The sequence below is a fragment of the Variovorax guangxiensis genome, from assembly GCF_003952165.1.
Taxonomy (GTDB): Bacteria; Pseudomonadota; Gammaproteobacteria; order Burkholderiales; family Burkholderiaceae_C; genus Variovorax; species Variovorax guangxiensis.
This window is the reverse complement of record NZ_RXFT01000026.1, coordinates 1-53,479: the sequence shown is the minus strand read 5'-3', so window position 1 is coordinate 53,479 and position 53,479 is coordinate 1. Positions and strand designations below refer to the sequence as shown.

The following is a 53,479-nucleotide window of genomic DNA, read 5'->3' as shown; positions in this document are numbered from 1 at the left end:
GTCCATGGGCTGCGGTGCCGCATCGCCAGGTGCGGCGATGGTCGACGGCCTGCGGTGATGGATGGCAAGGTGCTGGCGTCAGCCAGCGGCCCGCTTATCCACGGCCGGACCTGTGGGCAACACGCCGCAACCTCGCGGCTTGCACGAGGTGGGTTGTCCACGGGCGCCGCGAAGCGGCGGGCGGTGGGTAAGCGGGAAAAGCGTCCCCTCGCCGGTTTCGCAGGTGCTGCAGCACCGTCAGAAACGGCGATGCAAGATCCAGCGCGTCAGCGCTCCGGTTCGCGCTGCTTGGTCGGCGCGGGCCGTTCCTGGGTGATGTCGCGCTGAGCCGGGTAGTGCCCGGCCTGCACCCGCTGCGCAATCTGTTCGCGGGCGGTGGCCTTCACGGCATCGAGCTGGGCCGCAGGGACGCCTTGGCGTCGCGCGTGCTGCTCGATCTGCTCCAGCGCGGCGTAGGCCAGGGCGAGTCGCGGGTGCTTGGCCACGGCAAGCTCTGGCGGCTCCGAGCGGAACGCTGCGGAGGCCTCGGCGTCGCGCTCCTTGAGCGCGGCGCGATCGCGCTCGATCGCGGCGCCGGCGCGCAGCTCGCGCACCTGGTTCATTTCGTCGGCAGTCGCATTGCGGCCGTGGCGCTGTTGCAGCGCGTCGATGCGATCGAAGCCAGCGACGTGAGCATCCCATTCCTTCGCGGAGAGAGGGCGATCGCGTTCGCCTTCGATCGCTTGGCGAGCGCCCGGAGGGTGCTGCCAGGCGCCGTCGACGACGGTATTGCTGTAGATCTGTTCTGCACCGCGGCGGTCGATGCGCAGCCGGTCGACCAGCTGCTCGGTTTCGATCTTCTCCACGGTGCGTAGGACGCCGGATACAGCGGCATCGTGCACGTCTTTGGGCGTCATGCGCCCGACGCCGGCATCGGCCTTCTGCTGCTCATAGCGGCCAAGGACGCCTTGCCAGCTCGCGCGCTCATGCACTGCGATGACGCGGGCCTCAATGAAGTAGCCGGCTTCCTTGTATTCGGCGAACTTGGCGGCGGCGTTCTCGGGCGTTTTCATCGTGCCTTCGAGCAGGACGTTGTAGCGCTCTTCGCGCGCGAAACGTTCTGCCTTCTCAGCCCACGCCGAGGCGTCCGCATGCGTGAAGTCGGCCGCCGTGCGGTCGTCGACGCGCATCAGCTCATCGTGTTTGGGATGAAATTTCCGCAGGTCATCGGCGGAAATTTCCATCACACCTCCATGGGACTCGAGATCGAGTTTCACGGAGTCGATCGACCGGCTCTTGCCGGCGCCTGGCTGGCCGCCGACCATGACCATGGTCGGCTCGGCCTGGGCCTGGAGGTCACCGCTGGCGGTGGCCAACAGGTACGGGCGGATGTCCTGCTGGAAGATCCGTTCGTTGTCGGCCTCGGACAGGCGATGTTCCTGGCGATCCATCGTCAGGCTCCAGCGCCCTGGGCGCGGCGGTGGGCAGCGATCAGCTCGGCGTACTTGCTGCGGGCGATCGCGACGGAGGCGTGATCGGCAGCGCGGAGTGCATGGCGCTCGCGTGCTGCCGCATACAACGCGCGCTGCAACTCTTCGAGCCGGGCCGGGTCGGCGCCGGCGTTGTCGCGCTCGGCTCGGATCAGAGATTGGACGATGCCTTCCCACACGCCGATGACGCCGCGCACGGCGTCGAGCTGCATGTCTTCTTCGTCGATCTGGTTCATCGTTCCCCCTTGGATGTCCGTTTGCAGGGGTATTTTGACGCGAGCCGGCCGCGCAGTGGCGGGCGAGTGCCCCGAGGGCCGGAGGCCCGCACGAACGCGATGTAGGCCCGTAGGGGGCGAGACTAGGAGGCTTGCCGACGACGGCTCGATCCAAGCCCGCAGGGCGCCGGACCAACGTAGCAGCCCCCTTTTTCGTCAGAAAACGGGGGTGAGACAATGGATTCGCATGTGGGTTTGACCACTACAAAATCGAAAAAGCTGATCGCCTGAGAGCGAGATGGAGAAGCGTTTGACGGTGCAAAAAGCAACCCCTGTGCAATGCGCGCCACAGGAAATCTTGGTTCCCAAAGTTCGTGGCAGCGTGGTCAAGGAAGCCGTGGTCCGGCAGCACGACGGCGGCACGTTCACGCTCACGATCCGGCTGGCCAGGCAGGAACCAGTGACTCTCGCATCCCGTCGGACACCCGATGAGCCACGGCACTTCAAACATGCGGAAACGGCGCTGAGAACCGGACGCGAGCTGTTCGGCATTCAGGAGTTTGTCGTGCTCTTGCGCTAGGTTCGTCGATCGGCAAGCGTTTCATGCGACATGCCATTTCGAGGGAAAAAACAACTAAAGCGCATGATTTGCGCATTCCAAAACCGGCGTTTTGGTTGACCTTTGAAGCTGCGGACCGGTACGATCGCCGTCGTCGCTGCAACCCCTAGCAGCATTCCAAGGGAGCTTCAAGTGAAATCATTCCATCGAGTTGTCGTCCGGGCTGCGGCCCGTCTCGCGGGCCTCGCGGCCTTCACCATGCTGATGACGCCAGCAGCGCACGCACAGTTCTATTCAGGCGCCGACTACGGCTGCAAAGTGCTGCTGTGCCTCTCGAATCCGATGGGTCCGCAGGCCGTTCAGGACTGCGTTGCGCCGATCAACCAGCTCAAAAAGGATCTCTCGGACGGCAAGCCCTTCCCGCACTGCGAGACGGCTGGCAGCGCGTACGCGCAGCCAGGCAATGCGTGGTTCGACGATTGCCCGGAGGGCACGAGTGCGCTGGATGCCGGCGTGCCGGCCATCGTAGGGACGGCAGAGCAGCTTGCCGCGCAGTCGAATCGGCCGCAGTTCGGGGCAACTGGCGGTGGCGAAACGATCTACACGGGCATCGGCAGCGGCAACGACGGCAGCGGGGGTTTCGTGCGGCCTTCAACGCAGAAAATCTGCGTGGGCAAGCTGCTCGGCACCAAGACGATCATCACTGGCGGCGGCATCGACAGCGGCTATGAATCGACGACGGTGAATGTCTACGATCACATCGGGCTGGTCGACCCAGCGCAGACGCCGCGATACATCGACGTCATCATGGACCAGAAGCTCTACCGCCGCGTGCGGTGGTGAGCGACCGGCGAGCCTGGGTAGCCAGGCGACGATAGGTGCAAAGAAAAGGGCCGCAGCGATGCGGCCCTTTTTTGTCGTGCGCAGCAGGCGCAGATAATTCGTGCGCTGGCAGAGCCAGACTATGTAAATCAATCCTCTTCATCGTCAACCATGGCTGACACATCGGGGTAGCCGGTCTTGTTGGCGGAATCCACGATTTTGATGGCGCTCGACTCCTTGCGAACGTTGACGATGGGATCATCCGAATCCCCGTCGAACACGTCGAAGGTCGTCTTACCGTCGGCACCTGTCACTGGCTTGAAGTGCCAAGGCGAAGTTTTCATTGGTTGCCTCATCGCAAGGTTTGTGTCTTGAGTAAATTGATCCAATCGCTACCCGCGCTCAGTAACCACAAGGCTGAATCGCATTCATTGAAGCGAGGCGCATCACGATGGAGCGCAGGCATTATCAGATCGCTGATGTGCGTCGCGGTCTGCCTGCTCATGCTATTTTCCGCCAGTTCGTCGAGGGCACAGAGTGACCCGGTTTTCACGCCGAATGGCAATGAGCGGCAAGGCCTGGGGCCTTTCATGTGGGTGGCCAACGATCCGGCCGGAACCCTCAGTGTGGACGACGTGGCGGCAGGGCGACTCACGACGTTCCGCTTGTTGCAGTCAGTGGAGTGGACTGGCATCAAACGCGACGTGTATTGGGTGAAGATCAAGGTTGATTTAAGGGCCTACAAGGAGGCCAGTTCGTTCTTGATGTTCGAGCACCAGCCTGTTGCACGGTTCGATCTGTTCTACCCCAAGCCCGAAGGTGGCTTCGGTGTGTCAGCGATCTCAACCAGTCAATCCGTCAGCGAGCGGGCCTTGTCGATGCAAGCGCTGGCCCTGCGCTTACCAACACCCGCACAGCCAACAACGGTCTACCTGCGCATCGAGCAGAGGGCGCAGCCCGTGCTCCTTGATCTTTCATGGATCTCGAATGTCGAGGCCATCGAGGAAGTTGCCCACAGACAACTGATTCAAGGCGCGTTGTTCGGTGCGTTCATTGTGCTGGTCCTGCATAACCTCTTCGTGCTCACGAAAACCAGGGAGTTCTCGCATCTGTACTACGCGATGTACCTTGTTTGCTTCATGACGCTCATCTGTCTGCTAACCGGCATATGGACGAAGATTGGCTTTCTTGAATCGTCCGCCCAACTGATCGCGAGCGTCAATGCAGGCGTGATCGGGTTCGGACTGACATTCATGCGCAGACTGTTCAGGTTCGACATCAATGCACCAAGGCTCGATAAAGCGGCCCAGCTTCTCGTTTGGTCCGCCATCGGCGGGGCGGTGGCCGCGGTGAGTGGATTTGAATCGCTCGGATACATGTCATCTGCGCTACTGGTACCCGCGGCGCTCACTGTGATTTTGTTGGGCAGCGTCATGCGCTTGAGGCAGGGCTACGAACCAGCGATATTTACCTTGATCGGCATATCGGTCCACATGGCGGTGTCCACGCTCTACATCTTGCAGTTTCTGAAGGTGCTGCCAGGCTCCTTCAGCTTTCTGTGGCTGGAACTGTCGGCCGTTTGGGAAGCGATGTTGTTCTCGTTCGCTCTGGCCCATCGTTTGAAGGTTGCAGAAAATGCAAGCAAACGGGCGGTACTGGACCGCGAGGTGGCCGTCAGACATAAAGAATTCTTCCTCGGGATGGTCAGCCACGAGCTGCGCTCTCCCCTGCAAAGCATCGTCTCCGCGCTCGACGTGCTGGAAAGCAAACGGGCCTCGCCAGAGCAGGCCGAGGTGATGAAGCGCATTCGCCGGTCGGCGAACGAGCTGGCTGTGCAGTTGCGCGACATGTTGACCTTGGCTCGGGGTCAGACAGGACGCATCGAACTGCGGCCGGAGGTCTTCGAGGCCTGCGAGCTGGTGCAAGAGTCGGTCGAGAGCATGGGGCGAGAGGCGGAGGCCAAAGGCCTGACGTTCAGCGTCGTCACGCCGGCAGAGCCGCTGTTTCTTGTGGCCGATGGCGTACGGATCGGCCAGCTCGTGCACAACCTGGTCAGCAATGCGGTGAAGTACACCGAGCACGGTAGCGTGTCGGTGACGTTGAAGACCTGTCCCAACGGGACGGACGAATTCCGCATCGTCGTCGCAGACACTGGACCTGGCCTGCCGGAATCGTCCGCGACGACAGTCACGCAGGGACTGCAAGCAGAACCTGTGCTGTTCGGTGAGCGCCGAGGCATTGGCTTGGCGGTGGTTCGCGCGCTGATGATGCAACTCGAAGGAAACGTGGAGGTGTCGCAGACACCTGGGGGCGGCACGACTTTCGAGCTGGTGGTCCCGGCGGCGCGAGCCGAGGACCGTCCGCCAGTCGCTGGGGCAGGGGAGGGCAGGATTCTGGTCGTCGACGATCGGCCCGAGCTGTTGTCGGGTTTCGCGCAGGTCTGCGCGGAGCTGGGCTTGATCTGCGATACGGCCTCGTCCGCCGCAATGGCCCTGAACCTGCTCGCTGCGCACGCGTATGGCGTAGTCCTGATCGACCTCGACATGCCCCACAAGACGGGGGCGCAAATGGCGACGGAGGTTCGGGCCTCGGGCGTCAACGGGGGTGCGCGCTTGGTGGCCATGACGGCTGGGCATGGTGCCAGCGACGCCGAGTTGAGGGTGTTCGATTCCGTCCTCGAAAAGCCTGTACGCCGCGATCAGCTCGCGGCGCTGATGCAGGTACCGGCCAATCGGAAGATCGAGCCCTTCAGTCGGATGCCCTGATCCGGGGGACGTGTGGCGAAAGCGCATTAAATGCGCGTCGCAAGCAATTTACGTCGGGTTAGCGATTGTAAATTGGCAAACTAAAGCGCATACTGTGCGCGTGATGCGCGTTTTATGCGCTTCTTTGTTTGTCTGTCACACGTTCTCAGGAAGGGACTCCCATGAAGAAAACGACTTTCGTGTTTGCGACTCTCGCAGTGGCCTGCGGCGCTGCTTCGGCAGCGGACCTGGCGAAGCTGGCCCCGGTGAAGGCGTTCTACGCCGACACCGCGAACTGCATGTACATGGTGGACAACCCGGCCGAAGTGGCCGACAGCGTGAGCCAGAAGTACGCCAAGGCCTCGGAAGCGGCCATTTCGGCGATGCAGAAGGCGGACCCCTCGCTGTCGCTCGACAAGGCCCTGCTGGCTCTGCGCAAGGGCTGCAACGGCACGTTGCAAGCCGCAGCGAAGTGATGCGGGTCGCGTGGCCCGCAGCGCACCTGTGGGCCACGTCGATCGATGTCCACCAGTGACCTTTCTCTAAATAGCTTGACCTCCTGAAGCCCGTGGCGATCGCCAGCGGGCTTTTTTTTTACCTTTTGAAGGTGACACCCATGTCAACACCCAATGCAGACACCTACCACGCGGAGGCTTCGGACATCCGAGAACTGCCGCCGCCCGAGAGCGTGATGCGCTTCTATCCCGTCGCCGGCACACCGGTCGAAGCGCTTGTGCTGACGACGCGCAAGACCATTCATCAAATCCTTGACGGCGACGACGACCGGCTGCTCGTGGTGATGGGGCCGTGCTCGATCCACGACCCAAAGGCTGCGTTCGAGTACGCGCTGAAGCTGGCGAAGCAGCGGGAGCGCTTCGCCGACTCGCTCGAAATCGTTATGCGCGTGTATTTCGAGAAGCCGCGTACGACCGTGGGCTGGAAAGGCCTCATCAACGACCCTTACCTGGACGAGTCGTTCAAGATCAACGAAGGGCTGCGGATTGCGCGCCAGGTGTTGATCGACATCAACAATCTGGGCCTGCCAGCAGGCAGCGAATTCCTCGACGTGATTTCGCCGCAGTACATCGGCGACCTGATTTCGTGGGGCGCGATCGGTGCGCGCACCACGGAGAGCCAGGTGCACCGCGAGCTGGCGTCGGGCCTCTCGGCGCCGATCGGCTTCAAGAACGGCACCGACGGCAACATTCGCATCGCCGTCGACGCGATCCAGGCCGCGGCGCGCGGCCACCACTTTCTTTCCGTGCACAAGAACGGCCATGTCGCGATCGTCGAGACGACGGGAAACCCGGATTGCCATGTGATCCTGCGAGGCGGCAAGTCACCGAACTACGACGCTGAAAGCGTCGAGCTGGCATGCCTGGGCCTTCAAGAAGCCGGGCTGCGCCCCTCGCTCATGGTCGATTGCAGCCATGCGAACAGCTCGAAGATGCACGAGAAGCAGATCGCCGTCGCCGGCGACGTGGCCGCGCAGATCGCAGGCGGCTCGAGTCGTGTTTTCGGTGTGATGGTCGAGAGCCACTTGCGCGAAGGCGCGCAGCGCTTTGCGCCAGGCCGGGACCGCGCCGCCGACCTGGTGTATGGGCAGAGCATCACGGATGCGTGCCTTGGGTGGGATGACTCCGTGCAGGTGCTGGAAGCCCTGTCAGAGGCCGTCAGAGGGCGCCGGCGCGCTCGGCTGGAGAAGGAGGGCGTGTACGTCAGGAAGCGTCGAGGCTCGGTGGTCTACAGCGTCGATTCGACATCGCCCGATGCAGCGTTTGTGGATCTCGTCGACGCGCCATTGGCACAGCCAGCCGGTGCGGCCGAAGGAGTCGACCTCAACGCAACCGGCTGGCAGCACCACGCGGACTTTGCTCCGCTGGCCTGAATCACTTTTTCAGACTGGAAAACCACCATGCATACGTCCCCCTCATTTACGGCGAGCGTGACCGGCAATGCTGGCGCGCTCGACCTCAACGTGGGCTTTTTTCCGAGCGTGCCTTGGGTTCCGTATTACGGCGACAGGGCGACTTGGCCGTTGAACCTGGTGCGCTGCGAATCCAGTGGCGTCCGTGGGTTGATCGAACGCGGCCAGCTCGACGTGACGCCGATGGCCATTCCTGACTGGTTCGAGCTGGAGGGGCGCTGGAAGAGGCTTGCGAACTGGGGCATTTCATTCCGAGGCCTTGCCGGCAGCGTCGTCTTTTTCTCGAATGAGCCGATGTCGCAGCTCGATGGAGCGGACATCGATGTCTGCTACGAGACGACGACTTCGGTGCGTGTCTTGCAGGCCATCATGAAGAAGAAGTACGGCCTGCGCATCGGGCGATGGAGCCGCAACCTCGATGTCGACGACAAGTCGACACCGCGCCTGTTGATTCAGGACCAAGCCGTCGAGGAAAGGAAGCGCGGGCGCTTCCGTTACGAGTACGACTTGGGACGCGAATGGTTCGGCTGGATCGGCACGCCGATCGTCTCGGCCGTGTGGGCCTACCGGGCCGACCTCGATCCGTCAGCGGTGGCGGTTCTCGAAGGGTTGCTGAAGGCGTCAATGGTGCGCTACCGCATGGACCCATTGGCGGCCATCGGGGCGCGCCATGCAGAGCATGGCTTGCCGGCGTCGATCGAGGAAATCAAGTTGCTCCATCAGAACTTCGAGTACGCGTTGGGCGATGAAGCCGAACTCGGCATCGAGCGCATGCGTGAGCTGCTTGAGGCCCGGATCGAGGGCTTCGAGGCGCGCCAGGAAACGGCATTGCCGTTGTGAACATTTTCAACAAGGGGGGTCAACATCATGAATCTCAGTAAACGTCGTCTACTTCAAACCGCTGCGGCCTTGTCATTGCCTGGCGCTGCACTTAAGGCCTTCGCTGCCGGTGCGTCGAGCGCAAGCCCGGCCAGCGGCGCCGGGACATGGCCAACCAAGCCGATCCGCCTGCTGGTGGGCTTTCCACGGGAGTCGGCGCCGGACATCGCAGCGCGCACTATCGCTGCGCCGCTGGCGGCTTTGCTCGGCCAGCAGGTTGTCGTTGAAAACAAGGCCGGTGCGAGTGGGAACGTCGCGGCGGACGAGGTTGCGAAGGCGCGCGACGACCACACGATAGGCGTCCTCATCAACGGCAACATGACCATTGCGAAGCTGCTCAACCCAGCGATGCCGTTCGATCCCGAGAAGGACTTCGCGCCTGTCGGGCTGATCGGCACGACGCCGTTGGTGTTCGTCACGTCCTCGCGCGCGACGGGCAGTTCACCGCAGGAGGTGCTTCAGTGGATTCGCCAGATCAGCTCTGACGGACGGTACGGGTCGCCTGGCAGTGGGACAGTCGGGCACCTGGGGATGGAGCTGCTGAAGATGCACGCTATGCAAGCAGGCATCTTCGCGAGGCATCAGCCCTTCGGCAGCAATCCGCAAGTGCTGGAGGCGCTGCTTTCCACCAAGATCGATATGGCGCTGCTACCGCCAGGCCTCGCGCTGCCGAACGTGCGCAGCGGCAAACTCAAGTTCATCGGTGTCACCTCTCCAGAGCGAAGCCCTCTCGCGGAGAATCTTCCGACGTTGCGGGAAGTCGGTCTTTTCGGGGCTGAGACAGAGATCTGGACCGCCCTGGCCGGCCCGTCGACCATGCCGGAAGCCACATCCGCCAAGCTCAACGCTGCCCTCACGAAGGTGCTTCAATCGCCGGCAGTGGCGGACACGTTCCTCAAGAGCGGCTGGCAGCCTCAGGGCGGGGCCCCCGTCGACCTCGCAAGGCGCATCCGCAAAGACACGGCCAAGCTCGGCGGAGTTATCGCTGTCCGAGGCATTAAGGAAGCCTGAGCTATGCCGCAGTTCAAGACAGACGCTGCTAGCGTCGACAAAGCTGTTGCGGACGTGCTCGTACAACTAGATGTTGTTGCGGCGAACGACGTTGAAGCGATTTCCGATGAATACCATTCCGCCGCGATGCGGTTCGATGTGGATCAGACCGCGCTCGAAGAGGGTGTGGCAGCAAGTGGATATTGGCGCCGGCGGTTGGCGCACGTGAACCCGATCAAAGATTGACCTGGCAACAGATTTGATTTTCCTGCTGGGGCAACCATCCCTCCCTCCCGACCAGCTCCAGCAGTTTTGCGGCCTCTTCCCAGAGGCTGTTTTTTTTCCGGTGGCGGACGGCTATGCCGCCGAGAAAGAGGTGGCCAGTGCGGCTGAAATGATGGGCAGCGGCGCTGGCTTCTCGAAGAACTTCAAGCGGTATTTCGCCATGGCCGTGGCAATTTCCGCTTCATCGGCGATGCCGTTGCGCATCTGTCCGGTGAGGACGACGATGGGACAGTGGGCGTCACGCGCCCTGATCGCGGCCACCAGGTCACTCACGGTGTCCTGGATCGAGTCCTTCACGATGATCCAGTCAAGCACGTAGCCGTCGAACTCGCCGGCAGCGGCCGAGGCGGCAATGCGATCCAGATTGGTGAAGGCGACTGGATCGAAGCCCGCTGTCTTGAGGTACGAAACGATGAGCTGCGCACTCTCGGGATGGTCATCGAGCACCGCGATTCGGCGGCTGGTAGCCGACGACGGCTCGACGAGAAGACGCTTGATGTCGTAGGCCTGCGTGGCCAGGTTCGGCTCGGCCGGGAGCACGAGCCAGTCGGCGTCGACCTTTGTGAGCACCAACGCGCCGAGGCGTGGCTTGTGAACCGCTGGCCCCCTTGCGACGCGACAAGGCGTGCTGGTGGTTCCTGTGACGAGCGTCGCGTCTTCCATTTCATCGTGCTGGCCGAGCGATACCAGCTCGGTCAGCGTCTCGCCGTAGTGCTCGGCGAGCGTGCGCAGCTCTTCCAACTCCCAGGTGGCTCTCGTCGTCAGGCGTCTGTTTCCCTGCGAGTAGGACAGCCCAAGGACATCAGTAACCACAGCGGAATGCTTGTTCCGGGGCACGCCATGGCGTTCAAGGAGCGCTCGGACGCATTTGGCGGCCAGTGTGGTTTCTACGCCCTGTTCCTGTTGCTGATTGTTGTCACTCATGTCGTTTTATGCGTGTTCTGCGCACTTTCTGCGCTTTTCTATGTTGTTGAGAAAAGTAGCATGGCGCATACTTCGCTTGTGATGCGCGTTTTATGCGCTTAAGGGTGAAAATTATCCCCCAACGAGCTAGCGGATTGGGGGTTTCCGGGTGGCAGTGAGCCTACCGGGCAACTTCAGTGAAATCAGGGAGAGACGATGCCAAAGGCTGTCGCGACTGCATTGGGGGGAACCCTCTGATGCTGGATTTTCTAGTGCTGGCCGAGCAGTGCGCTCCGACAGTCCACATGGACACGATGCGTCGGATTGTCCAGGTCGAATCGGCTTTCAACCCCTTCGCGATCGGCGTCGTCAATGGTCGGCTGGATCGTCAGCCCCGAACGCTGGAGGAAGCCGTCTCGACAGCCAAGTGGCTGGAACAGAACGGCTTCAACTACAGCGTTGGCCTGGCGCAGGTCAATAAAGCGAACTTCAGAAGATATGGGCTCACGTTGGAAACGGCGTTCGAGCCCTGTCCCAATTTGAAGGCGGGCGGGGGCATCTTGACCGAGTGCTTCTTGCGGGCTCGCAAGGCCCCCCGCGACGAGCAGACGGCGCTTCGAGCTGCCTTCAGTTGCTACTACAGCGGCAACTTCATCACCGGCTACCGGGAAGGGTACGTGGTGAAGGTTGTCGGCAGTGATGCCTCCCTCGCGAAGGCGATCCCCGTCGTTCCAAAGGTGCTGGCCCAGGCCGGCGCCAAGGCCCCAACAGCAGCGATCCCCGTGAGCAGGACGGCCAAGGCAGCAAGCCCGGCGCCTACCGCCCTCAAGCAGCCCGCGGCCGGCGCCGCCGCCGTACCTCCAGCCCAAGCGAGCGCCCAGTCGGGCAGCGCCTTGATTTTCTGAGCCAGGTGCGGGCAATTCACGGAAAGGAGAGCTTATCGAGATACGAAAACTCGTTAACCCATCCAATTGAAATTTCATTTAGCGGACGCGATGCGTCATTTCAAGGCACTCACTCAGAGAGGTATTCAGTGAAAAAGAATGTTCAGGCCGCTTTGGCCATTTTCGGGAAGTCAAATCGCAAAGGGCTAGTGATGGCGGCAGCTGCCGGCGCAATGGCATTGGCTACAAGCCCTGCGTTTGCGCAGATCAGCAAGGTCAATACCGTGATGCAAAACATCCAGACGGTGTTGGTCGGTGTCGCAGTGACCTGCTTCACGATTGCCCTAATGTGGGCGGGTTTCAAGATGGCATTCCAGCACGCCAAGTGGTCGGAAATCTCCAACATCGTGATCGGCGGCATCATCGTTGGCGGCGCGGCCGGTATTGCAGCTTGGCTGATTAATTAAGCCACCATGCAAGTCGAGGGATTTAGCGACCCCATTTTCAAGGGGTGCACGAGGCCAGCAATGTTCATGGGCGTGCCCACGATTCCATTTCTGCTGGTGACAGGCTCGTTCATGATCCTTGCGGTCTGGACGTTCTATCTGGTGAGCCCGTATGTCTCGCTGTTCCTCGGAATTGTGTACGTGCCCATTTGCATCACGCTTCGGCAAATGACGAAAAAAGACGACCAGCGTCTTCGTCAGGTGCTGATGCGCGCACGTATGCGATTCCGGCACCGGGCAGGGCGGCAATTGTGGGGCGCTGCATCCTATTCACCCATTCGATACAAACGGCGGAAATCATGAGAGCGACGGCACAAATCAAAGAAGTGGCGGATGCGCAGATTCCGTCTTCGGATTACATCCCGATGGGAACCCATGTGGCGCCCAATGTGATTAAGCTGAAGCGGAACGGCGACTACATGGCGACCTGGCGTCTCGAAGGAATTTCCTTCGAGACTTCAGACCCCACCGAAATTGCCATTCGCAAGGAAGGACTCAACAATTTCCTGAAGGCGCTCGGTGGCGGGCACTTCGCTGTTTGGACGCACAAAGTGCGACGTGTCGTGCGCGAGCGCCTGGGGGGCACGTTCGAGAACGATTTCTGCCGGGACTTCAACGAGCGGTATTACAAGTCCTTCGACAATCACCGGCAAATGGCCACCGAGCTTTATTTGACGGTGATTTATCGGCCCACCACGTCGCGCGCTGGCAATTTCCTCAAGCGGATGGCCGTTCGTTCAATCTCGCAAATTCGCGAAAAGGAGCAGGAAGACCTGGACACCTTGGACGACATGGCCAAGCAGGTCGAGTCGAGCTTGAAGCGCTATGAACCAGAGCGCCTTGGCAGCTTTAAAAAAGATGGCAAGGTTTATTCGGAAATGTTGGGCTTCCTCGGCTTTCTGGTCAATGGAGTGTGGGAGGACATTCCCATGCAGCGCGCGGATATCGGCGAATACCTGCCTACGTCGCGGCTTCATTTCGGCGACAAGAACGGAATGCTGCAAATCTGGCATCCCAACGCGCAGAAGTTCGTGGGCTTTCTGGATTTTCAGGACTATCCCAAGCTCTCCGAGCCGGGGATGAATAACGGCATCCTGTATGGCGACTACGAATACATCGAGTCGCAAAGCTTCTCGATCAAAAACAAGCGAGATGCCATGGACGGCCTGGAGCGCCAGCAAGGGCAACTGCGAGCATCAGAAGACGCTGGCACTGACGACGTTGAGCAATTGACGCAGGCGCTGAAAGACGTGAAGAGCGGTGAGTACGACATGGGCGAGTACCACTACACGCTCGCGATCTTCGGACAGTCGCTGGGCGAGGTCGCGAAGAACATGTCGTCAGCGCGCACGATCCTTCAGGACGACGCGGGATTCAAGCTGTCGGTGATCGACGCGATCCCTGAATGCGCCTGGTTCGCGCAATTGCCGGGCAATTGGACGATGCGCCCTCGGGAGGCGCAAATCACCAGCCGGAATTTCGCAGCGCTGAGCCCGCTTCACAATTTCGCACGCGGCAAGCGCAATGGCAACCCGTGGGGCGAGGCATTGGCTCTTCTCAAGACGCCCAGCGGCCAGCCGTTCTATCTGAATTTCCATGTCTCGCCGGAAGACAAGGATTCGGTCGATGAAAAGTACGCGGGCAACACCTTCATTTGCGGCACGACGGGCTCGGGTAAGACGACGCTGCAAATGGGCCTCATCATGTTCGCGACGAAGTATTACGGCCTTCGGGTTGTTGCCTTCGATAAAGATCGCGGTATGGAAATCGGCATTCGCGCAATGGGCGGCAAATATTTTGCCCTCAAACGCGGCGAGCCGACTGGTTTTAACCCATTCCAATTCGATCTGACGGAAGAGAACATTTCCTTTTGCGAGCGACTGGTCAAGCAGCTCCTGAAGGGCGACGACGAGGTGGGCCTGACGGCGCGGGAACAAATCGTCGTCAGTAATGCTGTTCGCACAGTGATGAGCGATCAGGTCACGCACCGCGTGCGATCGCTTTCCGCTGTCTATCAAGTGCTGACAGGGACAGGCGACAACAGCCTCCGGGATCGCCTCCAAAAATGGACGCGCGGCCAACCACTCGGCTGGGTGTTCGACAACGAAATCGACAATCAGGATTTCACGACGGCGAAGATTTTCGGATACGACTACACCGATTTTCTCGACGACCCAGAAGTGCGCACGCCAATCATGGCGTACCTGCTGCACATCACCGAGACGCTAATCAATGGTCAGCCATTGATTTACATCATGGAGGAATTCTGGAAGCCTCTGATGGATGAAATGTTCAGTGATTTCGCGTTGAACAAGCAGAAGACCATTCGCAAGCAATCTGGCCTCGGTGTATTCGTCACACAGTCCCCCTCGGACGTGCTAACGCACCGTATCGGCAAAACGATGGTCGAGCAGAGCGTGACACAGATCTATTTGCCGAATCCTCGCGCGGACCGCAAAGACTACGTTGAAGGATTCAAGGTCACGGAAGCGGAATTTGACATTATCAAGAATCTCGGCGAGACGAGCCGCATGTTCTTGGTCAAGCAAGGCCACCGTTCGGCGATCGTGCAATACGACTTGGGCGGCATGGACGACATCCTGAACGTCATTTCCGGCACATCCGAGAACGTCGAATTGCTCGACGACATCCGGGAAAAAGTCGGCGATGACCCGCAGGACTGGCTTCCTCTTTTCCATCGGCGAGTCAGCGAGCGCCGTGCACTCGCGAAATCGTAGGGGGCAGCATGCGCAATACACACGTTTGGGGCGGCGTTGCCGCAATGGCCTTGGTAGCAGTCATGGGCTGCACCAAGGTCGATTCTGAGGTCGTTCGCCGGACTGAAACGACCAACGACAAATTCGAGTTCAAGCCGCCTGCCGCAGCGCCAGCGGCGCCGGCGTCCGCGCCCGTTGCTCCGGCACCAGTGGCGCCCCCGGCCAAAGGCAAGAACAAGGAATTCGAATACAAGCCGAACCCGAAATATTTTCCTGAAGCGGCGAAAAAGGCTGGAGGCAATTAAATGGGCATTGCTACCAAGCTTGAGGCCGCAATTGACCTGCTGCTCAACAACTATGTGACCAGCAAGAGCGGGGCGCTGATCGGCATCCTCACGCCCGTCGTCCTGACCTGTGTCACGGTGTACGTCCTGATGATGGGCTACGCGATCATGCGCGGCGAGGCGAACGACTCGCTGCACACGTTCTTGTGGAAGTCTTTCAAGATCGCCTTCATCGCTGGAATTGCGCTGAGTGCTGGTGAATACCAGGGCTCGGCAATTCAGATGATCCAGGGCCTGCAAGAGGGCATGACGCAGGCGATGGGCGGCGTCACCTCGATTGGCCAACTCGTCGACAACATGGCGCAGCCCTATGACGAGCTGGGGCAGCAGCTCTGGAGCCAGGCCACGACCGGCTTCTGGCCCAACTTCAGCCTGCTGGCTGCGGCAGCGATCGTCGCGCTCGCACAGGCTTTCTTGTTCGTCGTGGGCCTGGGCATGTACCTCCTGGCGAAGGTGGTGCTGGCCCTGGTGCTGGCCGTCGGCCCGATCTTCATCGTGTGCTCGATGTTCCCGCCAACCCAGAAGTACACGGAAAGCTGGATCGGGCAAGCCCTGCACTACGTGCTGCTCAACGTGTTGATCGCAGCCAGCATTTCGATGCTGACCGACTTCGCGAGCCAGTACGCGAACTCCATGAAGGGCAACGTGGACACGACCAACGTGGTCCGCGATGCGTGCTCACTGCTGCTCGTGTCGGCAGCGCTCGCGGTCGTGATGCTGAACCTCAATCAACTGGCAAGCGCGCTGTCAGGCGGCGTGTCGATCCAGGGCATCGGCCGAGAAATCGGGCGGGCAATCATGAATTCCGTGGCCGGGAAGAAGGACGGCCCACCTCCCAAGGCCTCGCCGACTGGCGGCGGCGAAATCACCAGCGGCGGCGGCGGCGGCGGTGGGGGTGGTGGCGGCAGCGGTGGTGGAGGTCGCTCAGGGAACGAGAGCGGCACTGGTGGTTCGGGAGGCTCTGGCCGCCCGCTCTACCAGCGCAATGTCGTTTCAAACATCCGTAGGTCATCAACACAGAGAGGTTAAGCATGAAAGTAGTCAAGCAATTGAAGAAGCTGGTCGCGTCGATCGCTATCGCAACGGGCATGGTCGGCGTCACGGCGCCGGCGCATGCCGGCATTCCCGTGCTCGATGCAGCCAACCTGGCGCAGGCGATTCAGGAGGTCATCGCGTGGGGTGAGCAGTACAGCCAGATGGCTGAACAGATCACCACGATGAAAAGCCAGCTGGACCAGATGAAGCAGCAGTACCAGGCGCTCACTGGCAACCGCAATCTTGGCGACATCGCGAACAACCCGCTGCTGAAGCAGGCCGTTCCCGACGCGGCCTCCCTCATGTCGGCCTACAAGACGATCCAGTCGGCGGGCCTGAACGGGCTGTCGAGCGCCGGCCAATCGCAGCGGCAATCGAGCCTGATCTACAACTGCGAAGGTCGCACCGGCAGCGATCTGACCTCGTGCCAATCATTCCTGAACAACACGTCGCAGCTCCTGGCCAACGCTCAAAGCGCGCTGGACCTTATCTCGCAGCGCACGGGGCAGATTCAGACGCTGCAAAGCCAGATCAACTCGACCAGTGACCCCAAGGCCATTGCCGAGCTGCAAGCACGCATCGCTGCCGAGAACACGCAGGTCAGCAACGACCAGAACCGCGTGCAGTTGATGAACCAGATGGCGATCGCGCAGGACCGCGCGGCGCAGCAGGCCATCAAGGAACGCGAACTGAAGACCCTTTCGCGCACCAACACGACGGCAGACACCTTCACCTACACGCCGCGCTGATACGCGTGGCATTTGCAATCCGGGGAGTTCACATGGTTGACAAAAACACAGTCCAGGCGGGGGAGGAATCCCGCTTCTACAAGGCCGGGAGGGATTGGGAAGCCGATCGCCAGACCCGCAGCGAGAAGTCTGAGCGCCGCGCTTGGATTGTTGCTGGAGCCTGTTCGCTGCTTGCCCTCGTGGCAGTCGGCGGTATGGCAACGATGGCGCCTTTCAAGCGCGTCGTGCCATACGTCTTCGCAGTCGATAAGGCGACAGGCAATGTCGAATTGGTGAGCGCCACGGATGACCGCGCAGCCGTCGGGTACCAGGAGCTGACAGACAAGCACTGGGCGCAGACCTATGTCGTCGCCCGTGAGTCGTATAGCTGGAAGCTGCTCCAGAACGACTACGACACAGTGCTAGCTCTCAGCTCCGACGAGGTGGGCCGCGAGTACGCAAAGCTGTACGAGGGTGGCAATGCGCGAGACAAGAAATTCGGCCAGTCGGTCGAAATGCGCGTGAAGGTGCTGAGCGTCACGCTCTCGCACGACGACGTGAGCACGAAGGCTGTGGTGCGCTTCGAGAAGGTCGCGAAGCGGCAAGAGGCCGACGTGGCCGACCCGCCGCAGTATTTCGTCTCGACGATGGCGTTTGAATACAAGCCGTCGATGTTCGGCAAGGAGAAGGATCTCATTGCCAATCCGCTCGGCTATCGCGTGGTCGCGTACCGCGTCGACGCCGAAGCGGCGACGCCTCTGCCGACCGTCAAGCCCGCGGCGGTGCCGCAGTGAGGTCGACCATGAAAAAGCTCTTTGCAAGCGTGCTCATGGCCCTTACCGCTGGCGCGGCTGTGCATGCGGCCGACCTTCCGGTGGCGAGCGATCTTGACCCCCGCGTGCGCTACGTCACCTTCAAGAAAGACGACGTGACGGTGGTGTCGACCCGGCGTGGTGCCGTCACGCGACTGATCCTCGCTGACGACGAAAAGATCGAGGTCGCGGCGACTGGCTTCCCGGCCGACTGCTCGAACCCGCAGTCGGAGTGGTGCGTGCGCGCCGACATCGGCACCAATCAGATTTGGGTAAAGCCCAAAGACAACGCGACGGCGAACAACCTTGAGCTGAAGACGAACAAGCGCGACTACAGCTTCGAGTTCAAGGTGCTCAAGGATTCGCCGACCGGCCGGGCCGGAAAGCTCACGGCGGAGCCGATGTTTCGCGTCATCTTTCGCTATCCGATCGAGCTGCCGCCGCTGGCTTCGGTGCTCGCGCTCTCTGGGACGCCGGCTCCTGTGAACGAGAAGGCCGTGGTGGACGAGCTGGTGAAGACGGCGAAGCCGGTTCCGAGGAACTGGAAGTACTCGATGCAGGTACTCAAGGGCAGCGACGAGATTGCGCCCACGCTCGTTTTCGACGACGGCCGCTTCACCTACTTCCAGTTCCCTGCGAACAGGGAAGTCCCTTCCATTTACTACATCTCGCCGTCCGAAGAAGAGGGCCGCGTCAACTTCCACATGGAAGGTGATCTTGCGGTCGTGGAACGGACCGGGAGGCGCTTCGTGCTGCGCCTCGGGGAGGCGACTGTGGGCGTCTGGAATGACGCATACGACCCGTTCGGCGTCGCACCGAAGGATGGTGTGACGGTCGATGGCCTGAAGCGCGAAATCCGGTAAGGGAGAGAACATGGCAACAGACAACAACAACGGCACGGGCGCGGCAATCAGCTCGTCAGGCGCAACGGGCCAGCCGGCTGACTTGGGCATCGTGTCGGTCAACTCGCGGGGCGGCTCTTCGAGCAACATGCTGCCGAAGGTCATCTTCGTGGTCCTTCTGCTCGCGATCGTGCTGGTGGGCGGCTTGTTCGCGGTTAACAAGTGGCGTGCGTTCTCGAATGCCCGCGACGCGGCGGCATCGAAGGACGACAAGAACGAGAACCGACCCGCTCTTGTCGGGCTGCGCAGGAAGTTCGACAGCGATCCCCAGTTTGCCGAGAGCGCACCGAAGATCGATGCCAAGGGTGGCCCATGCGATGACGGCACGCCTGGCGTGGTGCTGGTCGGGCCCGACGGCAACGCAATGCTGGCGCCGTCGGGGCAAGCGATGCGCGTGTGCAAGGACGGGCGCGTGATTTCCCCTGGCGGGCCTGCGAAGGTCGTGCCGGAGGTCAAAAGCGGCGCGCAGCAGCCGCAGGGCGCTGCCACAACGCCACCACCGAGTCGGTATGCGGGCGATGTGATCGTTCCAGTGCCGAGCAAGCCATTGGCCGGTGCCGCGCCTGCTGGCCCGTCGGAGCGGTCGATGCAAACGCTGGCAATGGTTCAAGACATTCTCGGCAAGACGACCGGGCAGCAAGCGGCGGGCGGCTTCGGCAGCGCACCAGGCAGCACGGTCAATCTTGGTGGCGCTGGTGGCACTGGCGGCGGCGGTGGCGGCGCGGCGAGCCCTCAAGGCTCGATCGGAAGTTTGTTGACGCCCTCGGCGACGCCGATGGTCCAGGCCGGGATGCTGGGCGATCGCAACATGATCTTGCCGAAGGGCCGGACGATCGACTGCGGTCTGTCGATGCGCCTTGTGAACGAGGTGACTGGCATGGCGACCTGCGTCATCAGCTCGGACGTGTACAGCGACAACGGGCGCGTGCTTCTATTGGAGCGCGGCTCGGAAGCGACTGGCGAATACATGTCAGCGATGCAGCAGGGCCAGAAGCGCATCTTCGTGCTGTGGACGCGGGTGAAGACGCCGAATGGTGTCGTGATGAACCTGAATTCGCCGGCCGCTGACAGCCTGGGCACTTCCGGTCTGGATGGCTACATCGACAACCATTGGTTCGAGCGTATCGGCGCGGCTGTGATGCTTTCACTGGTGCAGGACGCGATCGCCTACAAGACGACGGAAGCGGGTAGGTCGACCGGCACTGGAACGACTGCGCAGGGCGGCACGGTCGTGCTACAGAACAGCCAGCAGACCGGCAGCAGCCTGGCCGAAAAGATTCTGGCCAGCACCATCAACATCAAGCCGACGCTCTACAAGAACCAGGGCGACCGGGCTTCGATCTTCGTGGCGCGTGATCTTGACTTCGGGACGGTGTATGCGCTTCGACCCCGTTGAGGTGGGCAAGCCCGCTCAAAGTGGTGCGTCTGAGCGTGTCGTTCAGGCGCTTCACACAGGCCTTATCACGCGTCAGGTTGGCGACGTGATGCCGGTGAACGCCGCACCTTCCAATCGCAGCAACGGTCTTCTCGGCCGGGATGCGATGGTGCGCGAACTGATGCGGCCGTTCCGGCCGTTTCTCGACATGCCGGGCGCGACCGACATCTTTGTCAACGAGCCGGGCAAGGTGATTGTGGTGGCCGGCGCAGCCCGGCACCGCATTGACGCGCCCGAGCTGACCCTGAAGCGGCTGGTGGCGCTTGCACAGACGATCGCAACCTTCACGGATCAGGAAATAGGTCCGATGAAGCCGATCATGTCGGCGCGCCTGCCCGACGGTGAACGGATTCAGGTCGTTTTGTCCCCGGCAGTCGAGCCGGAAACCATTTCGATTTCAATCCGCATCCCTGGCGAGTCGATCAAGCCACTCTCGGAATACCAGGCCGAAGGCGCATTCGATCGTTTCCTGTGGGGCCGCTCGAAGCAGCTTGATGCACGGCGCAACGACCTGTCGCCCATGGACCGACGACTGATCGAGCACCTTGAGGCCAACCGCCTCATGGAGTTCTTCAAGCTGGCGGTCCGCGAGCGGAAGAACATCGCCGTAGTCGGCGATACCGGATCTGGCAAGACGACTTTGATGAAGGCGATGTGCCAGAGCATTCCGGCCATGCAGCGGATCGTGACCATCGAGGACGTGCGGGAGCTGTTCTTGCCGGGGCACGACGACCGCGTGCACCTTCTGTACTCGAAGGGCGGCCAGGGCGTTGCCAAGGTCACACCGACTGACCTCATCGCGGCCAACATGCGGATGATGCCGGACCGTGTGCTGCTGGCCGAGTTGCGCGGTGGCGAGGCCTTCGACTTCCTCAAGCTGCTGACCACCGGGCACAGCGGTTCCATCACCTCGTACCACGCGGAGTCTTGTGCGTTGGCCACCGAGCGGTACGTGTTCATGTGCAAGGAACACGAGCAGGCCACGATCTATGACGCTGACGCGTTGAAACGCCTGGTGGCGCTGACCATCGACGTGATCGTGCACATGGTGGCGCACGTCGAATTCGACGACAACGACAAGCCGATCAGTAAGCAACGCTACGTGGCCGAAGTTCACTTCGACCCAGTTGCGAAGCTGGCGGCACGGTTCGGCGATGCCACGCTGCATCGCTCCGAAAGGACAGCATGAACGGCAAGAAGCTCGCGATCGCTTTCGCGGTCCTCGTTTACATCATGCTGGGCTATTTCCTTGCCCAGTACATCGCTGGCGCCATCTACTTCCTTCTCAACAAGACCGCCCCGGAAGATCTGTCTCTCGACACCTGGTGGACTTACTGGGATTGGTACAAGGACGATCCAGTGCAGCGCAAGCGGCTGCAACTGGCAGCGGGCGTGGCCTTTGGGGCCGTCTACCTGGTTCCGCTCTTCGTGCTCGGCGCAGTCCGCAATGGTGGCCGCTCGCTCCATGGCGATGCCCGGTTCGCGACTTCAGGCGAGGTGCGCGAGGCCGGCCTGTACGGTGAAACGGGGATCATCGTCGGGAAGTATCAGGGTCAATACCTGATGTTCGGTGGGCAGCAATTCGTGTTGCTGGCGGCCCCGACGCGCTCGGGGAAGGGCGTCGCCATCGTGCTGCCGAACCTGTTGAACTACGACGGCTCGGTGGTGGTGCTCGACGTGAAACTTGAAAACTTCAAGTTCACGTCCGGCTTTCGGGCGAAGCACGGTCACGAGGTCTTTCTTTTCAGTCCCTTCGCTGAAGACTGCAAAAGCCACCGGTGGAACCCGCTCGACGGCGTTAATCGGAACCGCAATTTCCGCGTGGGCGACATCCTGGCGATCGGGCAAGCCCTTTACCCGGGCGACGACCCGAAGAACGCCTTCTGGAACGACCAGGCCCGAAGCCTCTTCCTCGGACTGGTGCTGTACCTCATGGACACGCCAGAGCTGCCGTGCACGTTCGGCGAAGTCTTGCGCCAGTCGTCGGGCAAAGGCCGGCCGATCAAGGACCACCTTGGGGACATCGTTGCAGCACGGTCGACGGGCGACGATGCGTTGAGCGAAGAGTGCTTGAACGCGCTGAACAGGTTCTGCAACACGTCGGAGAACACCATGGCCAGCATCCTGGCCACATTGAACGCGCCGCTGACGATTTTCGAGAATCCGATCGTCGACGCCGCGACCAGCTACTCCGACATCGACTTGTCGATGGTGCGCAAGAAGAAGATGTCGATCTACATCGGCATCCAGCCCAAGCGCCTGGCGGACGCGTCGCTGCTCATCAATCTGTTCTTCTCGCAGCTCGTGAACATCAACACGGGAGAGTTGCCCGGCGACAACCCCGAGTTGAAGCATCAATGCCTGCTGGTCCTCGATGAGTTCACTGCGATCGGGAAAGTCGGCATCTTGGCCAAGGCAGTCTCGTACATCGCAGGCTACAACCTGCGATTGCTTCCGATCGTGCAGAGCATCGCCCAGCTCGAATCCGTGTATGGCCGTGAGGACACGCGCACCTTCGTCACGAACCACGCTCTGCAAATCGTCTACCCACCGCGCGAGCAAAAGGACGCCAACGAGTATTCGGAAATGCTCGGCTACCAGACCGAGAAGTCGACATCGACCGGTGTGAGCCGGCCGCGGGCCTGGGGCGGCAACGGCGCGTCGACGAGCGAGAACGTGTCCGATCAGCGCAGGGCGCTGCTGCTGCCTCAAGAGCTGAAGGAGCTTGGCCAGAGCAAGGAAATTGTGATGGTCGAGAACTGCAAGCCGATCCTTTGCGAAAAGGCCCGGTATTTCAACGACGACACCTTCCTCAGTCGACTGAAGTCGGTGAGCCCGTCGCTAGCAGCGCTGGGGAAGAAGCGACCGACGCAGAAGCAGCTCGAAACGGCCGCGCTGGTCAAAGGTGAACTGGCCGTCGCGATTCCGCTGCTCGACATCGATCTGCACAAGGCAAAGATGGAGCAGCGCGTTCGGACTGCTGCACCTGGCGAGCGCATTGACCTGGCCAAGCTGGCGATCGATGTCGACGCGCTTCCGACCTTCTCCGACCCGGAGAACCCTTCGGCCGATGAGGTGGAGAACCTTGTCGACGCCTTCTTCGGCGAGCTGGATTTTGCCGACGCCGATGGCGGCGAGGCTGAGCCGGTCGAGGGCGGCCTGGTCGAGCCGGTCGATGTTTCCCATCTGACAGTCATCGAAGACGAAGAAGAAGCCGTGGCGTCGGGCGGTGGTGGAACTGAGGCGGCACCGCCCAGCTCGGCGCCGAGCGACGACGAGCCGCCCGATGACTACTTCGATGAGCCGGGCGACGTGATCGCAGCCCGATCGGCCCCAGCGGCGTTTAGCCGCAAGGGGTCGGTGAAACGCGGCGCAATTGACTTGTCGGTTCTCGACAAGTGACCTGTAACCAGCCCGACTAAATGTTTGGGCACTCAAGGGAGCTAACGATGCAAGTGGACGAAAAGAACCAGAGCGCCGAGGACACCAAGCCGGCCAAGACGCCGCGCAAGCCGTCGGCACGGCTTCAGGCGGCTTCGGCGGCGGCCGAGAAGGCCACTCCAGCCAGCCAGAGCGGGAAAGCGGCGGAAGCGGCACCGGCACCGGCACCTGCGGCCAGCCAGGCACCGCGAGGGCCAGAACAGTCGCATTCCGCCGCCCAGCAGGGCCAGGATGCCGGCAGGCGCCGGCTGCACGATGTGCGCGACGTACCGCACGCGTTGCGGCAAGAAGCGCAGGCGAAGTGGGGCACCAGCGTGGAAATCAGCGCCTCGCGCGAAAACGGCCGCTACACGGGCCCGGTCTTTACGAGCGGCGACTACCTCGCGCAGAAGGTCGGCGAGCGCAGCGTGGTGGTCCATCAGGTCGGCGACGTGGACTTCAAGACGAGCGACAACATGAAGCGTCGTGCCGATGAAAAGCGGCTAACCGACGTGAACATGCAGATCAACTACCAGGGCGACAAGGGGCAAGCCCATTTCCACGATCCGAAGCGTGCCGCGATCGAGGAAATGTTCAGCCGCATTCATCGCACCGCGAAGGAGACGTTGGGCCGCGATTTCGAGCCCTTCGCGCGCGACCTCGACGTGGTGAAGACCCGGATGGTCGAGCAGTACCGCGAGTCGAAGCAACGTCAGTTCGACGCCCGCACTCAATCCCAGGCGCCGCAGCGCGGCAATGAGCAACAACGCGGCGACCGGCCCGCTGCACACCCCGAACGCTAAGGAGCGCAAGACCATGAAGAAGACACTTCTTGCAATGACGGTGGCGGCGATGCTCGCAGGCTGCGGCGGACCGCCGAAGGTGGTGATGCCGAGCGGCAGTGACCGCACGCCGGTCAACAGCGAAGCACGCATCGAAGACTACAAGGCGCGCAATGCCGAGGAACAGGCTGCGTATCGCGAGCGCAGCGCGCTCGCCCGCCAGGTCGAGAGCATGAAAGCCGAGCTGGCCGCGCTGAAGTCGTACCTCGTCCTTCAGAGCATGGAGGCGGCGACAAACCGCCCAAAAGCGATGCCGGTGCCGCAGCCCGCACAGGGCCGGGCACCGGTAGCGGCGCCGGCAACCTCGCCGGCGCCGGCGATGCTGCAGGTCTCGACAGCAAAGCCCGTCGCGCGCAATGAAACCGAGTCCGTCGAGGTGCGTGGCCAGGCTGTGGTTTTCCGCGTGAGCCACCCATTCGCCAAGACGGATTTCAAGCCATCTGACGCGATGCAAGAAGAGCTGCTGAAGGCGGCTCGAAGTGGCAAGCGCGTGGAAATCCGTGGCCGCACGGATGCCGAGTTCGACAACCCGATCGATCGCGACATCGCGATGCTGCGCGCGCTGAAGGCGCGGCGCTTTCTGGTCAGCAATGGCGTGCCGCTGTCCAAGATTCACATGAGCTATCTGGCCTCGGGCGGCTTCGCCGTCGACAACAGCACGCCGGAAGGCAAATCCATCAACCGTCGCGTCGAAATCGAAGCGATGGACCTCGATACCTCGGCGTTCGCTACGGCCAGCGCTGCAATGACCGTTGGGAGCACACAATGAGCGACAAACCTGAAGAGATTTCGCGCGATCCGCTGACGGCGGAGCTGGACTTCGGCGATGCAGAGCCCGGCCCTGCCGGGCTCGGGAAAACCGGCGTCGTCGACGCCGCACTGCCAGGCACGGAGAAGACCGTGGGCGGCCCTGCCGCCGAGCTGGACGGGGATGACCCATTGGCGTCCTTGCTGACGGGACGCGAACAGGCCCTTGCTTGGCCGAGGGACCACTTGAAGGGCGAGTCCGCGGCGGATGTCGCGAAGGTCGACATCGACTTCCTCAACAAGATCGAGGACCCTGCGAAGCGTGCGGAAGGCGCCGCCGCGATTGCGGCGATCGCGGAGACGCAAGGTGCGTACAAGGAAGCATTGATCGCAAACCATCGCGCTGAAGCGCGCGAGGTTGCCGGGCATGCTCGCTTTACCGTGCAACTGGAAGCGGCTGGGAAGGGCGCGCAGGTGCTTCACTTCTCGAACGATCCGGCCGAGGCGATGGAACGCTATGCGCAGGAGTCGAGGCGCGATTTCATCAGCGCACAGCCGGCAGGTACGTCGGTGTCGCTCACTGACTCGGAATTGAAGCTGGATGCGGCGCGCACCAGCGAGGGTACGGGCGCATTTCGCGAGCAGTTCGGCAAGGATGAAGGCCGTGAGGCCTACGCGGCAGCCCTGGTGACGCTTGCAGGCCGCGCATCCCCGCAGCCCGAGAAGGAGAGCCCTGCGGTTCCTGACCTGGTGATCGACGATCGCGACATGGCGCGCGTGGCTTCGACACGTGAGCGTGACAGCGCGGCTGCTCGGAAAGCCCTTGGCGTTGGAGAGGCCGAAGCGAACGAGCGTTTCGTGCAGGACCTCGATTCGCGGATGGCCAAGTCCGAGCTGGAGGAACTGGGTTGGCGCGATCGGACGGACCTTTCCGACGTGATGCGTGACCTTGAAGTCCTGGCGGGCCGGGACTGGCAGACGGCGGCGAAGCTGTGGGACAAGTACCGGCCGGGTGACATCGACAAGCCGATTTTCATCGATGGGGATGACGTCGACGTGGTGAAGCCGTCGACGAAGGCGCCTCAACAGGTCACGGAAGAGCGGGCCAACACCGTCGATCGCGAACGCAGTCCGAAGGACCAGGACGACGACAAGAAGGAGTTCGTGACGCCCGAGGCGCTGCGCAAGCGCTATTTGCAGGCGGACACGAAGTTCTACTTCCGCGACGACGAGAACCGGCTGGCCTTTGAGGACAAGGGCAAGCGCCTGGCGACGGACCACAACGATCCGGCGATCGCGCTGTCGATGGTCGAGCTGGCGCAGGCGAAGGGCTGGAACGCTCTGAAGCTCAAGGGGTCCGACGAGTTCAAGCGCGAGGTGTGGCTGCAAGCCTCGCTGCGCGGCATGGAGGTGCAGGGCTACGAGCCGCGCGATGTGGACCGGGCCAAGCTGGCCGACATGCGCAAGGAACCGGTGCACGCGGCCGACAAGGCCGTGAACAGCATTGAGCAGGCGACGGCCAGGGCAAAGGCTGTGGAGCAGCCTGAACGGGCCGTGGCAGCGCCGGAAAAGGCCTCCGTGCCCGAGAAGGCGGCGGTGATCGATGAGCATCACCGCACGCTCAGCGAGCCGCAGCGCCTGGCGGTCGAAACCTTGAAAGGGCTGCTGCGGGCGCGCGGCGACTCGGAGAAGGCCGTGGACATGGCGGCCGAGCTGGCGGCCGAGCGCTTCCAGACCAATCGGGTTCACGTCGGAAAGGTGCTGGAGCATGGCGCGGCACCGTACGAGCACAACAAGGACAACGAGCAGAGCTACTACGTCAAGCTTCAGACGCCGGCAGGGGAAAAGACCGTGTGGGGCGTCGACCTTCAGCGCGCCATGTCCGAAAGCAAGTCCGTGGTCGGCGACGAAGTGGCGCTGGCGTACCAGGGCAAGCAGGCTGTGACGGTTCAGGTGAAGCAGCGCGACAGCAACGGGAAGGTGACGGGTACGGCAGACCTCGTGACGAACCGCAACACCTGGGATGTGAACCGACTCGAGAACGTGCGGGAAGAGGTCAAGCATCGCTTGACTGAAGCCGCGCGGACGACGGAGCGTCAGCCGCTGGTGAAGGTCTACGACCGGAACGCGCAGCGCGCCGAGCCGACGGTGGAGGTCGTTCGCGAGCCGGCGCGCAATCCAGAGCGGGCGAGGGGGTAAGCGCGCATGACGAAGTACCTTTGGATTGCGGAGAAGAAGACGCTCGCCGAAGCGGTGGCCAAGGTTCTTCCGGGAACCTTGGCCGACCACGGCACGCACCTGGTGAAGGGCGAACACGCCTTCGTGGCTTTGTCCGGCCATGCTTTCGAGCAGGCCACGCCGGACCACTACCTCGGGAACGATGTGCCGACGGCGGCGAGTGGCCGCAAGGTATGGCGGGCGGTCGACCTCCCTGTGGTGCCCGATCGCTGGGTGATCTTTCCGATGGAGAAGAACGCTGCGCGGCTCGCCAAGCTGGCCGAACTGCTGCGGACGTGCGAGGTGGTCTACAACCTCGGCGACCCTGGTGCCGAAGGGCAGTTGCTGGTCGATGAAGCATTGCATTTCTACGGGAACACCAAGCCCGTGAAGCGCGTGCTGGTCAATGACTACAACGAGTCGAGGGTCAGGCAGGCAGTGGCCGGTGCTCGCGACAACAACGAGGCCAAGTTTCAGGGGTGGTATCGCTGGGCTCTGGCGCGCAGTCACTATGACTGGCTGGTGGGATTTAATGGCACGCGTGCGATGACCTTGCGCGGTCGGGAGCTGGGCTACGACGGCCTTCTCCCAGTGGGCAGCGTGCAGACGCCATTGCTCTACATCTGGGTGGAGCGCGACAAGCTCATCGAATCGTTCAAACCGATCCCGTATTTCACCCTCTCGGCGTCGGTTGCACACGCGAACGGCACCTTCCGGGCGAGCTGGAAGCCGGCCGAGGACCAGGCCGGCCTCGACGAAGAGGGCCGCCTGACGGATGCGGCCGTGGCGGGGGCGTTGACAGCCAGGCTGACAGGCAAGCCCGGGCAGATCACGGCATACGCGAAGACCAAGAAGCGCGAGCTCGCTCCGCTGCCCATGTCCTTGAACGAGCTGCAAATCGAGGGCTTCAAGCACTTCGGCTATTCCGGTGCCGAGGTGCTGAAGGCAGCACAGGAGCTGTACTCGACCTACCAGGTCACGACGTATCCACGCAGCGAGAACCGCTATCTGTCGCAGGCGGCGCATGCGGACGCACCGCGTGTCATGGCGGCTGTGTTCAAGGTCCGGCCTGACCTTGCAGGGCTGGCGGGCGTGCTGGACGCGTCACGGAAGTCGGCCGCTTTCGACGATGCGAAGATGGAAGGCCAAGACCACCACGGCGTGATCCCTGCGGTGCCGGAGGCTGCGGTCGACCCGAAGGGTTGGACCGAGGCCGAGCGCAACGTGTACGACCTTATCGTGCGCAGCTATCTGGCGCAGTTCGCTGCACCGTACGAGTTCATGCACACGGTCGTTGGATTGGATGTCGATGGCGAGAAATTCGCCGCGACAGGCAAGACGCCCGTGGCGGAAGGCTGGAAGGCCGTTTATGCGGAGGTGGTCGATGAGGACGCCGATGCGGCCGACACGAGAGCCGACGACAAGCAGACGCTGCCGACGATGGCGCAGGGGGACGCGGTGAAATGCACGAAGTGCGAGTCGACCAGCCGCAAGACGACGCCCCCACCGCGCTTCGACGAAGCGATGGCGCTTGCCGCCATGGCGAACATCTACAAGTTCGTGGATGACCCTGAAGCGAGGATGCGCCTCAAGCTCGGGACGGTGGAGGACAGCGCCGACGCCGGCGAAGGCGTCGGCGTTGGCATCGGTACGCCGGCAACGCGCAGCAGCATCACGGCAGATCTGCGGGCACGCAAGCTCGTCATCCCCGTGAAGGAGGGCAGCAAGAAGGAAATGACCTCGCCGGCCGCGCGCACGCTCATCGAAGCGTTGCCGATGTCGGTGAAGGAGCCAGCGCGGGCCGGCATCTTCAAGGCCACCCTCGACAAGGTTGCCTCGGGCGAGCTGAGCTACGAGGCCTTCATCGGCCAGACCGTGGAATGGGTCACCGACGTGGTGGCCCAGGCGCGGACCGCGACGATGAAGCTCCCGCTCGCGGCCGGCGTGACGCTGTGCCCGAAGTGCAAATCGGGCGTGCTGAGGCGCAAGGAAGGCGAGAAGGGCGCGTATTGGTACTGCGGCAACTGGAACCACGAGACGGACAAGTGTGATGCGCGGTTTCAGGACGCCGGCGGGAAACCGCTGACGACGGACATCCCATGCCCAACTTGCAAGGAGGGCCACCTTCGCCGCAAGGTCGGCGCCAACGGGGCGTACTGGTTCTGCTCGAACTGGAATCGCGAACCGAACAAGTGCGAAGCGAAATTTGAAGACAAGGCGGGGCGGCCGGACACGGCACCGAAGCCTGTCTACAGATGCCCGACGTGCAAGGAAGGTGCACTCCGCAGCATCAAGGGAAAGACCGGCCCGTTCTGGGGTTGCAGTCGCTACGAACAAGGGTGCAAGGCGACGTTCCCCGACAAGGCTGGCAAGCCCGACACGGCACCGAAGCCTGTCTACAAATGCACGAAGTGCAAGGTGGGCGAGCTGCGATCGATCCCCGGTCCGAAGGGGGCCTTCTGGGGTTGCACGCGGTTCAAAGAAGGGTGCAAAGCGACCTTCCCGGACAAGGCTGGAAAGCCTGATCTAGCGGCCAAACCACGAACGCCTGCTTAGCGCAGCACCCCCCATGAAAACTCAGATTTCGACCGCGGCTGCGGGGCCGCGAAGCTTTGCTGTTGCCGACGGAACGCTGGAAGCCCTGAAATGGAGCGCTTTGGTGCTCATGACGGGCGACCACGTGAACAAGTATTTGCTCGGGGACCGAGTGCATCTGCTGTTCATTTTGGGCCGCCTGGTGATGCCGATCTTCGCCTTCGTGCTTGCCTACAACCTGGCGCGGCCGGGGGTGCTCGAAGCCGGTGCCGCGCGCCGAACTGCCTTCCGGCTACTGGCTGTCGGCGTGCTCTCGACGCCGGCCTTTCTGGCGTTGAACACGCTGCTGGGTGGCTGGTGGCCACTGAACATCATGTTCATGTTGCTGGTGGCGGTCCTCGCGATCGCGCTGCTCCACAGGGGCGGTGCGATCGGCATCGCCGGCGCTGCGTTCGTGGTCGCGATCGGCGGCAGCTCGGTCGAGTTCTGGTGGCCAGCCGTCTTGCTTTGCGTGGGCTTCTGGCTCTATGCACGTCGACCTGGTGCAGGCGCCCTCGTACTCATCGTGGCGTCCTGCGCTGCCCTCTGGGTCATCAACCGCAACCACTGGGCGCTTGCTGCGCTCCCGCTGGTCCTGCTCGCCGACAAGGTGACGCTGCTCGTCCCTCGCATTCGGTGGGCCTTCTACGCCTTCTACCCGCTTCACCTCTCGGTGATCTGGCTTCTCAGTAGGTCTTTCCATGGGTGATGCCTGCACCTTCTGCACGTCACCAACCAATTCCGCGACAGCGTTTTCCGACGCCCTGCTTTCGCGGCTTCACGCAATGGGCGTCGGATCTTGTCTTCGGGTGCATCACGCATTCAACAGCAGCACCAACAACTTCAACTCAGGGATCAACAAATGAACTTCAAGCTCAGTCTCCTGGCGGCCACAGCGGCGATGGCCTGCAATCTCGCCAATGCTCAGGTTATCGAGGGGTCTACCACTCCAGGGCAGACGGCGATCGGATCGGGTGCGGTATCGCAGCTCAACGGTACTGCTGTAGGCGCACTGGCAAATGCGGGCCTGCAAGCAGTTGCTGTGGGCGGCAACGCCAATGCGAATGCTCAGGGCGCCGTCGCCGTGGGTGGATGCATCAACATCATCTGCATCGACCCCAATACCGGGCTCATCGTGAATACGCCACTGCCTGTAGGCCAGCAGTCGACAGCCGTGGGTGGCGGCTCGCGCACCTCGGGAAATCAATCGACGGCGCTGGGTGCGAATGCGAACGCCTCGAATAACAACTCGGTGGCGCTCGGCGCGGGGAGCCAGACGACACGCGACAACAGCGTGGAGGTTGGTGGCCGCCAGATCACCGGCGTGGCGGCTGGTTCTGCGGGCACTGATGCCGTGAACGTCGATCAACTGAATGGCGGGCTTGCCTCGACGCTCAACCAAGCCAATGCTTACACGGATGCGAAGTCCGGCCAGGCGGTGAACCAGGCCGTCAGTCAGTCGAATTCGTACACCGATTCGCGAGTGACGACCACACTGAATGATTCCAAGGCCTACACCGATTCCCGCGTGACTCAGGCCATCGATGACTCGAAGGCCTACACCGATGCGAAGGCCATCACCACGCTGAATCAAGCCAACTCGTATACCGATGCCCGCGCGACGCAGACCCTCAATGATTCGAAGGCCTACACGGACGAAAAAACAAAGTACTTCGCGTCCAACGGCATGGGCGGTACCGCCGCCGAGGCCTCGGGTTTTCGAGCGACAGCGATGGGCCCAAGTTCGGTTGCGTCTGGAAGCAATTCAGTCGCAGCCGGGCAAGACTCCCAGGCGACCGCAGACGGTGCCGCAGCCTTCGGCTCTAACGCGATCAGCTCGGCGGTCTACTCCACCGCTGTAGGCGCTGGCAGCAATGCCAGTGGAACTGCATCTACCGCCGTCGGCCATGGTGCTCAGTCCAAAGGGGACAGCAGCGTAGCTCTCGGGCAGTCCTCTATCGCCACCAACAACGGCGATGTCGCTCTCGGAGCGAACTCGGTGTCCGCCGCGGCCGTCGCCACCAAGGGCACAACGATCAACGGGAACGACTACGCCTTCGCAGGCACGGCGCCGCTCAGTACTGTCAGTGTCGGCGACGTGGGCAAGGAACGGACCGTCACGAATGTGGCAGCTGGCCGGATCTCCGGGACCAGCACAGATGCGGTGAACGGTAGCCAGCTCAACGCGACGAACACCGCGCTCAATGCGCTTGGCGTTAACGTGAACACCCTCGGTTCGTCGACGGCCGCCAACTTCGGCGGTGGATCGACCTACGACGCGAAGACCGGCACCGTCTCGGCACCGGGCTACACGATCAACGGCGTGACCTACAACAACGTCGGCAGTGCATTCGGCGCGATCGGCAGCACATTGGCAGCGACGAACCCGAGCAACCTGCCACCCGCTTCGGCCACAGGGTCGAACTCGGTTGCGATCGGCCCGGGCTCGGTGGCGAGCCGTGACAACAGCGTGTCTGTTGGCAGCGCTGGAGCAGAGCGGCAGATCACCAACGTCGCACCTGGTGTGGCACCGACTGACGCGACGAATCTGGGGCAAGTCACTGCCATGGTGGACAGAAGTTCGAATGCCGGCCAGGCGTACACGGACAACCGCATCAACGGGCTGGACGCCAAGCTGTCGAGGCGCATCGCGGGTGTTGGCGCCATCGCCATGGCGGCCTCTGCGCTGGTGCCGAATGCACGTGCTGATGGTGATTCGAGCGTCAGCGCCGCGGTGGGCACATACGGCGGCGAGAACGCGATCGCGGTCGGCGTGAATCACTACGTGAGCAACAACGTGCTGGTGAACGCACGGGTTTCCTGGACCAGCGGTGGCAGCGCGCGAGTCGGCGCGGCTGTCGGCGTGACTTGGGGGTTCAAGTGAGCGGCGGCGTGCGCCTCGGGCGCTTCCCCTTGTTCGTCATCCTTTCCGTCGTGGCCGCAGTGAACGTCGGATGCGGCGGCGGCGGCGGAGGTGGTGGTGGCGGTGCTGCAATGGGCATGCTGCCAGTCGCCAGCACATCGGTGCCGGCGACGGCTGCTGCGCCGGCGCAGGACAGCGGCGCATCGAGCTCGACCGCTTCGCCGGTCGACTGCTCGGTGACGCTGTATGGCGATTCAATCCTCTATGGCGGGACGAACATCACGGGGGCAGGACCTGGCCGGTTGCAGGAGCCGCCAGCGGTCGGACTGGTGAGGATACGCCCGCTGGTGACGGTCAGCGATCGCACGGAACCTGGGGACTATGCGACACGCCGGTTGCCCTTTTTCATGAACGACCGCATCACATCACGCTTCGTGGTCATCGAGCACGGCCTGAACGATGCGGGCAATGGCTTCGACTACGAGACGCCATTGCGGACCATGGTCCAACGGGTCAAGGCACTTCAAAAGACGGCGATCGTGACCGGCCTCTCCCACGTGCGTGAAGGCGTCGACCAGCGTGACGCCTACGACGCGATTGCAAGCCGGGTTGCGAAGGAAGAGGGTGTTGCCTTCGCGAACTGGGGATCTGTCCCATTCACTCGCGATAGCACGGATTTCGCTGATGACGTTCACCCGGCGCAGCCGTACTCCACGAGGCTGACAGAGCAGCTTGCACGAACCATTGACGGCCTCGCGCCAGAGTGCCGCTAGCGACCTGTACGGCGCCACCAGGTCAAGGCCGGCTTCCTTCGGGGAGTCGGCCTTTTTCGTCGACCATCGCCACGAACGGCGATGCTGCAGGTGGATTCTGCGCGGTGGTTCGCTGGTAGGGGAGAGGCCGCCAAGCGTAGAGACTCGCCAGAAACGGCGGTGCTCGAGCAGGGTGGCCACCATCGCCATTTCGGGCGGTGCTTGCCGGCGCATCGTCGGAAATGGCGTTGCAAGATCCTGAAGGCTTTATCCACGGGCTGGACCTGTGGGAAACCCACCGCAACCTCGCGGATTGCACGAGGTGGGTTTTCCATAGGCGCCGCAGTCAGCGGCGGGCGGTGGATAAGGCTGGCAGGGGGAAGGGGGCCGATCCCGCGTGATGCGGGGGCTAAGCAGGGAGAAACCAGCGCTCGAAGGCTTCGAGCACACGGGGGTCGACCTCGGCGAGCGGCACGCTCGTTCTGCGCTCGATCGTCATTGCTGCCCACAGGTCCGCCATCCGGTTTGCGTCAGGGTGCATCTTCAAATCGGTGCCCTCTGGCGGATGAGCGGCCATACAGCGGGATAGCGCCTGGTCCAGCTCGCCGAAAGTGAGCTGCTGCGGGTCGACAAGCACGGCGGACATAGCGCCGGCTCCCTCAGTGGAACAGAGGGTAGAGGATGACCCGGAACAGGCCGTAGGCCACGCAGCCCACCAGCGCCAGCCCAAGCGCGCCGAGGAAGGCCGCGCGGACCGTCCGGAAGAAGCCGCGGCCGACGGCCGTTGCGAACCGGAATGGCGCGGTCAGCACCGCGAGCACGAAGGCGAGCGCGTTCCTGGCCTTCACGAGAGAAGTCCCGAAGTCGGGGTCAAGATGCAGAGTGGCACGGTTCATTTTGTACTCTCCCTTTCGATGCCGGCTAGCAAATCGAAATGATCGCGTTCAGCCGGTCACAACAGTCCTGAAAATCGACAAGCGATGCCTGCCCCATGGGATGCGGCCTCGCAGTCCGAGCGCGCCAGTCAAAGGACTTGGGTTGATGCGCCAGGACGTACGAATCCGCTGTCCCTTTCTTCACCGTCAGCTTCACCGCGAACGGATTGCTTGCATTCATCGGCGAGTGCGTCATCGGCAAGCCAATGACGATGCTGGTCCTGTCATTGAAGGCCTTGGTGGACAACACCAGCATCGGATGTTCACCAGGCATTTCGTCGCCCATATGCGGGCTGTGGTCGATGTAGATCACGTCACGACGATCAGGCACCCACAACACTCCCGCCATCAAGCAACCTCGTGTGCGCTGGAGGCCCCCGCCTCGACGCCGATCGGCGCGAAGGCCATGGCCTCGCCACCATGCACTGCCGGATCGAACTTCTTGAGCATCTGCGACAGCGACAGCTTCGGCTCCCCGAGGCGACGCAGCAGGATGCCGTCTTCGACGACCTCGACCACGACCGGCTGGCCGAGTTTGAAATGCGCGGCCTTGGCCACGGGCGATGTGATGCGGACGGCGAGGCCATTGCCCCACTCCTGCACCTTCTGCTCGACAGCGACAAGAGCTGCTTTATTCGGCATGCTTGACTCCTAGAAAATGTTGAGACAAGTATAAACTTTTCCGCTCGATGTAGCAACGCGTAGATACGTTGGCATGGTAAAATCGCGTTCAAACTACCGTCATGGAGGACGTTATGGGCACGAAGGCAGAACGCCAGTACGCGATGACTCAGGCGCTTGCGAACACTCGCATCGAGGGGCACAAGCCAACCCCCGAATTTCTCGTGGACGCAGCGGCCGTGGTCGAAGGCAAGCTGACATACGACCAGGCGGTGAAGGCAAGTGCAGCGCGCGCAACGGGCCGCACGCACACACATGAAGACACGCCGCCGCTGGCGGCAGCTCGCCCGAAGGTAGCCACCGCTCGGGGGCGCTGATCGTGCGCGAGTTCGGCGACCCGTACAGCTATCCCGGCACCCGAGTTCTTCGCAATAAGCAGGACATCCGCGACGATGCAAAGCTGACCGAGTTCGAGTACGAAGCCACCGCACTGCGTGCTGCCGAGCTGCGAGAGAAACCGATCAGTGGCAAGCATGACCTGGCGCAGTTGCAAGCAACGCACAAGCACCTGTTCCAAGACGTGTACGAATGGGCAGGAGAGCTGCGAACGGTGAACATCGCCAAGGGCGGTTCGCAGTTTGCGCAGCCCGCATTCATCGAGAGCCAAGCGCGCTCACTCACGAAGGAGCTGGAGAAGGAAGGCAACCTCCGCGGGCTCGAAAAGCCGGAGTTCGTCGACCGGCTGGCCTACTACTACTCAGAGTACAACGCTCTGCACCCGTTCAGAGAGGGAAATGGGAGAGCCACCCGTGAATTCATCGGTCAGATCGCCCGCGACGCGGGATACGAGCTGGACCAGACACGGATCGACAACGCCAAGGGTCAGTGGAACGAAGCGGCAAGGCGCAGTTTCCACGGCGACCTCGAAGGCGTCAAACAGATCTTCTCCGACGCGATCCGGCCGGCGCGCGCAGTGGCCTTTGAGCATCTTCCGCAAGCCGAGGCGGTGGCGAAACACCCGGAGCTGAAGGGCACGTATGCGGGCCTTGAAGCAGTTCGGGATGCCTACGCGCAGCGTTTCCCTGGGGATGGCTCATTGCAGAGCAAGTATTTGACACAGGCGCAGGGCGCCGTGGCCAAGGCACTCGACGCCGGCAAGACCCCCGAGCCGAAAGCGGAACGTGCTTCCCCTGTGCAGCAGCCGCCAGAGCACAAGAATCCAGCAGAAGCAGGAAAGCAAAGACCGTCGACGCCAGAGCGGTGAATCCGTCGGCCTTCGTGTTGTTTCCGCTGCTTCCACGCCTCTCTCGCTCCTGCATTTGACGCATACTTCGCTTGTTGCGCGCATGTTATGCGCGACCGGGCGAAGGCCGCGACCCGATTTCTGCGGCTGGGGAAGTAGGGGGAAAGATGTTCGGATTCTTCAAGAGCGCAAAGCTCAAAAAGCTCGAAGTGCTTGCGACAACTCGGAATGACACCGGTGGGCTATTCAAGCGGATTGATGAGAACCGCGAATTGCTCGAAGTGCTGTTCCGCGAGGCGCCCAGCTTCATGCAGAGCCACCCATGGGTCGAAGGCTGGATCAAGGGCAATGATGCCTTTTTTGAAGGTGTGCGATGCACCTTGGGCCTCGAACTACACGAGCTGCACCCTTTCTTGTCAGACCGTGTACCGCGCGCCTGGCCCCAGCCGTTGCCGACTCAGCCACCTCGGTTGTCGGAGCGTGCACCAGCGCAGCCAAGCCCTGATTGGAAGGCGCATGCGTACCCCCTCCAGCAGGTCCTGATTAAGCTTCAGGGGACTCGGCGAAGCAACAAGACGGCCATCGTCAATCAGCTCGAAATCGTTCGCTCGCGGCTTCAGGTTGGCGAAGAAAAGGGAAGCGAACACGACGACGACTTCGGGTATTCATTCAAGTACGAACGTGCCGTCGACGGGCCATCATTTTTCGACGAGCCCTGCGGATATGAGAGCGATCTGTACCCAGCGGAGCCCAGGAGTTGAGAGATGGGCTATGCAATCAAGACCGATGACGGCATCGATCGATTGACGCTCATCACGATTCGCTACATGGGCCTGATTGGCGAAGTATTGGCACGAAACGATGGCATCGGCTTCACGCTTGGCAGACAAACCCAGTGGTTCGATCGGATCGAACACATTGCCCAAGATGCCCTCGAAGTTGGCGATATTGCCTTTCGCGCGAGCTCATTGATGGACGAGATCTATGTGATGAAGTGGGTTCTGGAGGGCTTTACCAATGCCTCCACACCAGGCGCGCGACCGTCACTGGAGAACCTGGAATCTCTCTACTTTGGCTGCGCACAGCTCGGCGGGGAACCACGAATGCAACCACCCGCATTTAACCCTCGTTAGAGGTGACGATGCTGCAGGATTTTGAGATACAGGGTGCCGGCCGCAGCCCGACTTTGCGGCTTCAGAAGGGAGCAACTTACGTGACTAGTGCGAGCATCATGCCAAGCGCGGCATCGAATTTCTGGCTAGAAGAGTCGCAGCGACTCATTGACGCGGTCGGCGCAGACTTTTTGCATGCGGCCACATTTGATGAGGTCGTGGAAAAAACTGGGCCAGCGTTTTCGTACGCTGATCGGAATCAGATGCGCAGCGTCTGGGCTGTAGCGACCCAGAGGCTCGGCATGGCGGACACAATCCAATCCAATTCCACATCGACACTCTTGCTCGGAGGCGGTGCCGCGAGTGAACCTACTGAAAGCCTCAATGCCACCGTGGATGTGCTACTTGCGAAGAACTCCGAGCTGCAACGTGAGCTTGCGCGAGAGCGAGCGTTAGCAGCCAACGCCAGGCAGCACATCGTGGCCGAGCAGATTGAAGTTCTTACCCGGCTTTTGCGGCGATGGAACTGCCACGTTGTGCACCTGGGGGCGGCCGACGACATCGAGGCCGTTAGAGCAGGAATCATGGATTCGCTGCGTAGTCAGGGCGGAGCCCAGCTCGCGGAGCGAGTAGCACCCTTGCATACGGCGGTGCGATACGCACTCGATAACAGCGCGAGCTTGAAAGGGCGTCGTCTCGAAATGAACGCACTCGGCCAGATCGTCGAGCAGCCCCAATGACTGACGCCACCACCGCCGTCGCAGGAGAGTACCTGTGGTCCATCCGGTACGCACTCCTTGCAGTGGCCGCCTTCTGCCTGTTGAAGGCCTTCCTCGCTGCGCACGCCGCCTTCTTTCTCTGGGAGCAGAAGAAGAAAGGCTTTCGCTTCGATCCCGAGATTGAAGAAGGCATGAAGGACGTGAAGCGACGTAGCTCTTCGTGGTACTCGTGGATCGCGGCCGGATGGCTGCTATGCGCTGGCCTGTTGGTCTACGTTGCTTTCGTAGCCATCATGTGATATCGCAACTGAGTTGCAATACAAGAGTAATTATGTTTAATAACTAGTTCAGGGAAGCAAAATGACAGACGAATCTCTTGACCCAAGCACTGTTGCCACGTCGACCGCACGCAGCAGATCCACATCCGCCTCGGTGTTGGAAGCCTCCTGGCCAGGCTATGGCGCGGTACTGTTCGCCACCATCGCTGCGCTTCTCGTTTCGGCCGCGTTCGTCAGTCTTCGCGGGTGGACGTGGCTCGATGTGTTGATCTGTGTGGCCACGGCTGCGCTGAGCAGCATTGCCGTCGCGTCGTACCTCCAACGCAAGGACGCCGGCTACACGGCCCGGATCGACGCCGAGAGTGCTCAGGCTTGGCGCGTGGAAATGAATGGCGTGGAAATCGGGCGCATGAGCGATCGGGAATTCGCGACGATGCAGCAGCTCGTGCACCGGAGAAGCTGGAATGCGATTGCCCAGCTCCTGAACGTCATCTGGACGGTGATTTCATCTGCGACTGCCGTTCTTCGAGTTCTGCTAGTCGCGATACCGCTGGCCGCATTCTGGAGCTGGCTGGTCATTCAGGTCTTTGTCAATCCTGATGCGACAAGCCAATTTCTTCGCTACTTAGGGAATGGCGGTGCTCAACAGATACCCGAGATTGCCGGACGCTTTGCGTCGCTGGCGATCGCCCTGATTGCATTTGGCTACGGCCTCTACGTCGTATCGACAGGGCCACTTGCATCATTGCCTGGGTATCGGAATCACTACACCGAAGACCTGCACCGCAGGCTGCGCCAGCACTTTAAGACGGCGGCGGCCGGCAACATTGTCGTGCTCCCAAATGGCTACGTTGTGGCTCCAGCAGCAACGCAACAACCGACTCCCCCAATGGCCGGTGACACGGCGGAAGTGTCTGAGGATCTTGCTGCAAGTGTGCACAACATTACGAATGCGCATATGTGGCAAGCGATGCTCCAAGCCTTCCAGTACACAGCATTCCAGCATGGCTTTGAGCTGGTACATGGCGGGATTGCGGCGCAGATCCCTTTCGCCGTGAAGTCCGAAATCGGGAACGCAGTCATTGTCGCGAGGTGGCGGCATCTGGGACCAACAGAGTTGGCGGAGAAGGTTCATGAACGACTGCAAACCGGAATGCTTGATGGCGCGGACATCGCTTTTGCAGAACACGTGATCGCTGCGCTCGACAAGCTCGGCATCAGTATCTGCCGGGTGACATCGAGCCACGTCGACCAGGCCGGCGACCTGAATACCCGCCTCCAGGCGCTGTACAGCGACACAGACCCCGCGACACTACTGAATCCCGCGAACCCTGTAGTGAAGCTGCCTGCTCTCGGCGGCGACCAGGCCGGGCGCGATGGAGAGCATTCATGACTGTTAACGATGCAAGAGCGGTGCCGAAATCCAAGCTCGTTTTCACGGAACTCCAACACCCAGCCAATGGGCAGGCGGTTCATTTTTGGACTTTCGCCATGGTGGATCGAGATCCAGATTCATTTGGCGTTCGTGGTCGCTACGAGAACGACCTATTCCGATCGCAAAACGACTCTCTGCACTGGGCACCAGAAGTGGTCTTTGTGTGGCGCGCCGTCGATACGCAAGCAGAAAGCAAGGCGATCATCGCCGTAAAAGCCGCAGTGCTGGCGTTGTCGCAGGCAGCTGAGCTATGTGAACGAGCTGGGGTCGATGTCCCGGTGCAGGTGCACATAGAGAACGCGTTGCACGAGGCGCAGCGCGGCTTGACCAGAGGAACTGACCAAGCCTTCGGGGATTTTCAGGGGAACAACAACCGCGCCCAATCATGACCCATGCCCCCGCAGCCGCGAACAATTGGGTGACTTGGCTGGTTACAGAAGATCGAGAGGCTTTAGGCAAAGCTTTGGGTGAATTATTGACCAACGACAAAACTGGAGTCTGCGTGCACGAATTAACTTCTGACGTGACCCGCAAACTTGGTGGCCAGACTGACGACCCGAACAAGGAAAGGATGACGATGCAACGCCCTGGAATACTGACTGAGCAGGACCACAACAACTTCGATGCGTTGATCGGCCACGTGCTCGACGACTACCGCGCCGGCACATTGGCTAAGGCGGATGTGATCGGCGGCTTGGCCGAGTTGTTCGCTGCGATCGATATCGGAAATGAAGGAGAGGCGCGCGCCTGGTTGACGGAAGGCCGCAAGCGCCTCCAGAAACGCTCCTAGAAGCCACGATTCCCTGCCGGAGCACCCTCCCCTCCTCCCTCCCCCGCTTCGGCAGTTTTACGACCTCCTTCGGGAGGTCTTTTTTTTGGGAGCATTAGCGCTCAGTGTCCTTCGCTGGCCTGCCAGGCTTGCCGCGGATCGGCTCGTTTCGACGCTCTTCCGCCAGCCGCTCCACAAGGCCGACGGCTAGCTTTCGATCCTCGACATCTGGCGACGAGGCAAGGGCTTTCGTGATCTTCTTGTATCGGTTGGCGACCTTGGCTTCAGTGCGCTTGGCCTTTGCAATACGCTCCGGGCTCGCACCGCCCTTCCCTACCCTGTCCAAGGTGGCACCTCGTTCGCGCATCTGCCGCACTGGTTGCTTTTCACCTCTGTCGCGCTTAAGGCGCTGCTGCCGATTTGTTGCAGCCGCTTCCACCCCGTGCTCGCGCAAGGCTTCTGCGAAGCCTTCCCGCCAGCGCTGCAAGTCCGCCTTACGTGGATTGAGGCGTGTGCCGTCCGCAGCCTGAGCCTTCACGGCCAGGTGAACATGGGGGTTCTTAGACGGCTTCGGATCTGGGTCGGTGGCAAAGGTGTGCAGCGCCATCACGTATTGATGGCCGTCGAATTCTTGGGCGGCGAAGTCGCGCGCTGCGCGCTTAACCGCCAGTTCGTCGGTGCCCGCTGGCATCGACAAAACGATGTTGAACGCCTCACGGACATCGCTTTCATCCGCAATACGACTGCCACCGTCTTGCCATTCCTTGCGCAGCTCGCGCAGATCTTCTATCCCCGTGAGCACGTCGCCCTCTTCGTTCTCGAGTTCGATCTTTCCATTCCGGGAGATGTAATCAAGATGCGACTTGATGTGGCGCATACCCTTCCCTCCCCCGGAAATCTTGACCATGACTTCGGGCGGCTTCTTCGCGATCGAGCCCAGCTTGCTGCGGATGGCCTTGGCATCGAGCTTCTGAACCGCGCCACCGCTCTTTCCCTTCTTTTTCGGCTTCGGCACCAGCGGCACGCCGGTAAGCCCCTTCTTCGGGCCTTTGGCCTTGATCGGAGTTTGATTGAAGAGCTTCGTGCCCCAGTCGACCAGCATGCCGTCGACGTATGTCTTCGTGCTCACTCTATTCTCCAGCGCTTCGAGTTGGCGGCCATGGCCTTGGAAACCTGGGTCGTGTGTTCCGCGATGAGCGCCCTCGCCTCTTCTATGACGTGGACTTTGTAGGCGGCTCGGGTTTCGGGCGCGGCATTTAGAGCCTTAGCAATCTGATTCAGATTCCGCCCCATAGCCAGGAGCAGCAGATTCGATTGCGTCAGTGCCTCGATGTCGGTCTGGCCGAGCTGAGGCGTGGTGGTCAGCCTGGCGCGGATCGTCGCCACGATCCAGCGGGCAGGCGAGAAGCCATCGGTTAATGCCTGCTTTTCAATAGCCTCCCACTCGGATGGGGTCAGGCTGATTTTCTTCTTGACGGTGGGCTTTTCAGGTTCGTCAACGACGACCGCATGGGGGGTGAGCTGTTCGCCCTGCCCTGTCAGCTTCGCCACGATTTGGCGAAAGGCATCGCTTGGAGTCGTGCTCCGGGCACGGCACCAATCGTCCCATGGCTTCCGTAGGTGCAGCAGGTCGACCACGATCTGAGTCGGCCGTTTTCGAGCCTCAACCATCCCAACAATCCCCCTAAAACACGACGCGCAAGCGTAACGCAATGCCAATGGCATTGCAAACGGCACCTAGTGCCTATCCTGCAATAGTCTCCCTCACTCCCTTTTCTTGTGAATATCAAGCGTTTTCGGCGCCCCTCCCCCGCCGAGGTCGGTTGTGGATTGCACAATCCATAACCGGGCGAGGCGCAAGGGGAGAAGCGTCACGCCCTGCGTGACGCGGCCCCAAAGCCAGCCGTCAAGGCAGGCTTCGCCTGACTTGCGCGCCCTGCGCGCCTGTTGATTTTTCGATCGCGGCTAGCGATCGTTCATCGTCAATCTTGGCGATGCTGCAGCTTGAACTTGAACCCTGCCCTGTGGATGCCGATCAGGCTCGTTCCGGTGAACGTGACCTGTTGCAGCAGCAACCCCCGACGGTCGATCAACAGCGCGAAGGCAATCATGGCAACGTTGGCGGCCAGGAACACAAACCAGCCGTACCGGGAAATTCTGAGATTAAGGGCGAGCAGCAAAGCGCCCGCAATCCCCAACAGTGACCCGGCCCACTCGCAGATGTCAGCGGGATTCATGAGCATTACCGCTTGCGGGTGCCGCCACTGCCAGGCGTTTTCGCGGCGCCCTCGGTGCTTGGCTGCGCACCGCCAAGGGCTTGCAGCAGCTCGGTGCGATTGGCTTCCATCGCTTCAAGACGGCCGCGGAGCGTAGCAGCTTCGCGTGTCGCCTCGGCGGCTCTTGCGTTGGCGGCATCGACCGCCGTTTGCGCCAACTCGGCGCTGGCAGCAATCGCATCGAGGCGGCCTCGGAGGTTTGCTGCTTCCTGGGCCAGTTCGCCGGCTTTGCCGTTGGCGGCTTCGAGCCCGGCTTGAGCCTTAGCAGCGAGTGCACGATCGGAGGCCGAATTGGCCCTTGCGGTTGCCAGGTCGGCGCTCACGCCCTCCAGCTTAGCGACGGATTCGACGTGCCTTCGGCGCTCGGTTTCCAGCTCTGCCACGGCGACCTTGACTGCATCCTGGGCAGCGGAGAGGGCGCTGTTGAGACGAGTGATTTCGGCGTCTGAGCGCTGGCGGGCCTCATGCGCATGGTCCAACTCGACCCGGAGGTCATCGGCCCGGCGTTCGATTTCTACAGCTCGGGCTTCTGCCGTGGCGGCACGCTCGGTCATCGCTGTGAGCGATTGAGTCAACTCGGCCAAGCGCGCCGCTGATGCGGTTGCTTGCGCTTCGAGGGTGAGCACCGAGCCACGCACCGTCTCCAGCTCGACGGCCTGGCCGTCGAAGGCGGCCGAGAGTTCAGCACGTACCGCGTCCGCTTCAGCTCGCTCCAGATCCCATGCTGCCTGTGCCGCGTGGAGTGCCTGGTTGGCAATGTCCTGGGCCTCGGCCCATGTCTGGGCGAGGGCGGTTTCGTGCGCAAGGCGCAGGCGATCGGGCACCGCGATCGGAGCGGTGGACGGCGTGGCTGTCTGCTGCCGGCGCCAATCCTTCATGACGATCGAGGCGTCATTCATGTTGACCTTGGCCAGGCGGCGCACGTCGTCGACGCGAGGGAAGTCAACCCGACCACCTTGCTCGTACAACGCATTGGCCGCCGCGATGACTCGCTCACGGATTTCGGGATTCAGTTCCATGTCCGGGCTCCTTGGTAATAAGAATAATAATAGCATTCTTATTATTATTTGTCTAGTGATTTCTGGATTGCACAATCCATAAACTCCGGCACAATGTGGATTGCACAATCCAAAAAAAAAGGGGGAGCGATGCAACCCACGCACGAAGCGTACTCAGAGCTGGAAACTGCCTATGACCATTTCAATGAAGCGCTTTTCGACGGCCAGTTGCCGAAGTGCCTTCTGACCTTTCAGCGCGATAAACGGTCTTACGGGTATTTCGCTTGCGAGCGATTCGTCAACAGCTCAGGGGAGAAGACGGACGAGATAGCCATGAACCCGGCCATGTTCGCGGTGATCCCTGTGTCTGAAATCATGCAGACGCTGGTGCACGAAATGGCTCATCAATGGCAGTTCCACTTCGGCAAGCCAGGCCGACGCAGCTATCACAACAAAGAGTGGGGCGCGAAGATGGAGGCGATCGGGCTCATGCCGTCAAACACGGGAGAGCCTGGCGGGAAGAAGGTCGGCGAGCAGATGATGGACTACATCATCGAAGGGGGGCAGTTCGAGGCGGCTTGCAATGAGCTGCTGTCGAGGCTCGCGATCACATGGCGCGATCGGCTGCCGGTCCAGAAACTGGTTGACCAGGTGATGGCGGGAGCGGTAGAGGGGGTGGAAGCTGCGGACCTGATCGCCATGGGCGTCGAGCTGGAGGCGCCGACGTCGAAGTCGAATCGCCGGAAGTACTCGTGCAGCAAGTGCGGCGTGAACGCGTGGGGCAAGCCGAATCTGAACCTGATCTGCGGTGACTGTCAGGAACGCTTGGAGGATGTCGGAACCTGAGAGGGGAGGGCGTTGTCGTAGACCTCCACCCAGTCGACGAGAGATTTCAGTCGCGCCTGGCGCTCTGCACTCAGGCCGGCCAGAGCCTTTTGCACCTGGTCGTAGAACTCATCACGGGGCACGTCGAAGGTGTGCCCCTCCGAGCGGAGCAAGCCGGCCGCTAGGCGCAGGCGGTGCTTGGCTCGCTCGGGGAGGGCTTTGGTGCTCACACCTTGGAGTCCGTCAACAAGGTCAGAACGACATCGCTGATGTTGACCTCTTCTTCGAGGTTGCTGTCTTCGTACCTGATGAAAACGAGCCCGGCCGAAGAAGGGCGCTTCTTCAGGACAACCATCACCTCCTTGTCGCCGAACTTGGCGAGCAGCAGCGGCTTCTTGAGCTTGTCTGGATCGCTTGGACCAGGCGGATCGTTTTCGAGGTCCGGGTTGTGCGCTGGAATGTGCTGCACGTCCGGTCCGCCCGTGCCGGGATCGTCGGGGGCATCGTGGCTGGAGTCACCGTCACCGCTGGAGCCTTCGGAATCGCCCTTGATATTATCAAGAGGGTCTTTCAAGGCGCCGCTTTCGGGGGGCGTGGTGGTGGTCGCGGGCTTCGAGGGCGCGACCTCTTCCGAGAGTGCCGCCAGGAAGGCACGGTCAATTTCCTCTGCCGCTGCCGTCCGGTTTTCCACCAGCTCGGGGTTCTGCGTATGCAGGTTGCGCAGGGTGTACAGGTATTGCGCTGTACGGCACTTGCGGCTGTGATACAGCTCCAGCAGGAAGGGCGGCGCATCCGTCAGTGCAAGCAGGTGCGTAACGGCGCTCGGGTCGATCTTCAACTTACTGGCGATCGTCTTCTTTTTATCACCGGCCTTCAGGCGCTTCGCAATGAAGTTCGCCAGTTCCAGCGGCTGCAATCCCTTGCGACGTTCGTTCTCGCTGACCTGGGCGTAGTCGTCGAGTTGGCGAGGATCTTCCGTAACCACATAGGGCAGTTCGGTGAGCCCGAGCCGGGTGCCGGCGCGAAAGCGGCGGGCACCGAAGCGAATCAACAGTTTGCCGTCGGCCCGCTCGATGACAACCAGCGGCTGAAGAATTCCATGCTCTTTCACGTCTTCGCAGAATTCCTCGAATTCAACGTCGTCGAATTCGGTTCGTGGCTGATCCGCGTCTTCCACGAAGAGGCCGATCGGCGCGCGAGGCGCGGTCTTCACCTGCTTTGCAGGCGCTGCTTTGGGCGAAGCGACGATAGGCGCTTCGTCGAGTGCGGACAGGTCAATTGCCATTTCTTTAAACCTCAAGAGCCATGCGTTTTGCGATCGCCTCGAAAGACGGCTTGATTTCGCGCCAAGCGTCACGAGCGGACGTTTTCTTCATGTCAGCCAGGTACGCGCCTTCGGCCTGCGCCTCGGCAATGGCCGTCCGGGTCGGGATGAACGCGAAGCGCTTCTTTTCGGGATCGATCACGATGAGCAACTGCGAGAAGTGCTCCACCAATTGCTTGAAGTTGCCTTTTTGAAACGGCGTAGGCTCGACCAGGTTGGGCAAGATGCCGATCAAGTCGAGCTGCGTGTTGATCGCCGCCTTGATCTTCCGGTAGCCATAGCGCTTGTGATTGAGCAGGCCGCCGATGCCATCGATGGCTTCCTGATTCAGCTCGATAGGCGACAGCAGAAACTGCCCAGTGATCAGAGCCGCGGCATAGCGAATATCAGGGTTCGGATTCGTGTCGATGATGCAAGCATCGAACTGCCCGTCGACCTTCTCAAGAAAAGCTTTCAACGCGTTCACGTAGTTGTTGTGTTCGCCCGGCTGACGTTCCAAGCCGCTCAGAACGTCATCACCCGGCACCAGCACGAAAGGCGCGTCAGGCAACGCATCGAGCTGGCCAGCGAGCAACGCGCTGGACGTGAGCTCGGCCGAAGTGACCTTGCTATTTTTGGCCAACGCTTTCGACGAGTTCATTTGATGATCGAGATCGATGAACAGAACGCGCTGGCCTTGCTGCGCCAGGTAGTACGCGTACTGGCAACCGATGGCGCTTTTACCGACGCCGCCCTTTTGATTCGCCAGAACCAGTGTTTTCATTCAATACCCCTAAAAAATTGCTGAGTTCGCTGTCCGTGAAATTCACTTCGTTGGCTCGAAGGAATTCACTGACCTGCGCTTGTGAGTAACCGTGATTGACGAGCTGCTTGATGTCGCTCGCGAACGGCTCCAGAACAGAAACACCTTCCGGCGCCACGGCCGCCATGAATTCGGAAGTGGGCAGCTTCACTGCCTTTGCCTTCTCCATCTTGGCCAGGAATCGGCGCCTCAAGGTGTTCACGTTTTGTGGCTTCATCCCGTAATCTGTCGCCACGTCTTTGAGCCGCTTTTGATCGACCAGCAAGGCCCGCACTGCTTCCAGTGAACGAGCCTCCCAGCGACGACAATGCAGCAGCTTCACCCTGTCGAACTCGGTGGCGGTCACTGCATCGCCTGTCATCAATCAGCCTCGCTGCTGCTGCGAAAGCTTCTGGCGCTTCGTCTCGCCAGGTGCACCGAACTCGAAGTCGTCGACGATGAAGCTGTACCCGTACTCCGTCTCGCCCTGGACCTCGCGGTCATTGTTGACCAGGCGGTACTCGACGACGAGTTGATCGCCGACATAGGCAAACTCCGAAATCGTCTTGGCCCGTGCGCCGAAGATCGTGAACGGAATCGCAACCTTGCGCTCTTCGCGAGCATCACCCGTCGCCTCGTCCTTGCCGGCGTACTCGTTGCGGATCAACGTGAAGAAGCAAACCGGCGTACGACCACCATCACGATAGACCGGAGCCTTAGCAATGCGGCCGACAAAACTACCTTTGTTCATGATGAATTCCCTGTGCTTGATTGATGAAGTGTCAGAGGATCTGACGGGGAAATTATAACACGATAACACAAAAATAACACAACAAATAACACGATATTGGGAGACAAATGCGCTCGATGAGCGTATACTTACAGGCATGGATGCAGCCTTTGTGTCCACCGCGCCTCGGGACTCAGGGGCTGGAGATTGAAGATGTCACTTCGCCTTGAATGGGAGCGGGATGTCACCGATGCCGTGGCCGAGCTGTGCGAGTGCGATAACAGCGACGCACAGGCCATCGTCGAAGGGCAGGGCGCGATCCTCGAATCGTGCTGGCTGCTGCGCAATACTGCCGTCGACACGGCCGCTCAGATTGCCGAAGGGAGTGCCGTATGACCGCACAGCACCAGGCGGAAGCGCTCGCGCTTGCACGCCGCGTAGGTTCGGCCGACGCAGCATTCGATACAGCGCATAAGTACGGCCTATCTGCGGCCGATGCGCGCGTCATCAGAGACGCCATCCAGGCCACCCTCGAAAACGAGGCCAGAGAACAATTCAGGGCTCGCGTCCGTCATGGTGGCATGCGCCATGTCGGCAACTCGGGAAGGGTGTGATGCCCAACCACCCAAACCGAGGCCCGAAAGGGCCTTCGTCAAATCCAACGCCGGCCGACATTTGCACGGCGCGCGAAGCAACCGGCCTGACACAAACACAGGCTGCAACGCTCATTCACAGCTCGCTGCGAACCTGGCAACAGTGGGAAGCTGGCGACCGGCGTATGCACGCGGGGTTGTGGGAGCTTTTCCGCATCAAGGCCGGCCTCGTCAACCTCGCTAAGTAGCGCCCGACCAAGCGCAGCATCGCCGCCTCTGGCGATGCGGTACCTGTCTCAATGCCCCTTCCTGCAAAGCGGGTCTTCCACGGCGAAGACCCGCAGGGCGGGGCGGCAAGTCAACACAGGCCGTTTAAGGCCCTCGGGCTCCAGGACGTGGGTAGCCCTGTTCTTTTCCAGAAAACGCCTCCAGCGGCCTTTGCGCCCCCATGGCGGCCCTTATTCCCCCGGACCTGGGAACCCCCTTCTCTGAAGAACAACCTGCGGCCGTGGCAAGGCACAGAGGATCTTCGAGGGCATGCAGGTGCGTAGCCCGACAGTCCGGGGGACTGTCGGGTGAGGCGGTAGGAGCCGGCCCGGTAGGGCTTCGATCCGCTTAAGCGGATCGAACTCCGTATCCCGCCGAACACATGCCCTCGCGCGCGGTCCTCGCATGCCCTGGACGGTTTTTTGTCTGTGGCTGAGGCGAAGCCTACAGCCGGCTGTTGGGGGCCAGGGCAACCCCGCAAGGCGGGGTCATTTAATGGGGCGAAGCCCCTTCGTGGCTGTTGCATGCAAGTCAGCTCCGAAGGAGCTGCGCAGCAGGCCATTTCATGGCCCGAAGGGCCACGCGAATTCTTTCCCCCCGCGGCCGAACTCGTCGGCGAACTTATCCACCGGGCGCGGCCCTCAATTACCGGTAAAAGTAAAGGAAAAGAATATGGGAACCTTAAAGGCAACCTTACAGGTTTAGGGGAGGGCCAATACCGCGCGGGCTAAGGGGCCCGATTCCGCGAGGGTTGGGGAGGCCGATACCGCGTGGCAATGGGGGCCGATCCTGCGAGGGTTGGGGGGTCCGATACCGCGTGGATAACTTCACTGTCCACAGGCTGGGCGGGGGGGTCCGATACCGCGTGCGCTCCGTCTGAGGTCTGGTGCGGGGATGCATGCCTTCGCATTCATTACGCGACGGCCTGGATAGGCTGGCCATGCACCAGCAGCACCGCGATAGGGGGGGCCGATTCCGCGCACGCATAACATGAAATTCACGCATTTCACGCTCATGAAGCGCAAAAAGTGCGATATTTTCATGGTGGTGGCCACAAAAAAGCCCCGCACGAGGCGGGGCATGAAGCGGCGTGAGCCGCAGGGAGAATTGATCCGCTACGGCCGTCAGGGCTTGTAGGGGATTGGCGGGGGCGAGGCCATGAGCAGAAGGCCGCCAGTGACCTGTTTGACTTTGGCAAAGGGGTACACAGCCTGCACGTCGCGCAACGCGCGCAAGAACTTCTTCTTGAAGTCCTTGTCGGCATTGAGCCCTTGATACTCCTGGCCGAACTGCTCTCGAAGGTTGGCCCAATACAGCATCACCGGGCGGCCCGTAATGCGGTGCAGCCGATCCGCGAGGAAGGTGTAGATGTCCATCGAAAGGGCAGAGCCCTTGAGCGTCGCGAAGGCGCGAACGTCGATCGGGACGGCGTGCTTCTTCAGCGTCGTGTAGTAATCGTCCGAGAACGTCACGACACCGGGCCACAAGGGCCGCTGTTCGTCTGTCGCCTGTAGCCAAGCCTCGAATTGCTTGATGGGCTTGCCCTCGTACGTGTAGGCCTTGCCATCAGCATTGAAACCCAGCGTCATGCGGCAGGCGGATAGCGCCTGTACCTGCTTGCGGAACATCGTGAATGTGCCTTTCTTCCCGCCGCTGGTGTCCTTGCCAAGCATGCGAAGGAACTGGCTGGCGCTGTCGCCGACGGGGATCTGCGGAGTGCTTTCACGCACGGCATAGGTGTTCATCCACGCGAGCATGAGGCGCGGCAGCGTCCCGTAGGGGATCGGCTGCTGCACGAACTTCTCTCCGTCCCAGAGCTTGCCGGCGCCGATGCTCAGTGCGGCGCCGCCGCACTTGCGCTCGAATTCCGTACCCTCGACCTTCGATCGGGGCAAGCCGACCTGGCACATGATCGCGTGCATGAACTGCATTTCCTCGCCACGGGGCGGGGCGGCAGCGATCGCGGCGCCGGTCTTGATGATCCGCTCATCGAGCAGGCGCACCGGTTTGGGCGTTGCGGGGAGCAACGCCGGCAAGACCTCCGGCGCTGCGATCTGTTCGGCAAACAGATCGCCTTCCAGTGCCTTGGCCTTGGCCACGGCGCGTTTTTTGGCCGCAGGCACGGCGGGCGTCAGGCCGCGGGCCTCGGCCGTCTTTCGTGCCGTCTTGCTTGCACTCAAAGGCTCGATGCCGCCCGCGATCAGTTGATCGCGGAATGCGATTTCGTCGAAAGAGGATTTGTCCATTGCCATTGCATCAGCTCCTGTCGCGTTGCAAAACTGACTCGGCCGCAAGGCGGCCAAATTCGTCGGCGTACTGCTTGGTCAGGGCAGGCACGCCGAAGAAGATATTGAAGTTCTCGGCATTCGATTTCGCCGGGTCGACCTTCCGGCCGCCCATGGCGGCCTTCGTGAAGTTCGCGCTGCCGAAGGCGGTGCGGTCGTCGTCGACCACAATGAACTTGTGATGCATGACCGCGTGGCGGTCATTCATCCAGACTGGCACGCCGGCATTGAGCAGGTAAGTGGCGCCGCTGTATTGGGCGTCACGGAACTGCGAGGAATCGAGGACCACGCGCACGTCGATACCACGTCCCTTCGCTTCGCGAAGCGCCTTGCCGACCTCGGCATGCGTGAAGTAGTACCCGGCAACCCAAACGCGACGCTTCGCGCTGCGGATCAGGTCCGCGACGGGGGGACCGATTTCGTCCTGGGGAGCGAAGTAGACATCGACCGTCGCGCCGGTGAGTGGAACGCGCTGCGCAGCGGGCGCATGGGCTGAGGCGAAGGCCACGGCGAGAGCCAGGCCGATTGAAGTAAGATGCTTCCGCGTCATGAATGAGAGTCCCGTAAGTATCGATTTTGTGACGACGCCCCGGCTTTACCCCCCGGGGCGTTTTTCTTTGTACGGCGCCTCGGCGCGATGGTACACGCGAACCCTGCCAAAACGGATGTTTTGGCAGGGTCGCGCAGAGCGTGCTAGCGGCTTTTTTCCGCCTTGCAGGAATCGCAATCGCAAGGCGCGATGCTGCGGAGCTGGGCCAGCATCGCCTTCACAGTCGGTTCGATCAGCGTATGGCAAGCGTCATCGCTCATGGACCAGCCGGGCCGCAGCAGCACGTCGTAAGCGAAACCGCCGTCTCTGTCTGTCGAATAGCCATAGCCGGCATCGACTTCGACGACCTGGTGCGCGTGTGCGTCGCACCAGCTGCGCAATGTCGCAGGCACGTCGCCGATGTAGCGCACCGTGAGCGGTGTCGCGTTTTGCTTTTGTTCCATACGTTCTCTCCTGTAGTGACGGTGAAAAATGCTGCTCATGAGAACAGCCCCAGTTGCTCGGCGCGCTGAGCGACGATTTCACGGGTTGCATTGGCCATTGCATCGGCTGTCGCCGATGCCCCGGCGTGGTGTGGCTCTGGTTCTTCGTCGGCTGACGGGTCCGTGGCGGCCAGCTCAGGCTCGATGTGCACCGGGGCCGGCTCGGCTGCGCTAAGCAGCTCGACAGCCTGGCGCAGCGCTTCAGCGCGGCGCAGGCGGCAGTCCCACCCGCCGAGAACGTGCATCGGCGTGACCCAGTGCCCGTACTCCTTCAACGTCAAAGCGTTGCCGTGGATCACGATCGCGGGCACCCCGAGTAACGACAGTTGAAGGTAGGCCATATGCACGGCTGTCGCGTCGATATCGATCGCGATTGCGTGCATGTGCCGCGTGTGGTCGAGCTGCTGCGCGGTGAGCGCTTCAGCACACGCGATCAGCATCCCGGCAGAGCCGCATGCGGGCTCGTTAAAGGTGATGAATCCCTTCCGTTCGACCTCGCTTGTCGCATCGCCAATGGTCAACGCGGCCATGAGCGAAGAGACAGAGTAGGGCGTGAAGAACTGGCCCTTGAAGTTGTCACCCAGCTCCAGCGACATGAACAAGTCACCGAGGCAGTCGGAGAACCCGCAAGCGAGCCAGTCGGCCAACAGTCCGAACATGATCGGGAAGCGCTCGACTTCCTCACGTTCGTAGCGTCCGACGATTTCGAGATACCGCGCCTCGCGCTTGTCGTACTGGAGCTTGTCGACCTTGTTGCTCACGGCCAGTGCTCCCAGCTCTACGAAGTCGCTGAAGACCGTCGACAAACGATGTCTCCGTGCGTTGTCGCGCAGAAGCGATGTCAATTCCTTTTTGTGGGCACCCGGCCCGATAAGATTCGCCTTAGCCATGTTCGCGTTTCCTCCCTGCGCGCGTGTGGTTAGAGGCCCAGCCGCTGTTAGCGCAGCGGCCGGGCTTCGCTTTGTGGGCTCAGTCTTCCGAGGGTTGAAGAATCGTGATGACGGGCTCGCCGTCATCGCCTCCGCTGCAAACCATCTTCAGGTCGACGAGTTGGGGCGTGAGGCCCTGGCCGTCGCGGGCCACTCGGCGAAGCTGGTACGTCAGAAGACCTGTGTTCTTGTTTTGGCGTGCCGCGAACATCGCGATGCACAGGACATCCCAAAGCCGGCCGGCCTCATCCTGCGCCGCGCCCGTGCGGTGCGTATCCGTCGGGGACCACTCGACGCAATCCGCCCATACCGCACGCGTGAGCGCCACGGGAATCTTGAAACCGGCTTCCTTGGCAGTAGTGGACACGTCCACCAGGTCGCCCATTTCCAGCAGATCTGCGCGAGTGACGGTGTGGATCGGTTCGCCGAAAAATTCGATGAGGCTCGCCATTGCTGGCGGTGCTGCAGGTTTGTCAGCAGACACGGCGCCGGCGTTCTCGCTCGCCTTCGCTGCTGCCCACCGGTCAATCATTTCTTCGGCCGACTGGATCGAAGACCGCGCATGATCGATGTCATGGGCGAATCGTGCGGCAACGTGCGGGAGCATCGCTTCCACCGTGTCGATATGCCTTTGCAAACGGCTGCGAACGTCCTGCTTCAACCACTCCGAACGCGTCGAACCATGCAGATCGGTACGGCTCCAGTTCAAGGTGCTGACAGCCCCGCGAAACTCCGCAATCTTGAATTTCACAATGC

The 53,479-nt window shown here is 61.5% G+C and carries 60 protein-coding genes and 1 pseudogene; 39 read left to right on the top strand and 22 right to left on the bottom strand.

Translation table 11 applies throughout. From position 1 onward, the window contains the following. Nucleotides 1-266: 266 nt before the first annotated feature. Both EJP67_RS33165 and EJP67_RS33160 read right to left on the bottom strand, forming a co-directional pair. A complete protein-coding gene (locus EJP67_RS33165; RefSeq protein WP_126025958.1) occupies nucleotides 267-1,430 on the bottom strand; it encodes a zeta toxin family protein in 1,164 nt (387 codons plus the stop codon). Between the two features lie 2 nt (nucleotides 1,431-1,432). Further along, nucleotides 1,433-1,705, bottom strand: coding sequence for a hypothetical protein (locus tag EJP67_RS33160; RefSeq protein ID WP_126025957.1), 273 nt, complete (start codon nucleotides 1,703-1,705; stop codon nucleotides 1,433-1,435). Nucleotides 1,706-1,982: 277 nt separating this feature from the next. Here EJP67_RS33160 and EJP67_RS33155 point away from each other — a divergent pair, with 277 nt between their 5' ends. Together EJP67_RS33155 and EJP67_RS33150 are read left to right on the top strand one after the other, a co-directional pair. After that, nucleotides 1,983-2,264: a hypothetical protein gene (locus tag EJP67_RS33155; protein ID WP_126025956.1), complete on the top strand. Its 282-nt coding sequence runs from the start codon at nucleotides 1,983-1,985 to the stop codon at nucleotides 2,262-2,264. Between the two features lie 171 nt (nucleotides 2,265-2,435). Beyond that, nucleotides 2,436-3,086, top strand: a complete 651-nt coding sequence (locus EJP67_RS33150) for a hypothetical protein (RefSeq protein WP_126025955.1) — start codon at nucleotides 2,436-2,438, stop codon at nucleotides 3,084-3,086. Nucleotides 3,087-3,214: 128 nt separating this feature from the next. Here the strand turns inward: EJP67_RS33150 and EJP67_RS33145 are convergent, their stop codons facing one another. After that, nucleotides 3,215-3,409, bottom strand: coding sequence for a hypothetical protein (locus EJP67_RS33145; RefSeq protein WP_126025954.1), 195 nt, complete (start codon nucleotides 3,407-3,409; stop codon nucleotides 3,215-3,217). Between the two features lie 27 nt (nucleotides 3,410-3,436). Between EJP67_RS33145 and EJP67_RS33140 the strand changes: the two genes are divergently transcribed. The 6 genes and pseudogenes from EJP67_RS33140 (at nucleotide 3,437) to EJP67_RS33115 (ending at nucleotide 9,851) form a co-directional block, all read left to right on the top strand. Then, on the top strand, nucleotides 3,437-5,830 hold the full coding sequence (locus EJP67_RS33140; RefSeq protein WP_126025953.1) for a hybrid sensor histidine kinase/response regulator: 2,394 nt from the start codon (nucleotides 3,437-3,439) through the stop codon (nucleotides 5,828-5,830). A gap of 161 nt (nucleotides 5,831-5,991) precedes the next feature. Further along, nucleotides 5,992-6,285, top strand: coding sequence for a hypothetical protein (locus tag EJP67_RS33135; protein ID WP_126025952.1), 294 nt, complete (start codon nucleotides 5,992-5,994; stop codon nucleotides 6,283-6,285). A gap of 140 nt (nucleotides 6,286-6,425) precedes the next feature. Next, a pseudogene (locus EJP67_RS33130) lies at nucleotides 6,426-7,496 on the top strand (3-deoxy-7-phosphoheptulonate synthase); the annotation flags it as partial. Nucleotides 7,497-7,724: 228 nt separating this feature from the next. Next, nucleotides 7,725-8,576 (top strand): MqnA/MqnD/SBP family protein, encoded by an 852-nt coding sequence (locus EJP67_RS33125; RefSeq protein WP_126025950.1) that lies wholly within the window; start codon nucleotides 7,725-7,727, stop codon nucleotides 8,574-8,576. 27 nt (nucleotides 8,577-8,603) lie between these two features. Next, nucleotides 8,604-9,626, top strand: a complete 1,023-nt coding sequence (locus EJP67_RS33120) for a Bug family tripartite tricarboxylate transporter substrate binding protein (RefSeq protein ID WP_126025949.1) — start codon at nucleotides 8,604-8,606, stop codon at nucleotides 9,624-9,626. A 3-nt stretch (nucleotides 9,627-9,629) separates the two neighbouring features. Next, the gene (locus EJP67_RS33115; protein WP_126025948.1) at nucleotides 9,630-9,851 is read left to right on the top strand and encodes a hypothetical protein; all 222 of its coding nucleotides are present in this window, start codon (nucleotides 9,630-9,632) and stop codon (nucleotides 9,849-9,851) included. Nucleotides 9,852-9,962: 111 nt separating this feature from the next. Here EJP67_RS33115 and EJP67_RS33110 read toward each other — a convergent pair whose 3' ends face one another. Further along, a complete protein-coding gene (locus EJP67_RS33110; RefSeq protein WP_126025947.1) occupies nucleotides 9,963-10,814 on the bottom strand; it encodes a helix-turn-helix domain-containing protein in 852 nt (283 codons plus the stop codon). 236 nt (nucleotides 10,815-11,050) lie between these two features. Here EJP67_RS33110 and EJP67_RS33105 point away from each other — a divergent pair, with 236 nt between their 5' ends. From EJP67_RS33105 to EJP67_RS33015, 19 genes are all read left to right on the top strand, one after another. Continuing rightward, a complete protein-coding gene (locus tag EJP67_RS33105; RefSeq protein ID WP_126025946.1) occupies nucleotides 11,051-11,698 on the top strand; it encodes a lytic transglycosylase domain-containing protein in 648 nt (215 codons plus the stop codon). Nucleotides 11,699-11,826: 128 nt separating this feature from the next. Beyond that, nucleotides 11,827-12,144, top strand: a complete 318-nt coding sequence (locus tag EJP67_RS33100; protein ID WP_206169595.1) for a TrbC/VirB2 family protein — start codon at nucleotides 11,827-11,829, stop codon at nucleotides 12,142-12,144. Nucleotides 12,145-12,150: 6 nt separating this feature from the next. Further along, nucleotides 12,151-12,486 (top strand): VirB3 family type IV secretion system protein, encoded by a 336-nt coding sequence (locus EJP67_RS33095; protein WP_126025945.1) that lies wholly within the window; start codon nucleotides 12,151-12,153, stop codon nucleotides 12,484-12,486. Beyond that, nucleotides 12,483-14,921, top strand: a complete 2,439-nt coding sequence (locus EJP67_RS33090) for a VirB4 family type IV secretion/conjugal transfer ATPase (protein ID WP_126025944.1) — start codon at nucleotides 12,483-12,485, stop codon at nucleotides 14,919-14,921. Before EJP67_RS33095 ends, EJP67_RS33090 begins: the two co-directional genes overlap by 4 nt. 8 nt (nucleotides 14,922-14,929) lie before the next feature. Continuing rightward, on the top strand, nucleotides 14,930-15,205 hold the full coding sequence (locus EJP67_RS33085; RefSeq protein WP_126025943.1) for a hypothetical protein: 276 nt from the start codon (nucleotides 14,930-14,932) through the stop codon (nucleotides 15,203-15,205). Next, on the top strand, nucleotides 15,206-16,273 hold the full coding sequence (locus EJP67_RS33080) for a TrbL/VirB6 family protein (RefSeq protein ID WP_126025942.1): 1,068 nt from the start codon (nucleotides 15,206-15,208) through the stop codon (nucleotides 16,271-16,273). A 2-nt stretch (nucleotides 16,274-16,275) separates the two neighbouring features. Beyond that, nucleotides 16,276-17,028, top strand: coding sequence for a P-type DNA transfer protein VirB5 (virB5, locus tag EJP67_RS33075; protein WP_126025941.1), 753 nt, complete (start codon nucleotides 16,276-16,278; stop codon nucleotides 17,026-17,028). Nucleotides 17,029-17,060: 32 nt separating this feature from the next. Further along, the gene (locus tag EJP67_RS33070; RefSeq protein WP_126025940.1) at nucleotides 17,061-17,801 is read left to right on the top strand and encodes a VirB8 family type IV secretion system protein; all 741 of its coding nucleotides are present in this window, start codon (nucleotides 17,061-17,063) and stop codon (nucleotides 17,799-17,801) included. An 8-nt stretch (nucleotides 17,802-17,809) separates the two neighbouring features. Further along, entirely contained in the window at nucleotides 17,810-18,682 is an 873-nt protein-coding gene (locus tag EJP67_RS33065; protein ID WP_126025939.1) for a TrbG/VirB9 family P-type conjugative transfer protein, read from the top strand. A 10-nt stretch (nucleotides 18,683-18,692) separates the two neighbouring features. Beyond that, on the top strand, nucleotides 18,693-20,117 hold the full coding sequence (gene virB10, locus EJP67_RS33060; RefSeq protein WP_126025938.1) for a type IV secretion system protein VirB10: 1,425 nt from the start codon (nucleotides 18,693-18,695) through the stop codon (nucleotides 20,115-20,117). Continuing rightward, nucleotides 20,098-21,345, top strand: coding sequence for a P-type DNA transfer ATPase VirB11 (gene virB11, locus EJP67_RS33055; protein ID WP_240650859.1), 1,248 nt, complete (start codon nucleotides 20,098-20,100; stop codon nucleotides 21,343-21,345). The genes virB10 and virB11 overlap by 20 nt, the downstream gene beginning before the upstream one ends. Next, nucleotides 21,342-23,558: a type IV secretory system conjugative DNA transfer family protein gene (locus EJP67_RS33050; RefSeq protein ID WP_240650858.1), complete on the top strand. Its 2,217-nt coding sequence runs from the start codon at nucleotides 21,342-21,344 to the stop codon at nucleotides 23,556-23,558. Before virB11 ends, EJP67_RS33050 begins: the two co-directional genes overlap by 4 nt. A gap of 47 nt (nucleotides 23,559-23,605) precedes the next feature. Further along, on the top strand, nucleotides 23,606-24,379 hold the full coding sequence (locus EJP67_RS33045; RefSeq protein WP_126025937.1) for a hypothetical protein: 774 nt from the start codon (nucleotides 23,606-23,608) through the stop codon (nucleotides 24,377-24,379). After that, nucleotides 24,333-25,187, top strand: a complete 855-nt coding sequence (locus EJP67_RS33040) for an OmpA family protein (protein WP_165909776.1) — start codon at nucleotides 24,333-24,335, stop codon at nucleotides 25,185-25,187. Before EJP67_RS33045 ends, EJP67_RS33040 begins: the two co-directional genes overlap by 47 nt. Continuing rightward, nucleotides 25,184-27,364, top strand: a complete 2,181-nt coding sequence (locus tag EJP67_RS33035) for an LPD7 domain-containing protein (protein WP_126025935.1) — start codon at nucleotides 25,184-25,186, stop codon at nucleotides 27,362-27,364. The genes EJP67_RS33040 and EJP67_RS33035 overlap by 4 nt, the downstream gene beginning before the upstream one ends. 6 nt (nucleotides 27,365-27,370) lie before the next feature. Then, nucleotides 27,371-29,938, top strand: coding sequence for a DNA topoisomerase (locus EJP67_RS33030; protein ID WP_126025934.1), 2,568 nt, complete (start codon nucleotides 27,371-27,373; stop codon nucleotides 29,936-29,938). A gap of 13 nt (nucleotides 29,939-29,951) precedes the next feature. Beyond that, complete coding sequence (locus EJP67_RS33025) at nucleotides 29,952-30,665, top strand: TraX family protein (RefSeq protein WP_126025933.1); 714 nt, start codon at nucleotides 29,952-29,954, stop codon at nucleotides 30,663-30,665. 153 nt (nucleotides 30,666-30,818) lie between these two features. After that, nucleotides 30,819-32,840: a YadA family autotransporter adhesin gene (locus EJP67_RS33020; RefSeq protein ID WP_126025932.1), complete on the top strand. Its 2,022-nt coding sequence runs from the start codon at nucleotides 30,819-30,821 to the stop codon at nucleotides 32,838-32,840. 29 nt (nucleotides 32,841-32,869) lie between these two features. Then, nucleotides 32,870-33,592: an SGNH/GDSL hydrolase family protein gene (locus EJP67_RS33015; RefSeq protein WP_126025931.1), complete on the top strand. Its 723-nt coding sequence runs from the start codon at nucleotides 32,870-32,872 to the stop codon at nucleotides 33,590-33,592. Nucleotides 33,593-33,980: 388 nt separating this feature from the next. Here the strand turns inward: EJP67_RS33015 and EJP67_RS33010 are convergent, their stop codons facing one another. The 4 genes from EJP67_RS33010 to EJP67_RS32995 are packed head-to-tail and all read right to left on the bottom strand — an operon-like array spanning nucleotide 33,981 to nucleotide 35,148. Continuing rightward, nucleotides 33,981-34,217: a DUF3717 domain-containing protein gene (locus EJP67_RS33010; RefSeq protein WP_126025930.1), complete on the bottom strand. Its 237-nt coding sequence runs from the start codon at nucleotides 34,215-34,217 to the stop codon at nucleotides 33,981-33,983. Between the two features lie 13 nt (nucleotides 34,218-34,230). Next, nucleotides 34,231-34,467 (bottom strand): hypothetical protein, encoded by a 237-nt coding sequence (locus tag EJP67_RS33005; RefSeq protein WP_126025929.1) that lies wholly within the window; start codon nucleotides 34,465-34,467, stop codon nucleotides 34,231-34,233. A gap of 25 nt (nucleotides 34,468-34,492) precedes the next feature. Then, nucleotides 34,493-34,819, bottom strand: a complete 327-nt coding sequence (locus EJP67_RS33000; RefSeq protein ID WP_338067740.1) for a type II toxin-antitoxin system PemK/MazF family toxin — start codon at nucleotides 34,817-34,819, stop codon at nucleotides 34,493-34,495. 35 nt (nucleotides 34,820-34,854) lie between these two features. After that, a complete protein-coding gene (locus EJP67_RS32995; protein ID WP_126025927.1) occupies nucleotides 34,855-35,148 on the bottom strand; it encodes an AbrB/MazE/SpoVT family DNA-binding domain-containing protein in 294 nt (97 codons plus the stop codon). Between the two features lie 113 nt (nucleotides 35,149-35,261). On the opposite strand from EJP67_RS32995, the gene EJP67_RS32990 reads away from it, so the two are divergent. The 9 genes from EJP67_RS32990 to EJP67_RS32950 all read left to right on the top strand — a co-directional run bounded on the left by EJP67_RS32990 (nucleotide 35,262) and on the right by EJP67_RS32950 (nucleotide 40,704). After that, a complete protein-coding gene (locus tag EJP67_RS32990; protein ID WP_126025926.1) occupies nucleotides 35,262-35,504 on the top strand; it encodes an antitoxin VbhA family protein in 243 nt (80 codons plus the stop codon). Between the two features lie 2 nt (nucleotides 35,505-35,506). Then, on the top strand, nucleotides 35,507-36,391 hold the full coding sequence (locus EJP67_RS32985) for a putative adenosine monophosphate-protein transferase Fic (RefSeq protein ID WP_165909775.1): 885 nt from the start codon (nucleotides 35,507-35,509) through the stop codon (nucleotides 36,389-36,391). A 146-nt stretch (nucleotides 36,392-36,537) separates the two neighbouring features. Then, nucleotides 36,538-37,131, top strand: a complete 594-nt coding sequence (locus EJP67_RS33855) for a hypothetical protein (RefSeq protein WP_206169594.1) — start codon at nucleotides 36,538-36,540, stop codon at nucleotides 37,129-37,131. Nucleotides 37,132-37,134: 3 nt separating this feature from the next. Beyond that, a complete protein-coding gene (locus tag EJP67_RS32975; RefSeq protein WP_126025924.1) occupies nucleotides 37,135-37,503 on the top strand; it encodes a hypothetical protein in 369 nt (122 codons plus the stop codon). A 2-nt stretch (nucleotides 37,504-37,505) separates the two neighbouring features. Next, nucleotides 37,506-38,222, top strand: coding sequence for a hypothetical protein (locus EJP67_RS32970; protein ID WP_126025923.1), 717 nt, complete (start codon nucleotides 37,506-37,508; stop codon nucleotides 38,220-38,222). Beyond that, entirely contained in the window at nucleotides 38,219-38,500 is a 282-nt protein-coding gene (locus EJP67_RS32965) for a hypothetical protein (RefSeq protein WP_126025922.1), read from the top strand. The genes EJP67_RS32970 and EJP67_RS32965 overlap by 4 nt, the downstream gene beginning before the upstream one ends. A 61-nt stretch (nucleotides 38,501-38,561) precedes the next feature. Further along, nucleotides 38,562-39,872: a hypothetical protein gene (locus EJP67_RS32960; RefSeq protein WP_126025921.1), complete on the top strand. Its 1,311-nt coding sequence runs from the start codon at nucleotides 38,562-38,564 to the stop codon at nucleotides 39,870-39,872. Then, entirely contained in the window at nucleotides 39,869-40,303 is a 435-nt protein-coding gene (locus EJP67_RS32955; RefSeq protein ID WP_126025920.1) for a hypothetical protein, read from the top strand. Before EJP67_RS32960 ends, EJP67_RS32955 begins: the two co-directional genes overlap by 4 nt. Beyond that, entirely contained in the window at nucleotides 40,300-40,704 is a 405-nt protein-coding gene (locus EJP67_RS32950; protein ID WP_126025919.1) for a hypothetical protein, read from the top strand. The genes EJP67_RS32955 and EJP67_RS32950 overlap by 4 nt, the downstream gene beginning before the upstream one ends. A 94-nt stretch (nucleotides 40,705-40,798) precedes the next feature. On the opposite strand, the gene EJP67_RS32945 is transcribed toward EJP67_RS32950, so the two are convergent. The 4 genes from EJP67_RS32945 to EJP67_RS32930 form a co-directional block, all read right to left on the bottom strand. Continuing rightward, nucleotides 40,799-41,812 carry a relaxase/mobilization nuclease domain-containing protein gene (locus tag EJP67_RS32945; RefSeq protein WP_240650857.1) on the bottom strand — a complete coding sequence of 338 codons (1,014 nt, stop codon included), beginning with the start codon at nucleotides 41,810-41,812 and terminating at the stop codon, nucleotides 40,799-40,801. Beyond that, nucleotides 41,809-42,234, bottom strand: a complete 426-nt coding sequence (locus tag EJP67_RS32940; RefSeq protein ID WP_165909774.1) for a plasmid mobilization relaxosome protein MobC — start codon at nucleotides 42,232-42,234, stop codon at nucleotides 41,809-41,811. The genes EJP67_RS32945 and EJP67_RS32940 overlap by 4 nt, the downstream gene beginning before the upstream one ends. 431 nt (nucleotides 42,235-42,665) lie before the next feature. Continuing rightward, nucleotides 42,666-42,920 carry a hypothetical protein gene (locus tag EJP67_RS32935; RefSeq protein ID WP_126025916.1) on the bottom strand — a complete coding sequence of 85 codons (255 nt, stop codon included), beginning with the start codon at nucleotides 42,918-42,920 and terminating at the stop codon, nucleotides 42,666-42,668. A gap of 5 nt (nucleotides 42,921-42,925) precedes the next feature. Next, on the bottom strand, nucleotides 42,926-43,978 hold the full coding sequence (locus EJP67_RS32930; protein WP_165909773.1) for a DNA-binding protein: 1,053 nt from the start codon (nucleotides 43,976-43,978) through the stop codon (nucleotides 42,926-42,928). Between the two features lie 129 nt (nucleotides 43,979-44,107). On the opposite strand from EJP67_RS32930, the gene EJP67_RS32925 reads away from it, so the two are divergent. Beyond that, nucleotides 44,108-44,803, top strand: a complete 696-nt coding sequence (locus EJP67_RS32925; protein WP_126025914.1) for a SprT-like domain-containing protein — start codon at nucleotides 44,108-44,110, stop codon at nucleotides 44,801-44,803. Here the strand turns inward: EJP67_RS32925 and EJP67_RS32920 are convergent. The 5 genes from EJP67_RS32920 to EJP67_RS32900 are packed head-to-tail and all read right to left on the bottom strand — an operon-like array spanning nucleotide 44,773 to nucleotide 47,638. Beyond that, nucleotides 44,773-45,012, bottom strand: coding sequence for a hypothetical protein (locus EJP67_RS32920; RefSeq protein WP_126025913.1), 240 nt, complete (start codon nucleotides 45,010-45,012; stop codon nucleotides 44,773-44,775). The two genes, EJP67_RS32925 and EJP67_RS32920, sit on opposite strands and share 31 nt — an antisense overlap. Continuing rightward, the gene (locus EJP67_RS32915) at nucleotides 45,009-46,067 is read right to left on the bottom strand and encodes a ParB/RepB/Spo0J family partition protein (protein WP_126025912.1); all 1,059 of its coding nucleotides are present in this window, start codon (nucleotides 46,065-46,067) and stop codon (nucleotides 45,009-45,011) included. The genes EJP67_RS32920 and EJP67_RS32915 overlap by 4 nt, the downstream gene beginning before the upstream one ends. Before the next feature lie 4 nt (nucleotides 46,068-46,071). Next, on the bottom strand, nucleotides 46,072-46,869 hold the full coding sequence (locus EJP67_RS32910; protein WP_126025911.1) for a ParA family protein: 798 nt from the start codon (nucleotides 46,867-46,869) through the stop codon (nucleotides 46,072-46,074). Further along, nucleotides 46,826-47,269 (bottom strand): hypothetical protein, encoded by a 444-nt coding sequence (locus EJP67_RS32905; protein WP_126025910.1) that lies wholly within the window; start codon nucleotides 47,267-47,269, stop codon nucleotides 46,826-46,828. Before EJP67_RS32905 ends, EJP67_RS32910 begins: the two co-directional genes overlap by 44 nt. 3 nt (nucleotides 47,270-47,272) lie before the next feature. Further along, nucleotides 47,273-47,638: a single-stranded DNA-binding protein gene (locus tag EJP67_RS32900; protein ID WP_126025909.1), complete on the bottom strand. Its 366-nt coding sequence runs from the start codon at nucleotides 47,636-47,638 to the stop codon at nucleotides 47,273-47,275. A 192-nt stretch (nucleotides 47,639-47,830) separates the two neighbouring features. Between EJP67_RS32900 and EJP67_RS32895 the strand changes: the two genes are divergently transcribed. Both EJP67_RS32895 and EJP67_RS32890 read left to right on the top strand, forming a co-directional pair. Next, nucleotides 47,831-48,013: a hypothetical protein gene (locus EJP67_RS32895; protein WP_126025908.1), complete on the top strand. Its 183-nt coding sequence runs from the start codon at nucleotides 47,831-47,833 to the stop codon at nucleotides 48,011-48,013. After that, on the top strand, nucleotides 48,010-48,231 hold the full coding sequence (locus tag EJP67_RS32890) for a hypothetical protein (protein WP_126025907.1): 222 nt from the start codon (nucleotides 48,010-48,012) through the stop codon (nucleotides 48,229-48,231). Before EJP67_RS32895 ends, EJP67_RS32890 begins: the two co-directional genes overlap by 4 nt. A gap of 1,370 nt (nucleotides 48,232-49,601) precedes the next feature. On the opposite strand, the gene EJP67_RS32880 is transcribed toward EJP67_RS32890, so the two are convergent. The 5 genes from EJP67_RS32880 to EJP67_RS34080 all read right to left on the bottom strand — a co-directional run. Beyond that, a complete protein-coding gene (locus EJP67_RS32880; RefSeq protein WP_206169593.1) occupies nucleotides 49,602-50,729 on the bottom strand; it encodes a replication protein RepA in 1,128 nt (375 codons plus the stop codon). A gap of 4 nt (nucleotides 50,730-50,733) precedes the next feature. Continuing rightward, complete coding sequence (locus EJP67_RS32875) at nucleotides 50,734-51,312, bottom strand: phospholipase D family nuclease (protein WP_126025905.1); 579 nt, start codon at nucleotides 51,310-51,312, stop codon at nucleotides 50,734-50,736. 143 nt (nucleotides 51,313-51,455) lie between these two features. After that, nucleotides 51,456-51,755, bottom strand: coding sequence for a hypothetical protein (locus EJP67_RS32870; protein WP_126025904.1), 300 nt, complete (start codon nucleotides 51,753-51,755; stop codon nucleotides 51,456-51,458). Between the two features lie 35 nt (nucleotides 51,756-51,790). After that, a complete protein-coding gene (locus tag EJP67_RS32865) occupies nucleotides 51,791-52,684 on the bottom strand; it encodes an N-6 DNA methylase (protein ID WP_165909772.1) in 894 nt (297 codons plus the stop codon). A 79-nt stretch (nucleotides 52,685-52,763) separates the two neighbouring features. Then, nucleotides 52,764-53,479 (bottom strand): DUF6573 family protein (locus EJP67_RS34080; RefSeq protein WP_240650856.1); only part of this gene is annotated, 716 nt, incomplete at its 5' end.

Coding starts and splice junctions, on each gene's coding strand:
- EJP67_RS33165 (WP_126025958.1), bottom strand. CDS start 1,430: ATGGATCGCCAGGAACATCGCCTGTCCGAGGCCGACAACGAACGGATC.
- EJP67_RS33160 (WP_126025957.1), bottom strand. CDS start 1,705: ATGAACCAGATCGACGAAGAAGACATGCAGCTCGACGCCGTGCGCGGC.
- EJP67_RS33155 (WP_126025956.1), top strand. CDS start 1,983: ATGGAGAAGCGTTTGACGGTGCAAAAAGCAACCCCTGTGCAATGCGCG.
- EJP67_RS33145 (WP_126025954.1), bottom strand. CDS start 3,409: ATGAAAACTTCGCCTTGGCACTTCAAGCCAGTGACAGGTGCCGACGGT.
- EJP67_RS33135 (WP_126025952.1), top strand. CDS start 5,992: ATGAAGAAAACGACTTTCGTGTTTGCGACTCTCGCAGTGGCCTGCGGC.
- EJP67_RS33125 (WP_126025950.1), top strand. CDS start 7,725: ATGCATACGTCCCCCTCATTTACGGCGAGCGTGACCGGCAATGCTGGC.
- EJP67_RS33120 (WP_126025949.1), top strand. CDS start 8,604: ATGAATCTCAGTAAACGTCGTCTACTTCAAACCGCTGCGGCCTTGTCA.
- EJP67_RS33115 (WP_126025948.1), top strand. CDS start 9,630: ATGCCGCAGTTCAAGACAGACGCTGCTAGCGTCGACAAAGCTGTTGCG.
- EJP67_RS33110 (WP_126025947.1), bottom strand. CDS start 10,814: ATGAGTGACAACAATCAGCAACAGGAACAGGGCGTAGAAACCACACTG.
- EJP67_RS33105 (WP_126025946.1), top strand. CDS start 11,051: ATGCTGGATTTTCTAGTGCTGGCCGAGCAGTGCGCTCCGACAGTCCAC.
- EJP67_RS33095 (WP_126025945.1), top strand. CDS start 12,151: ATGCAAGTCGAGGGATTTAGCGACCCCATTTTCAAGGGGTGCACGAGG.
- EJP67_RS33090 (WP_126025944.1), top strand. CDS start 12,483: ATGAGAGCGACGGCACAAATCAAAGAAGTGGCGGATGCGCAGATTCCG.
- EJP67_RS33085 (WP_126025943.1), top strand. CDS start 14,930: ATGCGCAATACACACGTTTGGGGCGGCGTTGCCGCAATGGCCTTGGTA.
- EJP67_RS33080 (WP_126025942.1), top strand. CDS start 15,206: ATGGGCATTGCTACCAAGCTTGAGGCCGCAATTGACCTGCTGCTCAAC.
- virB5 (WP_126025941.1), top strand. CDS start 16,276: ATGAAAGTAGTCAAGCAATTGAAGAAGCTGGTCGCGTCGATCGCTATC.
- EJP67_RS33070 (WP_126025940.1), top strand. CDS start 17,061: ATGGTTGACAAAAACACAGTCCAGGCGGGGGAGGAATCCCGCTTCTAC.
- EJP67_RS33065 (WP_126025939.1), top strand. CDS start 17,810: ATGAAAAAGCTCTTTGCAAGCGTGCTCATGGCCCTTACCGCTGGCGCG.
- virB10 (WP_126025938.1), top strand. CDS start 18,693: ATGGCAACAGACAACAACAACGGCACGGGCGCGGCAATCAGCTCGTCA.
- virB11 (WP_240650859.1), top strand. CDS start 20,098: ATGCGCTTCGACCCCGTTGAGGTGGGCAAGCCCGCTCAAAGTGGTGCG.
- EJP67_RS33050 (WP_240650858.1), top strand. CDS start 21,342: ATGAACGGCAAGAAGCTCGCGATCGCTTTCGCGGTCCTCGTTTACATC.
- EJP67_RS33045 (WP_126025937.1), top strand. CDS start 23,606: ATGCAAGTGGACGAAAAGAACCAGAGCGCCGAGGACACCAAGCCGGCC.
- EJP67_RS33040 (WP_165909776.1), top strand. CDS start 24,333: ATGAGCAACAACGCGGCGACCGGCCCGCTGCACACCCCGAACGCTAAG.
- EJP67_RS33035 (WP_126025935.1), top strand. CDS start 25,184: ATGAGCGACAAACCTGAAGAGATTTCGCGCGATCCGCTGACGGCGGAG.
- EJP67_RS33030 (WP_126025934.1), top strand. CDS start 27,371: ATGACGAAGTACCTTTGGATTGCGGAGAAGAAGACGCTCGCCGAAGCG.
- EJP67_RS33025 (WP_126025933.1), top strand. CDS start 29,952: ATGAAAACTCAGATTTCGACCGCGGCTGCGGGGCCGCGAAGCTTTGCT.
- EJP67_RS33020 (WP_126025932.1), top strand. CDS start 30,819: ATGAACTTCAAGCTCAGTCTCCTGGCGGCCACAGCGGCGATGGCCTGC.
- EJP67_RS33010 (WP_126025930.1), bottom strand. CDS start 34,217: ATGTCCGCCGTGCTTGTCGACCCGCAGCAGCTCACTTTCGGCGAGCTG.
- EJP67_RS33005 (WP_126025929.1), bottom strand. CDS start 34,467: ATGAACCGTGCCACTCTGCATCTTGACCCCGACTTCGGGACTTCTCTC.
- EJP67_RS32995 (WP_126025927.1), bottom strand. CDS start 35,148: ATGCCGAATAAAGCAGCTCTTGTCGCTGTCGAGCAGAAGGTGCAGGAG.
- EJP67_RS32990 (WP_126025926.1), top strand. CDS start 35,262: ATGGGCACGAAGGCAGAACGCCAGTACGCGATGACTCAGGCGCTTGCG.
- EJP67_RS33855 (WP_206169594.1), top strand. CDS start 36,538: ATGTTCGGATTCTTCAAGAGCGCAAAGCTCAAAAAGCTCGAAGTGCTT.
- EJP67_RS32975 (WP_126025924.1), top strand. CDS start 37,135: ATGGGCTATGCAATCAAGACCGATGACGGCATCGATCGATTGACGCTC.
- EJP67_RS32965 (WP_126025922.1), top strand. CDS start 38,219: ATGACTGACGCCACCACCGCCGTCGCAGGAGAGTACCTGTGGTCCATC.
- EJP67_RS32960 (WP_126025921.1), top strand. CDS start 38,562: ATGACAGACGAATCTCTTGACCCAAGCACTGTTGCCACGTCGACCGCA.
- EJP67_RS32955 (WP_126025920.1), top strand. CDS start 39,869: ATGACTGTTAACGATGCAAGAGCGGTGCCGAAATCCAAGCTCGTTTTC.
- EJP67_RS32950 (WP_126025919.1), top strand. CDS start 40,300: ATGACCCATGCCCCCGCAGCCGCGAACAATTGGGTGACTTGGCTGGTT.
- EJP67_RS32935 (WP_126025916.1), bottom strand. CDS start 42,920: ATGAATCCCGCTGACATCTGCGAGTGGGCCGGGTCACTGTTGGGGATT.
- EJP67_RS32930 (WP_165909773.1), bottom strand. CDS start 43,978: ATGGAACTGAATCCCGAAATCCGTGAGCGAGTCATCGCGGCGGCCAAT.
- EJP67_RS32925 (WP_126025914.1), top strand. CDS start 44,108: ATGCAACCCACGCACGAAGCGTACTCAGAGCTGGAAACTGCCTATGAC.
- EJP67_RS32915 (WP_126025912.1), bottom strand. CDS start 46,067: ATGGCAATTGACCTGTCCGCACTCGACGAAGCGCCTATCGTCGCTTCG.
- EJP67_RS32910 (WP_126025911.1), bottom strand. CDS start 46,869: ATGAAAACACTGGTTCTGGCGAATCAAAAGGGCGGCGTCGGTAAAAGC.
- EJP67_RS32905 (WP_126025910.1), bottom strand. CDS start 47,269: ATGACAGGCGATGCAGTGACCGCCACCGAGTTCGACAGGGTGAAGCTG.
- EJP67_RS32900 (WP_126025909.1), bottom strand. CDS start 47,638: ATGAACAAAGGTAGTTTTGTCGGCCGCATTGCTAAGGCTCCGGTCTAT.
- EJP67_RS32895 (WP_126025908.1), top strand. CDS start 47,831: ATGTCACTTCGCCTTGAATGGGAGCGGGATGTCACCGATGCCGTGGCC.
- EJP67_RS32890 (WP_126025907.1), top strand. CDS start 48,010: ATGACCGCACAGCACCAGGCGGAAGCGCTCGCGCTTGCACGCCGCGTA.
- EJP67_RS32880 (WP_206169593.1), bottom strand. CDS start 50,729: ATGGCAATGGACAAATCCTCTTTCGACGAAATCGCATTCCGCGATCAA.
- EJP67_RS32875 (WP_126025905.1), bottom strand. CDS start 51,312: ATGACGCGGAAGCATCTTACTTCAATCGGCCTGGCTCTCGCCGTGGCC.
- EJP67_RS32870 (WP_126025904.1), bottom strand. CDS start 51,755: ATGGAACAAAAGCAAAACGCGACACCGCTCACGGTGCGCTACATCGGC.
- EJP67_RS32865 (WP_165909772.1), bottom strand. CDS start 52,684: ATGGCTAAGGCGAATCTTATCGGGCCGGGTGCCCACAAAAAGGAATTG.